The sequence below is a fragment of the Myxococcus qinghaiensis genome (genome assembly GCF_024198215.1).
In the GTDB taxonomy this organism is placed as follows: Bacteria; Myxococcota; Myxococcia; order Myxococcales; family Myxococcaceae; genus Myxococcus; species Myxococcus qinghaiensis.
The window spans coordinates 573,965-631,635 of sequence record NZ_JAKCFA010000002.1 but is presented as its reverse complement, the minus strand read 5'-3'; the positions used below and the strand labels follow the sequence as shown (position 1 = coordinate 631,635).

Annotated in this window: 39 protein-coding genes (2 of these 39 running past the window's edge); 18 read left to right on the top strand and 21 right to left on the bottom strand. The window is 69.5% G+C overall.

The features are described from left to right. Together LZ199_RS05045 and LZ199_RS05040 are read left to right on the top strand one after the other, a co-directional pair. Window positions 1-2,941: the 3' portion of an error-prone DNA polymerase gene (locus LZ199_RS05045; RefSeq protein ID WP_253992490.1), read on the top strand. 83 nt of this gene lie to the left of the window's left edge; the window shows 2,941 of its 3,024 coding nt (coding positions 84-3,024); its start codon lies beyond the left edge, outside the window; it ends in the stop codon at window positions 2,939-2,941. Window positions 2,942-3,072: 131 nt separating this feature from the next. Continuing rightward, entirely contained in the window at window positions 3,073-4,227 is a 1,155-nt protein-coding gene (locus LZ199_RS05040; protein ID WP_253992489.1) for a right-handed parallel beta-helix repeat-containing protein, read from the top strand. A 158-nt stretch (window positions 4,228-4,385) separates the two neighbouring features. Here the strand turns inward: LZ199_RS05040 and LZ199_RS05035 are convergent, their stop codons facing one another. Continuing rightward, window positions 4,386-4,535, bottom strand: coding sequence for a hypothetical protein (locus LZ199_RS05035; RefSeq protein ID WP_253992488.1), 150 nt, complete (start codon window positions 4,533-4,535; stop codon window positions 4,386-4,388). 452 nt (window positions 4,536-4,987) lie between these two features. Between LZ199_RS05035 and LZ199_RS05030 the strand changes: the two genes are divergently transcribed. Beyond that, window positions 4,988-5,836: a hypothetical protein gene (locus LZ199_RS05030; RefSeq protein ID WP_253992487.1), complete on the top strand. Its 849-nt coding sequence runs from the start codon at window positions 4,988-4,990 to the stop codon at window positions 5,834-5,836. Between the two features lie 156 nt (window positions 5,837-5,992). On the opposite strand, the gene LZ199_RS05025 is transcribed toward LZ199_RS05030, so the two are convergent. Next, on the bottom strand, window positions 5,993-6,769 hold the full coding sequence (locus LZ199_RS05025; protein ID WP_253992486.1) for a DUF6209 family protein: 777 nt from the start codon (window positions 6,767-6,769) through the stop codon (window positions 5,993-5,995). 171 nt (window positions 6,770-6,940) lie between these two features. Between LZ199_RS05025 and LZ199_RS05020 the strand changes: the two genes are divergently transcribed. Continuing rightward, window positions 6,941-8,725, top strand: a complete 1,785-nt coding sequence (locus tag LZ199_RS05020; RefSeq protein ID WP_253992485.1) for an ATPase — start codon at window positions 6,941-6,943, stop codon at window positions 8,723-8,725. A 3-nt stretch (window positions 8,726-8,728) separates the two neighbouring features. Here the strand turns inward: LZ199_RS05020 and LZ199_RS05015 are convergent, their stop codons facing one another. Continuing rightward, window positions 8,729-9,517, bottom strand: coding sequence for a WbqC family protein (locus LZ199_RS05015; protein ID WP_253992484.1), 789 nt, complete (start codon window positions 9,515-9,517; stop codon window positions 8,729-8,731). Window positions 9,518-9,654: 137 nt separating this feature from the next. On the opposite strand from LZ199_RS05015, the gene LZ199_RS05010 reads away from it, so the two are divergent. Both LZ199_RS05010 and LZ199_RS05005 read left to right on the top strand, forming a co-directional pair. Continuing rightward, the gene (locus LZ199_RS05010) at window positions 9,655-11,718 is read left to right on the top strand and encodes an ATP-binding protein (protein WP_253992483.1); all 2,064 of its coding nucleotides are present in this window, start codon (window positions 9,655-9,657) and stop codon (window positions 11,716-11,718) included. 298 nt (window positions 11,719-12,016) lie between these two features. Then, window positions 12,017-12,667 carry an START domain-containing protein gene (locus LZ199_RS05005; protein ID WP_253992482.1) on the top strand — a complete coding sequence of 217 codons (651 nt, stop codon included), beginning with the start codon at window positions 12,017-12,019 and terminating at the stop codon, window positions 12,665-12,667. 172 nt (window positions 12,668-12,839) lie between these two features. On the opposite strand, the gene LZ199_RS05000 is transcribed toward LZ199_RS05005, so the two are convergent. Next, complete coding sequence (locus LZ199_RS05000) at window positions 12,840-13,631, bottom strand: phytanoyl-CoA dioxygenase family protein (protein ID WP_253992481.1); 792 nt, start codon at window positions 13,629-13,631, stop codon at window positions 12,840-12,842. A gap of 107 nt (window positions 13,632-13,738) precedes the next feature. Here LZ199_RS05000 and LZ199_RS04995 point away from each other — a divergent pair, with 107 nt between their 5' ends. The 3 genes from LZ199_RS04995 to LZ199_RS04985 all read left to right on the top strand — a co-directional run bounded on the left by LZ199_RS04995 (window position 13,739) and on the right by LZ199_RS04985 (window position 16,867). Continuing rightward, window positions 13,739-14,713 (top strand): alpha/beta fold hydrolase, encoded by a 975-nt coding sequence (locus LZ199_RS04995; protein ID WP_253992480.1) that lies wholly within the window; start codon window positions 13,739-13,741, stop codon window positions 14,711-14,713. 73 nt (window positions 14,714-14,786) lie between these two features. After that, complete coding sequence (locus tag LZ199_RS04990) at window positions 14,787-15,473, top strand: response regulator transcription factor (RefSeq protein WP_253992479.1); 687 nt, start codon at window positions 14,787-14,789, stop codon at window positions 15,471-15,473. Further along, on the top strand, window positions 15,473-16,867 hold the full coding sequence (locus tag LZ199_RS04985; RefSeq protein ID WP_256568795.1) for a sensor histidine kinase: 1,395 nt from the start codon (window positions 15,473-15,475) through the stop codon (window positions 16,865-16,867). Before LZ199_RS04990 ends, LZ199_RS04985 begins: the two co-directional genes overlap by 1 nt. A 4-nt stretch (window positions 16,868-16,871) precedes the next feature. Here the strand turns inward: LZ199_RS04985 and LZ199_RS04980 are convergent, their stop codons facing one another. The 5 genes from LZ199_RS04980 to LZ199_RS04960 all read right to left on the bottom strand — a co-directional run bounded on the left by LZ199_RS04980 (window position 16,872) and on the right by LZ199_RS04960 (window position 27,684). After that, on the bottom strand, window positions 16,872-17,537 hold the full coding sequence (locus tag LZ199_RS04980; protein ID WP_253992477.1) for a hypothetical protein: 666 nt from the start codon (window positions 17,535-17,537) through the stop codon (window positions 16,872-16,874). Between the two features lie 24 nt (window positions 17,538-17,561). Beyond that, window positions 17,562-19,208, bottom strand: coding sequence for a cytochrome c/ABC transporter substrate-binding protein (locus LZ199_RS04975; protein ID WP_253992476.1), 1,647 nt, complete (start codon window positions 19,206-19,208; stop codon window positions 17,562-17,564). A 4-nt stretch (window positions 19,209-19,212) separates the two neighbouring features. Beyond that, window positions 19,213-20,346: an SCO family protein gene (locus LZ199_RS04970; protein WP_253992475.1), complete on the bottom strand. Its 1,134-nt coding sequence runs from the start codon at window positions 20,344-20,346 to the stop codon at window positions 19,213-19,215. Next, window positions 20,343-22,331, bottom strand: coding sequence for a YncE family protein (locus tag LZ199_RS04965; RefSeq protein WP_253992474.1), 1,989 nt, complete (start codon window positions 22,329-22,331; stop codon window positions 20,343-20,345). Before LZ199_RS04965 ends, LZ199_RS04970 begins: the two co-directional genes overlap by 4 nt. A gap of 79 nt (window positions 22,332-22,410) precedes the next feature. Continuing rightward, on the bottom strand, window positions 22,411-27,684 hold the full coding sequence (locus LZ199_RS04960; protein WP_253992473.1) for a multicopper oxidase domain-containing protein: 5,274 nt from the start codon (window positions 27,682-27,684) through the stop codon (window positions 22,411-22,413). Between the two features lie 475 nt (window positions 27,685-28,159). Here LZ199_RS04960 and LZ199_RS04955 point away from each other — a divergent pair, with 475 nt between their 5' ends. From LZ199_RS04955 to LZ199_RS04945, 3 genes are all read left to right on the top strand, one after another. Beyond that, on the top strand, window positions 28,160-32,392 hold the full coding sequence (locus LZ199_RS04955) for a lamin tail domain-containing protein (protein ID WP_253992472.1): 4,233 nt from the start codon (window positions 28,160-28,162) through the stop codon (window positions 32,390-32,392). A gap of 83 nt (window positions 32,393-32,475) precedes the next feature. Next, a complete protein-coding gene (locus LZ199_RS04950) occupies window positions 32,476-33,258 on the top strand; it encodes an exodeoxyribonuclease III (protein WP_253992471.1) in 783 nt (260 codons plus the stop codon). A gap of 18 nt (window positions 33,259-33,276) precedes the next feature. Continuing rightward, window positions 33,277-34,050, top strand: coding sequence for a lysophospholipid acyltransferase family protein (locus LZ199_RS04945; protein WP_253992470.1), 774 nt, complete (start codon window positions 33,277-33,279; stop codon window positions 34,048-34,050). Window positions 34,051-34,080: 30 nt separating this feature from the next. Here LZ199_RS04945 and LZ199_RS04940 read toward each other — a convergent pair whose 3' ends face one another. Continuing rightward, complete coding sequence (locus tag LZ199_RS04940) at window positions 34,081-34,644, bottom strand: hypothetical protein (protein ID WP_253992469.1); 564 nt, start codon at window positions 34,642-34,644, stop codon at window positions 34,081-34,083. A gap of 94 nt (window positions 34,645-34,738) precedes the next feature. Between LZ199_RS04940 and LZ199_RS04935 the strand changes: the two genes are divergently transcribed. Next, a complete protein-coding gene (locus LZ199_RS04935; RefSeq protein WP_253992468.1) occupies window positions 34,739-35,845 on the top strand; it encodes a hypothetical protein in 1,107 nt (368 codons plus the stop codon). A 15-nt stretch (window positions 35,846-35,860) separates the two neighbouring features. Here LZ199_RS04935 and LZ199_RS04930 read toward each other — a convergent pair whose 3' ends face one another. After that, entirely contained in the window at window positions 35,861-36,325 is a 465-nt protein-coding gene (locus LZ199_RS04930; RefSeq protein WP_253992467.1) for a universal stress protein, read from the bottom strand. 191 nt (window positions 36,326-36,516) lie between these two features. On the opposite strand from LZ199_RS04930, the gene LZ199_RS04925 reads away from it, so the two are divergent. Continuing rightward, a complete protein-coding gene (locus LZ199_RS04925) occupies window positions 36,517-37,380 on the top strand; it encodes an SDR family NAD(P)-dependent oxidoreductase (RefSeq protein WP_253992466.1) in 864 nt (287 codons plus the stop codon). Between the two features lie 114 nt (window positions 37,381-37,494). Here LZ199_RS04925 and LZ199_RS04920 read toward each other — a convergent pair whose 3' ends face one another. The 7 genes from LZ199_RS04920 to truD form a co-directional block, all read right to left on the bottom strand. Next, the gene (locus LZ199_RS04920; RefSeq protein ID WP_253992465.1) at window positions 37,495-38,289 is read right to left on the bottom strand and encodes a trypsin-like serine peptidase; all 795 of its coding nucleotides are present in this window, start codon (window positions 38,287-38,289) and stop codon (window positions 37,495-37,497) included. A gap of 360 nt (window positions 38,290-38,649) precedes the next feature. Further along, a complete protein-coding gene (locus tag LZ199_RS04915; protein WP_253992464.1) occupies window positions 38,650-40,137 on the bottom strand; it encodes an FAD-dependent oxidoreductase in 1,488 nt (495 codons plus the stop codon). Beyond that, a complete protein-coding gene (locus LZ199_RS04910) occupies window positions 40,134-41,480 on the bottom strand; it encodes a 2Fe-2S iron-sulfur cluster-binding protein (RefSeq protein WP_253992463.1) in 1,347 nt (448 codons plus the stop codon). The genes LZ199_RS04915 and LZ199_RS04910 overlap by 4 nt, the downstream gene beginning before the upstream one ends. Before the next feature lie 204 nt (window positions 41,481-41,684). After that, window positions 41,685-43,190 carry a bactofilin family protein gene (locus tag LZ199_RS04905; RefSeq protein ID WP_253992462.1) on the bottom strand — a complete coding sequence of 502 codons (1,506 nt, stop codon included), beginning with the start codon at window positions 43,188-43,190 and terminating at the stop codon, window positions 41,685-41,687. A 7-nt stretch (window positions 43,191-43,197) separates the two neighbouring features. Continuing rightward, window positions 43,198-43,701, bottom strand: coding sequence for a hypothetical protein (locus tag LZ199_RS04900; protein ID WP_253992461.1), 504 nt, complete (start codon window positions 43,699-43,701; stop codon window positions 43,198-43,200). Further along, window positions 43,698-44,267 (bottom strand): RNA polymerase sigma factor, encoded by a 570-nt coding sequence (locus LZ199_RS04895; protein WP_253992518.1) that lies wholly within the window; start codon window positions 44,265-44,267, stop codon window positions 43,698-43,700. The genes LZ199_RS04900 and LZ199_RS04895 overlap by 4 nt, the downstream gene beginning before the upstream one ends. Window positions 44,268-44,389: 122 nt before the next feature. Further along, the gene (truD, locus tag LZ199_RS46455; protein ID WP_253992460.1) at window positions 44,390-46,255 is read right to left on the bottom strand and encodes a tRNA pseudouridine(13) synthase TruD; all 1,866 of its coding nucleotides are present in this window, start codon (window positions 46,253-46,255) and stop codon (window positions 44,390-44,392) included. Window positions 46,256-46,464: 209 nt separating this feature from the next. Between truD and LZ199_RS04885 the strand changes: the two genes are divergently transcribed. From LZ199_RS04885 to LZ199_RS04875, 3 genes are all read left to right on the top strand, one after another. Beyond that, entirely contained in the window at window positions 46,465-48,126 is a 1,662-nt protein-coding gene (locus tag LZ199_RS04885; protein ID WP_253992459.1) for an adenylate/guanylate cyclase domain-containing protein, read from the top strand. Then, complete coding sequence (locus LZ199_RS04880; RefSeq protein WP_253992458.1) at window positions 48,123-50,543, top strand: serine/threonine-protein kinase; 2,421 nt, start codon at window positions 48,123-48,125, stop codon at window positions 50,541-50,543. Before LZ199_RS04885 ends, LZ199_RS04880 begins: the two co-directional genes overlap by 4 nt. A gap of 228 nt (window positions 50,544-50,771) precedes the next feature. Beyond that, complete coding sequence (locus tag LZ199_RS04875) at window positions 50,772-51,722, top strand: hypothetical protein (RefSeq protein ID WP_253992457.1); 951 nt, start codon at window positions 50,772-50,774, stop codon at window positions 51,720-51,722. 5 nt (window positions 51,723-51,727) lie between these two features. On the opposite strand, the gene LZ199_RS04870 is transcribed toward LZ199_RS04875, so the two are convergent. The 3 genes from LZ199_RS04870 to LZ199_RS04860 all read right to left on the bottom strand — a co-directional run bounded on the left by LZ199_RS04870 (window position 51,728) and on the right by LZ199_RS04860 (window position 56,647). Beyond that, complete coding sequence (locus tag LZ199_RS04870; protein WP_253992456.1) at window positions 51,728-54,061, bottom strand: hypothetical protein; 2,334 nt, start codon at window positions 54,059-54,061, stop codon at window positions 51,728-51,730. 138 nt (window positions 54,062-54,199) lie between these two features. Then, entirely contained in the window at window positions 54,200-55,798 is a 1,599-nt protein-coding gene (locus LZ199_RS04865) for a sigma-54-dependent Fis family transcriptional regulator (RefSeq protein WP_253992455.1), read from the bottom strand. Window positions 55,799-55,813: 15 nt separating this feature from the next. Next, window positions 55,814-56,647, bottom strand: coding sequence for an MBL fold metallo-hydrolase (locus tag LZ199_RS04860; protein WP_163867141.1), 834 nt, complete (start codon window positions 56,645-56,647; stop codon window positions 55,814-55,816). A gap of 301 nt (window positions 56,648-56,948) precedes the next feature. Here LZ199_RS04860 and LZ199_RS04855 point away from each other — a divergent pair, with 301 nt between their 5' ends. Next, window positions 56,949-57,671: the 5' portion of a ParA family protein gene (locus LZ199_RS04855; protein WP_323389218.1), read on the top strand. 42 nt of this gene lie beyond the right edge of the window; 723 of the gene's 765 nt are visible here — the first part of the coding sequence; the start codon lies at window positions 56,949-56,951; its stop codon lies off the right edge, out of view.

Here is a 57,671-nt window from a genome sequence, read left to right as displayed (position 1 = left end):
CTCGCGGCTGGGGCTGAGCGCGCTGGCGCTGACGGACGCGGATGGGTTGTACGGGGCGGTGAAGGCCCACCTCGCGGCGAAGGAGCACGGCCTGCGGCTCATCCTCGGGGCGGAGCTGACGCTGGAGGACGGGCCTCCGGTGGTGGTGTACGCGGCGGACTCGGGGGGCTATTCGAACCTGTGCTCGCTGGTGTCACGCAGCCGGATGACGCACCCCAAGGGGGAGGCGGGGCTGCCGTGGCGGGCGCTGGCGGAGCGCTCGGGCGGGTTGCTCGCGCTGTTGCCGGAGCCGGCGCCCGTGGAGCGGGTGGCGTCGTTGGCGGAGGCGTTCCCGGGGCGCTTCCATGTCGGGCTGTGCCGGACGCTGTCGGCGGGGGACTCGGCGCGGGAGGCGCGCGCGGAGGTGCTGGCGCGGGAGCTGGGGGTGCCGCTGGTGGTGCACAACGACGTGCACACGCACCACCGACGCCGTCAGCCGCTCCAGGACGTGCTGAGCGCGGTGCGGCACGGGACGACGGTGGACCAGGCGGGGACGCGGCTGTGGCCCAACGGGGAGCGGACGCTGAAGGGGCCCGGGGAGATGGCGCGGCTGTTCGCGGACCGTCCGGAGGCGCTGGAGCGGACGGTGGAGCTGGCGTCGCGCTGTCGGGCGTCGCTGGATGACCTGCGCTACCGCTTCCCGGAGGAGGACCTGCCCCCCGGGCGGACGGCGGACGAGCACCTGAGGGCGCTGACGTACGAGGGGCTCGCGGTGCGCTACCCGGCGGGGGTGCCGCCGGAGGTGGTGAAGCAGATCGAGCACGAGCTGCGACTCATCGCCGCGCTCGACTTCGCGGGATACTTCCTGTCGCTGTGGGACATCGTCGGCTTCGCGCGGCGGCGGGGGATTCTGTGTCAGGGGCGAGGGAGCGCGGCGAACTCGGCGGTCTGCTACGCGCTGCAGATCACCGCCATCGACCCGGTGCGGATGGGGTTGTTGTTCGAGCGCTTCCTGAGCATGGCGCGCAAGGAGCCGCCGGACATCGACGTGGACTTCGAGCACGAGCGGCGCGAGGAGGTGCTCCAGTACGTGTACGAGAAGCACGGGCGCCACCGGGCGGGGATGGTGTGCGAGGTCATCTGCTATCGCGGGCGGCTGGCGCTGCGGGAGGCGGGCAAGGCGCTGGGGTTGTCGTTGGACCAGGTGGACCGGCTGTCGAAGGTCTCCGCGGCGCACGGGTTCCAGGTGACGCCGGAAGTGCTGCTGGAGGCGGGGCTGTCCGCGTTCGACCGGCGGGTGCAGCGCACGTTGTCCGTGGCGGCGGAGCTGGAGGGCGTTCCCAGACATCTGTCCATCCACGTGGGCGGGTTCGTGATGACGCGGGAGCCGCTGACGGAACTGGTGCCGGTGGAGAACGCGGCCATGGCGGGGCGGACGGTCATCCAGTGGGAGAAGGATGACATCAACTCGATTGGCCTCTTGAAGGTGGACCTGCTGGCGCTGGGGATGTTGACGGCGCTGTCCAAGTGCTTCGCGCTGATTCGCGAGCACCACGGGCGGGAGCTGTCGCTGGCGACGATTCCGGCGGAGGACCCGAAGGTCTACGACATGTTGTGCGAGGCGGACACCATCGGCGTGTTTCAAATCGAGAGCCGGGCGCAGATGAACATGTTGCCCCGGCTGAAGCCGAGGACGTTCTACGACCTGGTGGTGGAGATTGCCCTCATCCGCCCGGGGCCGATTGTCGGGAACATGGTGCACCCCTTCCTGCGCAGGAGGAACGGCGAGGAGACGGTGGTGTACCCGAGCGAGGCGGTGCGGGAGATATTGGGCAAGACGCTGGGGGTGCCGCTCTTCCAGGAGCAGGCGATGAAGCTGGCGATGGTGGCGGCGGGCTTCACCGCAGAGGAGGCGGATGGGCTGCGGCGGGTGCTGAGCCACAAGCGCGCGGAGTCGATGCTGTTGCAGTACCGGGGACGCTTCGTGGAGGGGTGTCTGTCGCGAGGGTATGCGCGGGCGCAGGCGGAGGAGTGGTTCGACAACTTCCGGGGCTTCGCGCACTACGGCTTCCCGGAGAGTCACTCGGCGAGCTTCGCGTTGATTGCGTATGCGTCGAGCTGGCTGAAGTGCCACTACCCGGGGGCCTTCACGACTGCGCTGCTGAACTCGCAGCCCATGGGCTTCTACGCGCCGCACACGCTGGTGGCGGACGCGCAGCGGCACGGCGTGGAGGTGCGGCCGGTGGACGTGAAGTGCTCGCGGTGGGACTGCACGCTGGAGGATGGGGGGAAGGCGCTGCGATTGGGGCTGCGGATGGTGAATGGGCTGGGCGAGTCCGCGGGACGGCGGGTGGAGGCGGGGCGAGGGGAGGGCTACCCGGACGTGGGGAGCCTGGCGCGGCGGGCGCGGATTCCCCGGCATGAGCTGACGCGGCTGGCGCTGGCGGGGGCGCTGGGCTCGCTCTGTGGCTCACGTCGCAAGGCGCTGTGGGACATCCAGGCGCTGGGGCCGTTGGACTCGGACGACTTGTTCTTCGGCATGTCGATGGACGGCACGGAGGTGGAGCTGCCGTCGATGGATGTGTTCGCCCGCGTCTGCGCGGACTACGACACGGTGGGGCTGTCGCTGGAGAAGCACCCGCTGGAGCTGCTGCGGCCCACGCTGAAGAAGCTGGGGGCGGTGACGGCGGAGGGGCTGAAGCAGGTGTCTTCTGGAAAGACGGTGTCGGTGGGCGGGATGATGATCTGCCGGCAGCGGCCTCCGACGGCGCGAGGGATGTGCTTCATCTCGCTGGAGGACGAGACTGGGATTGCGAACCTGGTGGTGCCTCCGGATGTGTATGAGCGGTGCCGCAAGGAGATCCACGGCGCCCTGTTCATCGTGGGGCAGGGCGTGCTGGAGCGCTCGGGGAAGGTGACGAACGTGAAGACGAAGTTCGTCCAATCCCTGTCGCGGCCCTGAACAGGGCTGTGTCGGGGAGAGGACTCCGAACCCCGGGCCTCACTGCACAGAGGTCCCATGCGACTCCATCCTCCCTCACGCCATTCACTGGCGCTTGTGTGCCCATGGCAGGAAGTGGGCAGGAGGTAGGCATGTTCAGGCAGATGCTCGGAATGGTCACCGTGTTGGGGACACTGTGGCTTCCCTCTCTCTCCAGGGCGGAGGCTCCGCGGGAGTCGACGAGGACGCTCTACGTGGCCAACAACGCGCTGGACAGCGCGACGTGTGGCGCGAAGGCGAACCCGTGTCGCTCCATCAGTCGGGCCATCGCCAACGCCCGGGACGGAGATCGCATCCTCGTCCAGCCCGGCCGCTACGGCGACTTGAACGCGGACGGGGACTTCAGCGACCCCGGTGACGAAGCGGCCGAGGTGCAGACGGGGTGCCGCTGCATGATCCTGATCAACAAGCGGCTCCGGGTCGAGTCGACGGGGGGCGCGCAGGTCACGGTGATTGATGCCGCTGGGGCCGTGCTGGATGTCGTCAACATCACCGTGAGCAACGTCGTCTTCGGAGGCGCTGGGAAGGGGTTTACCCTCACGGGTGCGGGGAAGGTCACGGATGATGATGGGATTGGGCTGGCGGTCCTGGGTGGGCGCAACGTTCGGGTGATTGGAAACATTGCCCAGGGCAACCGGGACGCGGGGTTCACCCTCTTGGGGGACCGCCACACGGTCCGGGACAACGTCGCCACGGGCAATGGGATGGGGTTCTCCATCGGCGGCGGCACGGAGGGGAACACCGTCAAGGACAACCTCGCCACGAACAACGGCAATGAGGAGGTTTACGGCCACGGCTTCATCTCGGGTGGAGGGGGCGACACGTACGAGGGGAACAAGTCCATCGGCAACAGGGCCATGGGGTTCCTCATCGTCAGCCAGGATGCCTCCCACTTCGAGTTCGAGGACAACGAGGCCATCGGGAACAGAGGTGCCGGAATGTGGGTGCAGTTGGGCTCGCGGCTCAAGGTGTGCCGCAACAGCTTCTTCGGAAACCTGGGGGAGAGCGTGGGCGGCGCCTTTCCCGCGGCGCCCAACTGCGGCCTCGTGAACGCCACGGGCAACACCGTCAACGCGGCACGCAACTACTGGGGCGCGTCGACCGGCCCGGGCCCGGATCCCGCGGATGACGCGGGCCCTGGGTCCATCTGTGATTTGAGCGGCACCACCGTGGTCCTCCCCTTCGACTCCACGCCCAACTCGTTGCTCGACGCTTCGGAGGGAAATCAGGCTCCCGGGGACGAGTGAATCCAGGCTTCCTCGAGCAACGCGAGAGGAAATGGGCATCCCAGGTATGTCTTCCCTGGGATGGAACACGGAAGCGGGTGCAAGGCAGTGATTGTCTTTCACGCCGTGTCCGTGGCGATGACAGGGATTGGGCCGCCATCGCCACGGACCGCACGGGCTCAGCAGGGCGTGCACTCCACGATGACGAACGGCGTGACGTCCTCGGTCTCGGAACACGACGACTCGCCGCACGCGCACCGCAGCGTCAGCACGGGGTTCGTGTAGGTCTCGTCGTCGTAGTAGTGAAAGGTGCAAGCCTCGCGCTCCAAGGCTTCCGCCCGTGGCGCGTAAAGTCACGTTGCCGAAGAACAACAGCCCCGGGATTCCCAGCGACAGCGCACCGACCAGTAACTTCTTCCTGTTCCCTCCCAGCGAGCGGGCTCCAGGAACAGGTCGGCCGACCGCTCCCGTGAGCCACGCCGATGATCCACCGGCCAGGCAGGCTTCGACGAGCCTTCAACGAGCCTTCGACAGCGCTCACACTCTCACTGGAAGTATGAGACATCGTGGGATTTCTGCTTCACATCCGCGCGGATCTCTGCGATGGGTCGGGTCCGGGTGACCTGGGGCGGCTTGAACCCAGATCCCTCGAAATTCGTGAATATTTCAGCTGGGTTGCGATATTTTTGGGGTGCTGGATATAGTTGCCGGGGATTTGGATATGAAAATCAGCACACCTGGTGCGTCGGCGACCCACTCCATGGAACGAGCATCCCGAACGGTGACCCAGGTTGCGCGGCCGGTCCTTCGCTCCGTGCTTCACGAGGCGCTGGAGAGTGAGACCGGGGGTGAGGTGGTGGTGAAGTCGACCACCGTCTCTGGCCGCATCTTCGTCGTGGAGCGGAAGGTGGCCTGGGCGGTCCTGAATGGCCCCGGGGTCCAGAACTTCTCGTCGGTGTTGATCCAGCAGCAGCTGGTCAGCCGGGAAGACGTCGAGCAGGTCATGACGGAGTGCCGCAAGAACGGAGGCAACTTCTGCGAGGTGCTGGTGGCGTGGGGCCTGGTTCCGCGCGACACGCTCCGAGACCTGCTCCGTGGCCACATGGCGAGCCACCTGGAAGTCCTGCTGTCGCTCCCGGACGCCCAGGCCCTCTTCGTTCCCCAGCCGCGCACCTACTCCAGCCAGCTGACGTTCAGCCTGGAAGAGCTGCTCGCACCCGCCCAGCAACACTCCACCCACCCCCCAGCCGAAAGAGAAGTCATGCCGAACGTGAAGCAATCCCTGGATGAGACACTGAAGATTGAAGGTGCCTTCGCGGCCTGTCTGGTGGATGCGAAGAGCGGAATGTGTCTGGGCAGCCAGGGAGGCACCGCGACCTTCAACATCGAGACGGCCGCCGCGGCCAACACCGAGGTCGTCCGGGCCAAGCTCAAGGCGATGACCGTGCTGGGCATCAAGGACCGCATCGAGGACATCCTCATCACCCTGGGCGAGCAGTACCACATCATCCGCCCGCTGGCGTCGCGCGAGGGCCTGTTCTTCTACGTGGCCTTGAGCCGCTCCACCTCGAATCTGGCCATGGCGCGCTTCCGCCTGGCGGAGATCGACAAGGCCTTGCAGCTGACCTGAGTCGCGCGCTTCGGCGCCCGCCGTGTCAGGCGGGCGCCGGACTTCTCCCAGCGCGAGTGCTCAACCGCGCTGGAGCAATTCAAGACATGCTCGAGTCCCGCCATGTCCGAGCGTGCAAGTGATTGTCATTCGCGTGGCGGGCCTTCCGCTCCCTGACTACGGCGATACGGTGAAACGGTAGTTCTGGCCGTAGCTGGAGTCCCAGCGGCGGCAATAACCCCGGTCCCAGTTCTCGAACCACAGCGCCACGGAGCGGGCCCCCACGGGCGCCGTCAGCGTGACGGGCACGCCGTAACGCGAGTAGCCCGTGACTTGCGTGACACTCAACTCACCCGTGACGCCGTTGTCGAAGCGGTAGCGGACCCCGACGTCCCACGTGGGCGCGCCGTTGTAGAGCAGGCGGCACTCGGGCAGCCGGTCGATGTCGTAGTCCACGACGAACGGCTGTCCCGCCTTCACGCCGCCCACCGCGTACTCCACCCAGCCCTCCTGGAAGACCAGCGTCGGGACGTGGGCCGTACCGGCCGGGCGCACGTTGAAGCGGAAGTTCGTTCCGTAGTTGGAGTCGTACTGCTCGCAGCCCGCGCTGGCGACGCGGAACCACAACTCCAGCGTGCCCTCGGCGGGCAGCGCGAGCACCGGAGCCGCGCCCGCGGTGGGCTGGCCCGCGACGTCGAAGCTGGCCTCGGCCCCGCCGTTGAGACGGTAGTGGCCGGTGAGGCTCCAGCCCGGGCCGCCGTCGGGCAGGGTGACGCGGCACTGCGGCAGCCGGCTGGCTTCATAGGCCACCTGCACCTGTGCACCCGCGAGCAGCGTCTGCGACTGGGCCAGCGACCAGTTGGCGCCGAAGGTGATGACGGGCGGAGTCTGCGCCCCCGCGACGCTACCGAGCAGCAGCAGGGGAAAAGCGAGGAAGGACATGAGTCGGTTCAAGGGGGTGGCTCCAGGGAGAGAGTCAGGCCCGTGGGGCCGACGGCGCGGCGCCGGGCCACCTCCGGCGAGGAGGCGGGCGCATCATGGCGCGGACCTCCGACGCCCGGCTGCCTCGTTGATACCCGGCATTTCGAGTAGGCTCTGCCGCGAACACCTTGGAGCGAGCACCGAATGACCCTGTTCAGGAGGCCGTCCCCGGCCGGCGAGCCGAGTGACGATTCGAGCCGCAACGCCACTCCCACCGAGACGCCTGCCGTCTCCGACTCTCCCAGCCCCGTCCTCAGCACGCCCCCTCGGCCCCGCACCGGCATGACGGGCTCCGCCCCCGCGCTTCCTCCCGAGCGCCGGCCCATGCCCCAGCGCCCCGCCCCTCCGTCGGATGAGCCGGAGTTCCCCACCGAACGCCGCCCCGTTCCCCCCTCCGGGATGCGCTCGCCCCAGCAGTCAGGCCCCCTGCCTTCCGTCATCGTCTCCAACCAGGAGCGCCGTCCGCCGTCCTCGGCCGCCCCCGGCGCCGAGCGTCGCCCCCAGGCCGCCAGCCCCGCCGCGCCCCCCAGTGGACAGGAGCGGCGGACCATTCCGCCCCCGGCGTCCTACTCGGGCCCCGAGCGGCGCACACCCGGCACCAGCTCCCGGCGCGCGCTGGAGCCGAACGCGGGTTCGCAGGACCGCTTCTGGCCCACCCAGCCTCGCACCCTGGAGGAGACTGGCCTCACGGCGACCTTCGTGGAGGAGCTCATCCTCAAGGCGCTCTTCTTCGCCGGTGAGATGCGCGGCATGGACCTGGCCAGCCGCATTCAACTCCCCTCGTCCGTCATCGACGACATCATCGAGGGCCTGCGCCGCCAGAAGTACGTGGACATCCGAGGCGGTGGTTCGTCCGGCGTCGGCAAGTCCACGATGATCTACCAGCTCACGACCTTCGTGACGGACGTGCTGCGGCAGATCACCGACCGCAACCGCTACAACGGCCCCGCGCCCGTCTCCTTCCAGGAGTACGTCGCGGCGGTGAAGAAGCAGACGGTGCGCGGCAATCGCATCACCCGCGCGCGGATGCAGGACAAGTTCGGCGACCTGGTCATCCGCGACTACATCTACGACGGCATCGGCCCGGCGATGAACTCCGGCCGCGCCATCTTCTTCTACGGCCCGCCCGGCAATGGCAAGACAGCCATCTGCCAGGGCATGGTGAACTGCTTCGAGGGGGACATCTTCATCCCCCACGCCATCCTCATCGACGACTTCGTCGTGAAGGTCTTCGACGCCAACCTCCACAAGCCCGTGGAGGACGACGGGAGCGCCTCGTATGACCGGCGCTGGGTGCGCTGCCGTCGGCCGCTCGTCGTCGTGGGCGGTGAGCTGACGCTGGACATGCTCGACCTCGTCTACTCGCCGGAGGTGAAGTACTACGAGGCCCCGTTCCAGATGAAGGCCAGCAACGGGATGCTCCTCATCGACGACTTCGGCCGCCAGAAGGTCTCGCCGAAGGATTTGCTCAACCGGTGGATCGTCCCGCTGGAGAGCGACATCGACATGCTCACCCTGCACACCGGCAAGAAGCTGCAGGTGCCCTTCGACGTGTTCGCCGCTTTCTCCACCAACCTGGACCCCAGCGCCCTCGTGGACGACGCCTTCCTGCGCCGCGTCCGCTACAAGCTGGAGGTGCAGCGGCCCGACGAGGAGCAGTTCCACCAGATCTTCGAAATCATGTGCCGCAAGCGGGGCGTGGCCTACAACGCCAACGCCATCGACTACCTCATCGACTCGCACTACCGGCCGACGAACCGTCCCTTCGCCGCCTGCCAGCCGCGAGACCTCCTGGACCAGGTCATCGACATGTCCCACTACCTGGGACAGGAGCCGAAGCTGGACCCCGCCTTGCTGGACGCCGCCGTGCGCAGCTACTTCGTGCGCTTCGACAAGTCCTCGGAGACCACCGCGGCCTCCGCGTCCTAGCCGTCAGTCTCCGGTCCGCGCCGGTGCGAAGGGGCCCCACGGCGAGGGCTCCAACCACCGGCGCACCTCCTCCACCGGCACGTTGGACAACACGTCCACAATCGACAGGCCCTGCACGAATCTCCCCTCGCGTCCCTGCGCGTAGTCCGGGTGCCGGAAGCGCTGCCACAGCACGCGCACGTCCGCGTCCCGGAACAGGCTCACCTGGAGGTACAGCGAGGAGCCCAGCCCGGAGTAGTACGTGTGGCCCTGGAGCTGCCGGCAGTACTCCACCAGGCGCGCGGACTTCTCGTCGCCCTGGCGCTCCAGCGTGGACGCCAGGAGGATGTCTGGCTTCAACCCCAGCGGCGCGTGGAACAGCGCGGTGCTCCCCAGAAGCACCCGCAGGAGCGAGCCCGGGCCGGCCTCACGTGCCACCCTGTCGTAGAAGGGCTCCAGCAACGGCAGCACCTGGGTGGCGAAATGGGGCCGCCGCCCATACAGCGTCACCAATCTGCTCAGGTGCTTGCGTGCCCAGGGCTGCCGGGTGTCCACCGCCAGCTCGCCGATGAGCGTGTCGCGGTGTGGGTCCTCCAGCGGAATGGACAGCCATTGGAAGCCAGGCTCGGTGGGCGGGGGTGTGGGCACATTCTCCGGCAAGGCCACACGCGTCCTGCGTTGCCAGCCCCGCCGCAGCCATTGCACGTTGTCCAGCACGAGCAGCGTGCCCGCACGCGCCACCTGCTCGTAGAAGTCCACCCAGGGCAGGTAGTGGGGCTGCTCGGCGACGATGACTCCTGGACTGCCCGGCACTCACGGCCTCTCTTCTTTTGAGATGTCCTGGGTTGCCTCGGCCCCTCACTCGGGACCGGCGCAAAGGATTCAGGCTGCTGCTAGACTGTAACATTCCAAAGACGGCCAGGGACCTTCGCCGAGGCGGGAAGGAACGGATGAAGTACCTGTGCATCAGCGCTGACCTTCAACACCCGGTGGCGGAGGAGCTTCGTCGCCAGGGGCAGGAGGTGCTCGTCCGGGCCGAAGCCTCCGAGGCCGGCGTGGAGCTGGTGCATGGCCGGGTGGACGTGCTCATCGTCGAGGCGGAGGGGCTCGCGGAGGATGCGCGCTGGCTGGACGCGCTGCGAGCGCGCGCGAGGCCCGAGGAGCCGCTGGTGTTGGGGTTGTCCCGCTCCGCGACGGACGAGGGCCTGGCGCCCCTGCTGGCGGCGGGCGTGGACGAGTTCCTCGTCGCGCCCTTCTCCCCGGTGGAGCTTCGCGCGCGCAGGCACCTGTTGGAGCGGCGCTCGGCGAAGCGAAGGCAGCACCAGACGTCGGAGGCCGCCGCGCGCGGGGAGATGGAGCGGCTGGCCTCCATCATCCAGACGCAGGGGGACGTCACGCTGGCGGGGTTGGACCTGGCCGGGGTGATGAGCCTGCTGTGCGAGCGCGCCCGCGTCCTCTGTGGCGCGGACGGCGCGGCGGTGGCGCTGGTGGAGGACGGGTACGTGCAGTACCAGGCGGCCACCGGATGTCTGTTGCCACACAGGGGCTTTCGTCTCCCGGTGGAGGGGAGCCTCACCGGCACCAGCCTGCTGCGCGGCGAGGTGATGCGCACCGACGACACCGAGGACGACGTGCGCGTCAACGTGCGCGCCACGCGGCAGGTGGGGGTGCGCTCCATGGTGTGCGTGCCGCTGTGGCGCGAGGCCCGGCCGGTGGGCGCGCTCAACCTCTGCTCGCGTCAGCCGAACGCCTTCGATGACCGGGACGTGCGCACGCTGGAGCTGATGGCGGGCCTGCTGGGCGCGGCCATGGGCAACGCGGCCGAGGCCGAGGCGCGGCAGGCCTTGATGGAGGAGCGCGCCGCGGCGCTCGCCGCGCTGCAGGAGTCGCAGGCGCTGTTCGCCGCCTTCATGAACCACAGCCCCGTGGTGGCGTACATGAAGGACGAGCAGGGCCGCCGCATCTGGGTGAACGAGCCGTACCGCCGCTTCTTCGGCCTGTCGGAGAGCGTGAGCCTGGACCGGCTGGACGACATGAACCTGATGCCTCCGGAGTCGGCGGACCGCGTGCGGCGGGAGGACCGGGCGGTGCTCGAGTCGGGGTTGGCTCGCGCGTCGGAGGGCATGATTCCGGCACCGGACGGGGCCGAGCGGCACTGGCTCACGTATCGCTTCATCGTGAAGGAGCACTCGGGGCGGCGGCTGTTGGGCGGGGTGTCGCTGGACGTGACGGACCGCAAGGCGATGCAGGCGCAGCTCGTGGTATCGGACCGGCTGGCGGCGGTGGGCACGCTGGCGGCGGGCGTGGCGCATGAAATCAACAACCCGCTCGCCTTCGTGCTCTCCAACCTGTCCTTCCTGTCCGTGGAGCTGCAGTCCGTGGCGCGCGAGCTGCCGCCGGGGCGCACGTCGGAGATGGAGGAGGTGCTGCGAGAGGCGGTGGATGGCGCGCACCGGGTGCGTCAAATCGTCCGGGACTTGCGGACCTTCTCGCGCGGGGACGACGAGGTCGCCACCGCCGTCAACCTCCAGGCGGTGCTGGAGTCCGCCATCACCATGGCGCGCGGTGAGCTGAAGATGCGCGCGCAGATCATCCGCGACTACCGTGACGTGCCTCCGGTGGAGGGCAACGAAGGCCGCTTCGGACAGGTGTTCCTCAACCTGCTCATCAACGCCGCGCACGCCATCCCCGAGGGGCGGCCGGAGCAGAACGAGGTGCGCGTCACCCTGCGTCCGCAGGGAGAGCGGGTCATCATCGAGGTGCAGGACACCGGCGTGGGCATGGCGCCGGACGTGCGCGCGCGCATCTTCGACCCGTTCTTCACCACCAAGCCCGTGGGGGTGGGCACGGGCCTGGGGCTGTCCATCTGCCACGGCATCGTCACCGGCTTCGGCGGGGACATCTCCGTGGAGAGCGAGGTCGGCCGGGGCAGCACCTTCCGCGTGTGCCTGCCCGTGAGCCAGCGCGCCCGGGAGCTGGTGCCGCCGATGACCCGACTGCACCTGGTGGGATGAGCGGCGAAGCAGCGACTTCGGAACCTCGGCCGGTGTGGTTCGGGCGCGTCAAGGCGTCTGGGGTTTGGATTCAGCCGCGTGGCGACGCGGAGCTCGTGCGCCATGACAGGCGTTGTAGAGGCGGGGTCATCTATCAGCGCATCGCGGCTGCTTGCATGGTGGCCCCGTGCCGTCATGGCTGGCGGCCTGGTGGCTGCCCTGGTCCCTGGCTCGGTGTGTCCTCGCGAATTCGCCGGGGCGCTCGTGTGTCGGAAGCGGAGCGAAGACGCACCGGGCTCGGGTCGCCCAGGAAGAACGCATGAAGATGCTGTGGAGTGGGGCGGCACTTGCCGCCTGTGCGCTGGGGCTCGCCACGGGGACCTCCCAGGCGGCGGAGGTTTGGAGCACGGTGGCTGAGAAGCCATACGTGGTGAAGGTCCGGCCTCGGCCAGGGACGCAGGCCAAGGACGTCTGGGCGGAGGGCGAGCTGGCCGCCAGCGCCGCGGACGTCCAAGCCGTGCTGCGAGACGTGGACGCCTATCGGCACTGGATGCCGTACGTGAAGGAGTCCCGCCTGTTGAAGGAGTTGCCGGACGAGGGGCAGCTCACCTACACGAGATTGGACCTGCCGGTGGTGTCCGCGCGGGACTACGTCAGCAACGTGGTGCTGGAGTCCAAGCTGGCGGAGGACGGCTCGGGCGTGTTCGCGCAGCGGTGGCAGGCGGAGCCGGACGCGATTCCCCAGCGTCGCGGCACGGTGCGCCTCCGCCTCAATGAAGGAAGCTGGCACGTGGAGCCTCGTGGCGAGGAGAAGTCCCATGCCGTGTATCGCTTCACCGTGGACCCAGCCGGCTCCATCCCAGGCTTCCTGGCTCGCATGGGCCAGAAGGACGCAGTGACGGACACGTTCCGCGCGGTGGAGAAGCGGGCGCGACAGCATGCCGAGTCGCGGGAGCGGGAAGCTCAATGACGACCATGGACCGCACCACAGCCGCTGTCAGGGCGCCAGGTCCGTTCCGGGGCGTGCGAGGTCGGTGACCGCCTTGATTCCTTCGAGTTGTCCCGGAGGCCCCGTGAGCGAGGCCAGACCGCGACAACCGGGCCGCCGCTTCAAACCGCTCCCGCACCCATGAGCTGAGCCGTCACAGAGACGGGGGGCGGAACAGCGGCGGGAAGACGCGCGGCGCCTTCTTCTTGCGGACGCAGCGGGTGTCCGCGCTCATGTAGCAGGCGGAGAAGGCGCGGCGGCGCACACCGGGACGGCCGCGTCCGGAGCGGTGCCACAGGTGGTTGTGCACGAGGATGACCTCGCCGGCGAGCGCTGGGAGGGGCAGGGCGCGGCGCTCCGCATCCTGGGCGGCCACCGCGTCCGGAGGAATGACGCCGCCCAGCTCCGTCACCAGTCCGGCCTTGTGGGTGCCGGGCACCACCTCCAGACAGCCGCCGTCCTCGGGGGCATCGTCAAGGGCCGTCCACAACTGGAGCTCCGGCTCGCGGGTGAGGCCCCACAGCCGGCCGCCATCCTGGTGCCAGGGCAGGTTGCTTCCGCCGGCCTGGCCCTTGTGGAAGAGGATGGCGCGGTAGAGGACGATGTCGCCAGGGATGCGTGCGCGGACGACGCGCTCGAACAGCGGATTCTCCATCCACGCGAGGAAGCGCGGGTCCTTCTCCAGCTTCTCCAGCTTGCGGTAGTCCAGCGACGGGCCCTGCCACCCCAGGCCCAGCGGGGCGTCCTCGTAGCGTCCGGTGGTCGCATCCGGCTGGAAGAACATGCCGGGGTACACCACCCGGCCGAGCATGAGGTCGTCCGCCCGCTCGCGCAGGCTCTCCAGCCCGGACTCATCCAGGACCCGCCCCAGCCGGGCATAGCCGTGCTCGGCGTAGTGCGCGAGCGCCCTGTCGATGTCGACGTCCTTCGCATCCTCACGAAGCATGGCGTCCTCATACCTTGGACGGGCGTGTCACGGGACGGTGTTCCGCACCGCGGATGCCGGGAAGGACCGCTTGCGCCCCCGCCGTCCCCGCATCATGGTGAAGGGGCATGCCCTATCGTCGCGCCACGCGTTATGTCGTCGCACCGGATGGGACCCGGGTGGCCTGGCACACCCACGTCGGTGACCTGCTCGAGCAGGCCGCGGACGACGCGCTGAAGACTCGCGCCACGGTGTTGCTGAGCAATGGCATTGGCACCTCGGAGAACTTCTGGCGCCACATCGTCACCAGCCTGGAGCAGGACCACCGGGTGGTGCACTGGAACTACCGGGGGCACGGCGGCAGCGAGGAGTCGCGCGGCGGCGACTACGACGTCTCCGTGCACGTGGGGGATTTGGAGCGCGTCACCGAGGAGGTGATGGCGCGCGGCGATGGTCGGCCCCCACACCAGGTGGCCTTCTCCATGGGCGTGCGCGTCCTCTTGGAGCTGTACCGGCGACGGCCGGACCTGGTGCCCGCGATGACGCTCATCGCCGGCACGCCGGGGGCTCCGGGCTCCGGCGACATGGGCCTGGCCGCGCGCGCCGCGCTGTCCACCGCGCGCGAGGTCTTCCGGATGGCGACCCCCGCGGTGCCGCTCGTCACCCCGGTGGTGCGCGCGGTGCTGGGCAGTCGCCTCGCCTATCCCATGGCCCGCGCGGTGGGAGCGCTGCGAGCGCGCGCGCCTCGGGACGACATCGACGAGTTCCTGCGAGCGCTGCGGACCATGAGCCCCAAGGCCTACTGGTTCACGCTGCGCGGGCTGGCGGAAGGGCACGCGTGGGATGTGCTGCCTTCCGTCAAGGTGCCCACGCTCATCATCGCCGCGCGCGACGACACCCTGGTGCCCCTGCGGGAGATGATCCGCATGCGCGACAGCCTGCCGCATGCCCACTGGATGCAGGTGGATGACGCGGGCCACGCCGGGTTGCTGGAGGCGGGGACGGAGATCTCCGACGCCGTGCGGACCTTCCTCATCGACCACGGGATGCGGTCTGACTCATCCCCGGTGTCCAGCGCGTCAGGGCCCTCCGCTCCGACCTGAGCCGCTTGTGTCGGGAATGCCGCTGGAAACGCCCCTGCGGAGCGTGGAAAGCTGCGCGCGCAGGGGGCTTCACATGCGGTTGTTGCTCGTCGAAGACGAAGTGAAGATGGTGGCCCTGCTCCAGCGGGGATTGGCGGAGGAGGGGCACTCCGTCGAGGTCTGCACCCGAGGTGGTGAGGCGTTGGAAGTAGGGGCCCGGGAGGGCTTCGACGTCATCATCCTGGACTGGGCGCTGCCGGAAGTGGACGGCGTCACGCTGCTCAAGCACTGGCGGAGCGCGGGAGTGCGCACGCCGGTGTTGATGCTCACCGCGCGTGGCACCACCCCGGAGAAGGTGACGGGCCTGCGCTCGGGCGCGGACGACTACCTGGTGAAGCCCTTCGACTTCGAGGAGCTGCTGGCGCGACTGGAGGCGTTGGCGCGGCGGGGCGAGCCGGACACTGGCGCCGTGCGCTTGGGCTGCGTGGTGATGGACCCGCGCCGCCGGGTGCTCTGCAAGGGAGGCCGCGAGGAGCCGCTGACGCCGCGTGAGTTCGCGCTCTTCTCCGCGCTGGCGAAGCACCCGGGCGAGGCGCAGGTGAGAGCCCGGCTGATGGCCCAGGCCTGGGGCCCGGACTTCGAGGGACATGGCAACGTGCTGGATGTGTATGTGGGCTACTTGCGCGCGAAGCTGGAGCGCCTGCAGGTCTCCGACGTCGCCATCCGCTCCGTGCGTGGCGTGGGCTACAAGCTGACGGTGGCCACGGACGAATCGTCGTGATGATTGCACGGCGCCTCTGGGTCCTGGGCGCGCTCCTCCCCGTGCTGGCGATGCTCACCGCGCTGGGGCTCGCGGGACAGCTCTTCCGCTATGACCTGGAGCGCTCGTTGGACCGCGCGTTGTTGGCCCAGGCCGCCGTCGAGAGTGTGAGCCTGTTCGACGGGCCCGGGCAGAAGGTCCACCTGCACATGGCGGTGTCGCCGCTCCTGGAGCAGGTGCGGCCCTTCGCGCCCCATGGCTATCTGTATGGGCCGGATGGGTCGCTGGTGGTGAGCTATCCGCAAGGGCCCGCGGGGGTGGATGCGGGGGAGGAGCGCCTCGTGCCGGGAGAGCCTGGAGGCGAGCCTCGGCTCCTGACGCAGGTGGATTCGAATGGCGAGCGGTGGCGCGAGGTGCGTGTGAATGTCCGCTCTCCTCATGGGGAGCGCTATGCGTTGCGCCTGTCCGCGTCGCTGGGGCAGGTGGATGGCTCCGTGGGGACGTACTACCGGATGGCGCTCTCGCTGGCGGCGGTGCTGGGGCTGGCGTTGCTGGCGGTGCAGACCGCGCTGGCGCGAAAGCTGGCGCGAAGGCTCGCGGCCATCACCCGCCACCTGGGCCAGCTGCGAGAGGGAGATTTCTCCCGCGCGCCCGTGGAGGACCGGGAGCGCGACGAGATTGGCCAGCTTCGAGCGGTGCTGGCGGAGGCGACGGAGCGGCTGCGTGGCGCGCGGGAGACGCAGGAGCGACTCATCGCTGGCGCGGCGCATGAGCTGCGCACGCCGTTGACCCTGATGCGCACCAGCATGGACCTGGCGCTGCGCCGGGAGCGAACGCCGGAGGAACTGCGCGCCAGCATGCTCGACTCGCGGCGGGAGGTGGACCGGCTGGCGGTGCTCGCGGGAAACCTCCTGGACCTCGCGGTGGCGGGCCGAGGAGGGTGGGACCGGAAGCGCGGAGATTTGTCTCAGCTCATCTCACAAGCGGTGGAGGGGGCGCGCGCGGAGGCGGAGCGCAGGGGCCAGATGATTCGAATGGATGCGCCGGGTCCCGCTGAGGCGAGCTTCGACGCCGGCGGTTTGCGGCAGGCCGTCGACAACCTGCTGTCCAACGCCCTGAAGTTCTCTCCGGAGGGGGGAGAGATTCACGTGCGGCTGCTGCGAGAGGGCGGGCGCTATCAGGTGCGCGTGGCGGACATGGGGCCGGGCATTCCTCCGGCCGAGCGCGAAGTCGTGTTCGAGCCCTTCCACCGCGTGCTCGGTGACGTGCACACGTCAGGCACGGGCCTGGGACTGGCCATTGTCCGGGAGGTGGCGGAGCAGCATGGTGGCCGTGCCTATGTCGCGTCGGAGCCGAGGGCCGCCGGAGCGGAGGTGGTCATCGAGATTCCGGTGGCGCTGCGAGCCGCGTCGTGAGGCGTCAGGCGGGCAGTTGACGTTCGCGAAGCGCGGCGAGCAGCCTGGGCTTGCCCTCGTTCAGCACCGCGTCTCCGTGCGAGGGAATCACGTGCTGGAAGTCGAGCGCGGCGAGCTTCGCGATGGAGTCCTCGAACGCGGGCCAATCCTTGACGTAGCGGAGGAACAGTTTGCTCACGGCGAAGCGGCGGTAGGTGCCGAACGTCCTGAAGAACAGCCAGGCGGCGAGGCCCTTGGGCTCCGGGATGTTGAAGACCATGTCGGTCAGGTAGAGCGCTTTCGAGGCGGTGTGCAGGAACGCGCTCTCACGCAGCTTCGGCAGCCCCTGGAGGGGATGCAGTGAGAGCTCACGCTCGAAGGGCCAGGGGTCTCCATCGAGCTGGCCGTGCCACGTCAGCTCGGGAAGCTTCTTCCTCACACCCACGGGTCCCCAGAGTCGCGCCGTCGGATGGGCCTTCGCGGCGGCCTTCATGCCCGCGGTGTGCATCAGGCTCGGGGCGACGATGTCGGTGACGGGGCCGGCTTCCTGGAGCTGCTCGGCGGTGAGCACCGAGGCGGGTGATAGCAGCACGCGCGCCTTCTCCAGTTCGAAGACCACGGTCCGAACGGGCAACTGCATCAGCGGCGAGCGCAGGGTGGTCTCGATGAAGCGGGTCTGGGGCAGGGCCATGCGTCCGACGCTCGCACACAACCGCTAGGGTGTCAGGGGTATCCAGTCAGACACTGGGACGAGCTGATTCGTGGTGGGGTCCAACGCCGCGAGCTGTCCACCTTGCACGCCCACGCGGCGATTGACGCCGAAGGTGACGGGGGGAGAGACGCCCGTGTCGAAGTCGCGCAGGGTCTCCAGTTGTTGCGTCAGGCTGGCTCGGGTGACCTCCGCGCCAGCGCGGGTGAGGGCTTCCACGAGGACTCGCGCGGCGGCGTAGGCGCCGAACTGAAACGAGGTGTGTCCTGGCGCCAGGCCATGTCGCTTCATGAACGCGGCGAAGTCCTTGAACTCAGGGGCTCGTTCTCCGAGGCCGGCGGGGTAGAGGAAGTGGATGCGCCCCGTGGAGGCGCCGACCACTTCGGGGATGGCGAGGCTCGCCGGTGCGAGGACTCGCACCGTGGGGGCGTGGGCCTCCAGGGCACGCAGCAAGGTGTCGAGGCCCTCGGGTGTTCCCGCGTACAGCACGGCGGGTGGTGGCGCGGAGGCCCAGTGCTCCACGGGGAGCGGGCCGTCCGGGAGGAGCAGCTCCATGGGGGCGCGAAGCTCCCGGCGCGTCGTCTCCGCGCGCACGGCTTGTGCCCAGGCCTGGCCTTCATCGCCGCCCGTGTGGACGATGACCAGTGGCTTGCGTCGCAGCTCTGACTCGCGAGTGGCGGCGAGGGACTGCACCGCGAGTCGAGCGAGCGCGGGCTCATCCGGGTAGAGGAAGAACACGGGGCTGTCCTCGTCGGAGGTGCCTCCGTTCAAGGCGAGGGGGAGCACGAGGGGCGCGCCTTCCTCGGTGAGTCTCGCGTCGGAGGGTAACGGTCCCCGACGCATGCTGGCCACCAGCGCGAGCACTCCTCGGTCCAGCAATCGCGTGGTGGCATCCGAGCCTGGAGGCGTGGCTTTCTGCGGAGCATGGAGCGCGGCATCGTCTTCGACGAGCAACTCCAGCTTCCTGCGGAAGATGCCGCCACTGGCATTCACGTCCGCGAACACCGCGCGCACCACGGCCGCGGCTTCCTGTCCCAGCGGGCCCCGTCTTCCCGTGAGGGGCAACGCCGCGCCCACTGAGAGGGTCGTGGGGGAGACGCCCGGGTCCGGATGTTCGCCAAGCTGCCCCAGGTATGCGAGCAGCTCCTCCCGCTCCGCATCGTCCAGCGCGTACCGGGGCATCGTCACGCCCAGCTCTCGACCGCTGGCGGAGATGCCCTGGGTGATGGCGCGCAACAACGTGGTCCGCGAGTATGCGGGACGCGCGCGGTCCTCCAGCGCCCCCACCGCCCGAGCGCGCGAGTGTCCCAGCGCCCCCGGCGTGATGTCAGGCACCTCCACGCCACCCTCGCGACTCCCACGACCCGAAGGACCATGACAGCGAGCACAGGCGGCCACCTCGCCGCTCAGCTCCACTCGCTCGGGTGCGAGGAAGCCCATGAGGGGATTGCCCCGAACACTCTGGCCCCGTTGGAAGAGGCTTCGCCCACGCTTCGCCATCAGCGGATCCACCGGAGCAGGCGTCGACTCCGCCTGCTTGCAGCCGAGCCACAGCGACGCCAGGACCATCAAGACCCACGGAGCGCCACGGGACTCGACGCTCGCACCTCGCGAGACGTCGACGGCGCGGGCTTCGTCATGCTGCCTCGGCATGTCGCTACCTCGGGTCGTTCAGGTGCTCGACGGCGTAGACGATGTTCTCCACCTGCGCCATCGCTGGAGACTTCACCCACATCCCCGTGGCCGAATCGCCGATGAGCAGCGTGGTGTTGTGCGCATCCGGGTCATCGACGTAGCCCCCCAGCTTCTTGAGCACGAGGGTGATGTTCTCGCGCGCGCCCGTGAGGAAGTACCAGCCGGGCCGCACGCCCATCTTCTTGGTGAAGGTGCCCAGGCTCTTGGGCGTGTCGTTGGCCGGGTCCACCGAGAGGGTGATCATCGTGATGTCCTTGCCCACGCGACCGCCGAGCTTCTCCTGCACCTGCGCCAGATGTTTCGTGATGGGCGAACACGCGCCCTTGCACGCGGTGAACGCGAAATTGATGAGCACCTTCCGTCCGCGCACCAGGTCCTCGTAGAACCGATGCGTCTTGCCGTGCTGGTCCACCAGCTCCGTGTTGGTGAAGTACTTCTCGGCGGAGGCATCCTGCGCGCTCGCGTCCGTCTGCGCCGTCGCCCCCAGCTCCGAAGGTCCCGCCGAAGCCGCCTGGGCCTCGCGAATCGCCGCGAGGAGGACGCTGGGACTCCCCAGCCCGTCCACGCGCGTCCACGTGCCCGCCACCGCGTTGCCCACGAGCACGGTGGGGCGATGCGCCTCCTTGTCCGGCACGTAACCTCCGAGCGCCACCAGCGCCTGCTTCACCTTCGCCGGCTCCCCCGTGAGGAAGGACCAGCCCGGGCCGGGCTTGAAGGGCTCGGCGAACTTCGCCATGCGCTCGGGCGTGTCGTTGGCCACGTCCAGGGTGATTGAGATGAAGCGCACGTTGCTCCTGGGCCCCAGCTCCTTCTGCACGCGCGCCACGGTCGCCGTCATCGGCGAACAGATGGTCTTGCAGCGCGTGAAGATGAAGTTGATGGCCACCGTCTGGCCCCGGACCAGGTCCGTCCACAGCTTCACCGCGCGGCCCGTCTGGTCCACCAGCTCCACATCAGGGACCTCCACGTCCAATGACGTCGCTGCCTTGGGCTTGGGCGCGGGCACGGCGACCTCCTGCGCCGACACCGGCAGCCCTCCCATGAGCCCCAGCACGAGGACGACGAGGTTCGAGCGCGACGACAGACAGGGCTTCATCGGTGGACCTCGGAGGCGGAAGCGGTCGCCGGGGCCGGAGCCTCATCGACGCCGAAGGTGAAGTGCGGCAGGCGGCCCAGGTCGATGCCGCGACTCTCGACGCCCACCACGAACTTGTACTGGCCCGCTGACGGCGGGGTGAAGTCCACCTCGAACTCGCCCTCGGCGATGCGCCGAGGCTCGGTGCGCAACTGCCAGGTGCCAGGCGTCTTGAACAGGAGGACGCGAATCTCCTCGGGACTCACGGGAGGACTCCCGTGGCCCTGCGTGGGCTCCAGCTTGAAGCGCAGTGGCGTCGTGGTGCCGGCGGTGAGGATGCGCGTGGCGTCGAACCCGGCCGTCAGCTTCAACGGGAGCTTCTTCGCGAACGCCGCGTCCTCCGGAACGCCGCCCACCTTCCACTCCATGCAAACGATGGCGCGCGGGTTGTCGAGCAGGAACGCCACGTCGTACGTGCCGTTCTCCCGAACCGTGGTGGTGGCGGAGTAGGTGCCCGCCTCCACTTCGCGCAGCGAGCGGTCCAGCACCAGCACCGCCCGAGGCTCACGGCCGTAGTTCAAGTGCGTGCCGCGCGGAGCCATCATGCCCTCCTGGTAGAGGAAGAGCGCGCGGTCCGCGGTGCCAGCGACGATGACGCCGTTGCCCTCGGGCAGCGCGGCGATGGGGTCCGAGCGGCCCAACCCCCGCGACTCCTCCGGCGCGCGCTGGCCCATGGTGACGTTCACCACCGATGGCGTGCCTGCGCCCTCCAGCGTCCTCAACTCCACCAGCGACACGCGTCCCGTAGAGGTGTTGCGCACATAGGCAAAGGCGTCGGTGAAGACGACCGAGTCCGGCGCAGAGAACCCAGTCAACGTGTGGGCCACCTGGCTCCGGGCCGCGTCGATGATGTCCACCGTGCCCGCCTCGGAATGCAGCAGGAAGGCCCAGCGCCCGGTCCGGTCGAACCGCAGCGCGCCCAGCCCCGGCTTGACGGCAATGCGACGGGACACCTCGCGGCTCGCCGGGTCCACCACCAGCACCTCATTCGAGCGGGGCTGGGCCACGAAGACGGCGCGAGCCACCGGACTCCAGGCGACATCGCCCGCGCCCGGACCCACCTGCACCGTGCCCAGCACCTTGCGAGAGGCCACGTCCACGGCGGTGAGCACGTCGGCCTCCGTGCTGGTGAGCCAGGCGGTGCGCCCCTCGTCGGAGAAGGTCACCTCGTGGCGGCCCGCGCCCACTTCGAGCGTCCCTTCTTCGGCATGGGCGGCGGTGTCGATGACGCTCACCGTGCCATCGCCATCGTTGCTCACCCACGCGGTGCGCCCATCCGGCGCCACGACGACGCGGCCGGGGCTCTTGCCCACGCGCACCGTGCGTGTCGTGAGGAAGCGCTGAAGGTCCACCACGGACACGGAGTTGCCGGAGGGCACCGTCACGTAGAGCGCGGAGCGGTCCGTCAGCAGAGCCCAGTCCGCCACCTCGCCACCCACGGAGACCAGGCTGTGCAGCTTGGTGCGGTCGAAGGAGATCTGCGGGTTGATGACCGACAGCGTCTGGTCATGGTTCAGCGTGATGAACCAGTAGGCATTCAGGTCCACCTCCGCGCGCGCGGATAGCAGGCCACCCAGGTACGTCTTCACGCGCTCCTTGCAGGCCGCGTCATCCATGGGCGCCGCGTCGGGCTCGCGCAGGGACATCCATCCCAGTACGCGCCGGTCCTGGAGGGGCGCACCGGACTTCGCGTCCGACAGGACGAAGCGCGCGGTGCCCTGGAGCGGCGCGCCCTTGGTCGCCTCTCGGGGACGCGCGCTCAGCGCCAGGTCGAAGCGCACGGAGACACCCTCGCGCTCGGCCAAGACGGGGGGCGGGGCGGGGAGCAGTGGTGGCGCGGGCTCGGGGAGGACCGGCTCTTCGCGCGAAAGGAGCTTCCAGCCAACGCTGGCGAGGGCTCCCAGGGACAACACGCCCAGGGTGAGGACGGCAAGGCTCTTGCGCATGGTGGGCACATCCAAGGACTGGAGAAGAGGGGACGACGCGGCCATGTCCCGGCCGCGTCGCCCTGGCGCTACGTCACCGCTACTGCACCCGGTACACGCCCCACAGACCGCCGCCGCTCCACAGGAAGCTGGCGTGGTCGCGGTACATGTAGTCGCCCTTGACGCTGGAGGCGCCACCGGCTCCGTACTCGGGAATCATCGTGTACGACTGCATCACCGACGCGCCGCCCTGCGTGGAGATGATGGGCGAGGTGGCGTTGGGCCCCATGACGCGCGACTGGCTGCCCGCGAGCCACGGGTTGCGGCGCCACTCCGCGCCATGCATGGAGATGGCGTGCTGACGCGAGTGGCCGGAGGGATGGCCGAACCGCCAGCGCAGCGGGTCGCCCACCTTCGCCTGGAACACCGGCGTGGCCGGGTCCCCGTGCGGATTGGAGTTGAGGATGTCTCGCAGGTCGAAGTCGTTGATGGCCTCCGGACTCGTCTGCGGAGGCACTCCCAGCCGGGCCCACAAGGGCTCGGTGCGGTAGTTGAAGCCCTTCTGGCCCGTGTCCTGCGAGTCGTCGATGCCCGACGTGTTGCGCAGCGCCGTGCCACTCTCCAGTCCATCCGTGTCCCAGAAGGTGGAGTCGTCGCTGTGCAGGCCCAGGTCGTCCTGGAACAGCGCGACGAACTCGCGGAACGTCTCCGGACTGCCGTCGGCCCGCGTGTACGAGACGTAGGCCTGGGCCTCGGTGCCGGGGTCCGCCGTCCACGAGGCGTCGGTGGGCTCGATGATGAGCGCGCCGATGGCGCCGTGCATGCCGTGGTTCACCACGTCCGCCATGTTGCGCAGGTTGACGATGCCGAACTCCATGGGCGTCCTGCGGCCCCAGGGGAACGATGTGCCGAACGGCGAGCTCTTGAACTCACCGGCGAACCACCGATACGTGCGCGTGCCGCCGGGCGGAACCGTCTGCACCGCGTTGAGGCCCACGTTGGCGCCGTCGTCCACGTTGACGTCGTAGTTGACGAGCTGCGGATGCAGCGACACGTGGTTCGACATCCGCACCTGGTTGACGTTGAAGCGCGAGGTGATGGCCGAGTGGTGCGCCCAGATGTGCGACTTCGGCAGCGTGCTGGAGGGCAGCCGGTTGGTCAGGATGACCTGGATGCACTCACCCGCGCGGGCCCTGAGGATGAGCGGCTCCGGCTTGCGCGTGCCGGCCTTCAGCGCTGGCAGGTGCGCGTCCTGCGCGAAGATGATGGCGTCCGGGTCGTAGATTTTGTACCGGTCGTTGTAGACGAGCCGCTTGCCCGCGATGTGGTTCTTCGCGTCGATGGCGGAGACCCGGTACAGCCGCACCTTCGCGCTCTTCGGACACGAGTCCGTCTTGATGGGTTTGATGCCGAACCACTGGGCCGCCTCGTATTGGAGGACCAGGTCCTTGTCGACGCGGATCATCCCCTCGCGGTCGGCCATGACGTGCTCGACGGTGCGCTGCTTCACCGGCTTGCCCGTCTCGTCCACCTCGTAGGAGTCCTGGATGGAGTCGCCCTCCTTCTCCGGGTCCATCTCCTCCAATCCCGCCTCCTCGGGCAGGTCCAACAGGTTGAACGGAGGGTAGGGCTGCGCCTCTCCGTTCGCCGCACCCACGGCAACCGTCTGGAGCTTCGGGTTCTCGTCCGCGGCCAGCAGGGCCACGTCCGCCAGGGTGCGGGTGTTGCGCAGCCGGTTCTTGGTCGTCCGGAGGATGCCCCACATGCCGTTCCACAGGTCACCCGTGGAAGCGCTCATGTACATGTAGTCCGCCGTCTCGTACGGGCCGATGATCTGCGGCAGGCCGCCGGTCAGGTTGAACTCGAACTTCTCCGAGATGCCGATGGCCTGCGCGTTGTAGTAGCCGCTGTCCGGCTCATACAGCTCCTTGAGCCACTTGTTGCCGTGCAGGGTGAAGGAGTGCTGCTCCTCCTGCGAGCCCTGGATGAGCCGGATGCGGACGTTGTCGCCCGGGTTGCCGTACATCACCGGCGTGTACGGGTCGCCGTGGATGTCCGAGCGGAAGACGTTGGCCATGTCTCCGCGCGCCCCGCTGCGCTGCACGCGGTCGCTACAGCTGATGCGACTGGAGATGCGGTGGGGGATGGGCTCGTTGTGGTAGTTGATGGTCATCCCGCCCGGGTCCGCGGCGCTGATGGCCTCCGGCATGGGCGTGGTCTCGAAGCCGACCGCCCACGGCAGCTTGTCCTCCTTGTAGTTGGGCGGGTTCACCGGCTTGCCGCACTCGTCGTAGAGGGGCACGTAGTCCGCGAAGGCGATGGCGAACTCGCGGAAGCTGTTGGCCGGGTTCGCGGTGATGATGTCCGCGTTCCAGCTCGTCGGGCCACCGTCCGCCACGCGCGAGCCGTAGTAGATGCCCGTGCGAGGGTCCCTCCACTTGGAGCCCTTCGGCTCGACAATCAGCGCGCCGTAGAAGCCGTGCTGCTGATGTGACGACGGGCCGAAGTGGTCGTGCGTGAACACGGTCTCCAGCGGGTGCTCCTTGTTCGAATCCGTGAGCAGCGGATCCGCCCACCAGCGCTGCACGCTGGTCTGCGCGGTGCCCGGCGCACGAGGGATGCGCGGGTGGGAGGCGGGCGCGGTGAGGTACGTGCGCGCGCCCGTCTCGCCCACGTTGCCGTCCGCCACGAAGGCGCCGCCCGCCGCGTTGGCCAGGTGGATGCGGTGCGCGACAGTCTCCGCGGACAGCGTGCCGTCCTCGTAGTTCCAGCCGTTGCCTGCGCCGTCCGCCGCCGTCACGTCGAACTTCACCAGGTGGATGTGCTGACCGATGACGTCCGTCGGCGTGTAGATCTGGAAGTCATCCGGTGCCAGGTGCGCGGGGATGAGGTTGGTGGCGTAGAAGTTGATGCACTCGCCCGACTCGGCGCGGAAGAAGAAGGGCTCCGGAGCCCGCTTGCCGTCCTGGGTGGCCGCGACGTCCTCGTTGAGCACCATCAGTCGCGCCTGCGGGTCGTGCCAGCCGGCGCGGTTCACCCGCTGCATGGCGATCTGGAGATAGGTCGCGCGGTAGTTGCGCTTCGTCGTGCGCGCCGGACATGGGTCCGCGAAGGGCGCACCGGCCACGGGCGGGCGGCCGTTGACGAGGAACTTCCCGGTGCCGCCCAGCGCCGTGTAGGCGGGGTAGTACTTCACCGTCTCCGCGAAGACGGGGTCGTTGTGGAGCGGAATGATGGACGGCGCGGTGACGCCGGCGGAGCTGGGGAAGCCGCCCGAGTGGAAGGACATGGCGGCCTGCTCCGTCGGAGTGCCGGCCTGGGGCAGCAGCTTGATGTTGAGCGCCGTCGGGTCCACGTCGAAGCGCCCCGAGTTGCCATAGGCCACCGGGCCCACCGCGTTGGTGACGATGTGGCGCGGCAGGCCGCCGTCGAACTCCAAATCCAGCGGGGCCTGGGGCGTGCGCCGTCCGGGCATGCCCGGGATGTAGAAGGGGTAGCCGGGGAACGCGGGCCGTGGCTTCAGGCCCGAGGGCGTGCTCACGGTGGTGGCGACATACGTGGGCATGGGCGGCAGGGCCCGGCTGGGGATGGGGATGACGGCCGGGTTGGGGGTGCCGTTCTTGATTTCAGCGTCGGGCAGCACGCGGTCCTTGGTGCCGGCCTCGAACACGTCATGCACGCGCCACAGCGCCCACATGCCCTGGGCGAAGTGGGGATACAGGTGGCAGTGGTGGATGGAGTCGCCCACGGTGAGGTTGCGGTTGCCGGAGCCTCCGAAGTTGATGTCGTAGGTGAAGGCCGAGCCGGGGCCGATGGTCTGCGAGTCCAGGTAGTTGGAGTCCTGGGCGGCGGGGGAGTACTTCCACTGGTGCGCGTGGAGGTGGAAGACGTGCGTCTCAGCGGGGCCCGCGTGGATGTTGCGGATTCGCACCGGGTCGCCCAGGTAGCTGTGGTGCACGTTCGACGGGTCGTCCGGATAGAGCGCCGCCACGGCCTTGCCGGAGGAGTCCTTCTCCACGTTCATCGCCGGGTCGCCATTGGCCCAGGACTCGAGGAAGAACTCCTCGTACTCGCAGGTGACGCAGTCCTTGGTGGGGCCAATCTTCGCGCGGTTGGCCATCAGCTCCGCGCCCAGGCCCGCCACGCCGTAGTTCACCCCGAAGCCGTCGCGGACGCTGTGGAACGTCGGGTTCCACTCCAGCTCGTCGAAGGCCTGAACCGCCTTGATTTCATCGTGGTAGATGGCGGTGAGCTCGCGGAAGTGGCCCTGGTCGATGGACGTCTTGGTCCCCACCGACGTGCTCGTGTACCCGGTGATGATGGCCTCCAGGTCGCCGTGGCGGATCTTCCGGCTGGAATCCAGGATGGCCAGGTGGGGACGGCCGGTGCCATCCACCGCGTTGTACTGGATGAGCGGCGTGCCATCCGGGTTGGTGCCGGTGGTGACAGCCTTGAGCACGCCCTCGCTCACCTTGGAGCGGTACCAGGTGCTGCCCGCGGGCTCGACGTTGACGGCGCCGAAGAGGCCTTGCGCGGTGGAGCCGCCGTCACCCTCGCCGCCGAACGAGGCCCCCATGCTGTGGAAGAAGAAGACGCCCTCGTGGTCGGCGTACCACTGGTAGTCGAACGTGCCGCCGGAGGGCACGAGGCTGCTGGGGTTGTAGCCGACGTTGGCGCCGTCGGAGAGGATGTTGCGGTACTGGAGGCCCTGGATGTGGATGGATGCGTGACGGGTGGCGGGGGAGTTGTCGCGGTGGTCGTTCTCCGCCTCCAGCTCCTCCCCGAGCCAGAACCACCGGCCGCCCACCGCCTCGCGCTTGATGAGGGACTGGACCGGGTCATACGTGGGCGTCCACCCCCAGAGGGGCAAGAGCTTGCGCAGGATGCTGAGGGTGGTGGAGCCGCCCGCCTTGCTGGGACCGGGCTGGGACTGCTCCGGGCTGGGAATCGCCGAGCGGGTAGGGGCCAGCCAGTTGAAGAACTTCACGTGGAGGCAGTCCCCCACGTTGGCGCGCAGGGTGAGCGGGCGGGGGCGCTTGCTCGTCTTGAGTCGCGCGTTGCCGGGCCCCGCGGGCCTGCGCGAGTCGATGGCCTCCACGTCCTCCTTGAGGGCGTAGATCATCCCCGTGGGGTTGAAGGAGCCCAGCCGGTTGTAGGTGTAGACCTGATCCAACGCGACCACGTCCGCGAGGATGGTTCGCGAGCATGTGGGCTCGGCGACCGCCTGGGGAGAGGAGCCCACCGCCTTCTCCTGCGTGGGCGCCATGGGCTGATGGCCCGACGCCTCGGCCGAGGTCGCGGTCGAGGTGGAGCCCTCGGGTTGACAGGAGAGTCCGAAGAGCAGCGCGGCGCCCAGGACGGACCGCCCGAACATGGGCGCGACCCGGCCTCCGGAGAGGGATTTCCCTCCCGGTTGTTGTCGTTTCTGGATTGAAGACACATGTCCCCCAATGTCGCCTCCGTCGGAGGCGATTCCCTGATTAAGCCGTCAGCTTTGCTTTGCGTGTTTCTGAGAGCCTTCTAATGAAACACAGACATACGGTCAGTGGCTCCGGTGTCTCACTATGGGCGTCGCGGAGCGGAAGTAAACACTCCGCGTAAGCGTCCGGACTCGCGACACTTCCCGCACAGTCCGTGCGGTTCTCTGAGAGTTTTCAAAGGAACCTGGACGTGCGGGTCATCTCCGCGCGCATCGGAAACACCTGAAACTCCTGGATTTTTGCTGGGGTAGAAAGTACCCCGGGTCTTGCAAATTGCTACGCTGTTGTTGAAATTTTGCCGATTGAAAGATGGACGACGGTTGTAGGATTCAGGACCCCGCAGGTCTGCCACTCCGGAGCGTCCCCTTCATGTCCTGGTCCTTTCGCCAACTGCTGGCGCCGCTCGCGGCGCTGCTCCTGGTCGTCTCCGCTTGCGGTGATGACGACCCAGTCCCCAACAATCCCGTCTGTGGAAACGGCGCCGTCGAGAGCGGCGAGCGCTGTGACGACGGCAACAGGACCAACGGGGATGGATGTGAAAACACCTGTCAGCCGACGCCTGACGCGGGCGTACCGGATGCGGGCCCCGTAGAGCCGGACGCCGGCCCTGTCGAGACGGACGCGGGCACGGACGCCGGTCCTGTCGAGACCGACGCGGGCACGGACGCGGGTCCTGTCGAGACCGACGCGGGCACGGACGCGGGTCCTGTCGAGACCGACGCGGGCACGGACGCGGGTCCTGTCGAGACCGACGCGGGCACGGACGCGGGTCCTGTCGAGACGGACGCGGGCACCACCACGGACGCCGGCCCTGTCGAGACCGATGGCGGTCCCGTCGTGACGGACGCTGGCACGGACGCCGGCCCTGTCGAGACGGACGCGGGCACGGACGCCGGTCCTGTCGAGACGGACGCGGGCATGGACGCCGGTTCTGGCGAGCCGGACGCGGGCTCTGGAAGCGATGCCGGCACGGACGCTGGCACGGGAGACACGGTGGTGATGTGCCCCGCGGCGAACCTGCCGCCTCCTCCGACGGGCTCCTGCACGGTGGAGTCGGGCGGCGCGGCGCGCCTGTTCACCGGCATCATCCTGTCGCCGGACAAGGTCTACCAGGGCGGGCAGATGCTCGTGGACTCCGCGGGCATCATCCAGTGCGTGAGCTGTGATTGCTCCCAGACGCCGGGCGTGTCCACGGCCACGCGCGTGACGTGTCCCCAGGCGGTGGTGTCGCCGGGTCTCATCAACGCGCATGACCACATCACGTTCCAGGCGGCGCCCTACGTGCCGACCGGCGCGCAGGTGGAAGAGCGCTACGAGCACCGCCACGACTGGCGCGAGGGCAACAACGGCCACACGCGCATCTCCGCCGGCGGGACGACGAACGCGGATGGCATCCGCTGGGGCGAGCTGCGCCAGGTCATGGCGGGCACCACGTCCGTCGCCGGCTCGGGTGGCGCCAAGGGTCTGCTGCGCAACCTGGACGCGCCGAACGTCTCCGAGACGGGCAGCAACCAGGAAGGCCTGGGCGCGGGCTCGGGCGCGAACTACCAGACGTTCCCCCTGAGCGACAGTGACGGTCGCGAGGTGGCGAGCGGCTGCGGCTACGCGGGCATCGACACGCCGTCGGCCATCCCGGCCGCCTCGGCCTACCTGCCGCACATCGCGGAAGGCATCGAGGGCACCGCCCGCAACGAGTTCCTCTGCCTCTCCGGTCAGCAGGCCGGTGGCCAGGACATCCTCAGCCCGCGCACGGCCATCGTGCATGGCATTGGACTGCGCGCCGCCGACATCTCCATGATTTCCGGCAAGGGCAGCAGCCTGGTCTGGTCGCCGCGCTCCAACATCGGCCTGTATGGCGATACCGCCGCCGTGCCGCTCTACAAGTCCCTGGGCGTGAACATCGCGCTGGGCACCGACTGGCTGCGCTCCGGCTCCATGAACGTCCTGCGCGAGCTGCAGTGCGCGGACACGCTGGACAGCAACTACTTCAACAACACGCTGACCGACGCGGAGACGTGGGCGATGGTGACGGGCAACGCGGCCCACGCGTTCCAGGCCACGAGCACGGGCGCGCTGGCGCCGGGCAAGGTGGCGGACGTGGCCATCTTCCGGCTCAACGGCCACATGGCCTCGCCGTACCGCGCCGTCATCATGGCGGAGCCGGCGGACGTGGTGCTGACGATGCGCGGCGGCACGCCGCTCTACGGTGAGTCGGCCGTCGTCTCCGCCCTGGGCGGCGCGAGCTGCGACACGCTGGAGGTCTGCGGCGCGCAGCGCTCGGTGTGCCTCCAGTCGGAGATCAGCATGTCGCTGTCCACGCTGACCTCGCGCAACAATGGCGCGTACCCGCTGTTCTCCTGCACCGCGCCGGCGAACGAGCCGGTGTGCGAGCCCCGCCGCGCCTCCACGGACTCGCGCTTCCCGGCCTCCGTGACGGGCTCCACCGCCTACTCGGGTGACCCCACCGGCACCGACGTGGACGGCGACGGAATCGCCGACGCGCAGGACAACTGCCCGTCTGTCTTCAACCCGGTGCGCCCGATGGACCAGGGCATCCAGCGGGATGAGGACGGCGACGGCGTCGGTGATGCGTGCGACGTGTGCCCGCTCAACGCGAACACCACGCTGTGCGCCCGGCCCAACCCGAACGACTCGGATGCGGACGGCGTCATCAACGCCGTGGACAACTGCCCCAGCGTCCCCAACGCCGACCAGGCGGATGCGGACGGCGACGGCCGTGGCGATGTCTGTGACGTCTGCCCCGCGCCCAACCCGGGCGACACCGCGTGCCCGCTGTCCATCTACGCGGTGAAGACGCCGGCTCCGGGCGGAGGCTCCGCGTGGGTGGGCCAGCGCGTGGGCCTGTCCAACGTCACCGTCACCGGCGTGGGCAGCACGGGCTACTTCGTCCAGGTCAACCCGTTGGACCAGGGCTACCAGGGCGCGGACTACTCCGGCGTCTTTGTCTTCACCCGCACGGCGCCCCCGAGCAACGTGGTGGCGGGCGTGCGAGTGAATGTCGACGGCACGGTGGCCAACTACTTCGGCCAGCTGCAGATCGCCACGCCGACGGCGAGCATCGTCAGCCAGGGCAGCACGCTGCCGGCGCCTCAGGTCGTCACGCCCGCGGAGATCGCCACGGGCGGCCTGCGCGCCGGTCCGCTGGAAGGCGTGCTGGTGCGGGTGTCGCAGGTGGACGTGACGAGCATCGCGCCTCCCCCGGGCGGCGGCGAAACCGCGCCCACCGGTGAGTTCGAGGTGAACGGCTCGCTGCGCATCAACGACTACCTGTACTCGTTCCCGCTGCCGGCGCTGGGGGACCGGTTCTTCTCCATCACCGGCGTGCTGGAGCTGCGCAATGACCACTCGAAGATCGAGCCGCGCTCCGCCGCGGACCTGGTGCCCGCCGGGACGGGCGAGGCGACGCTGTCCTCGCTGGCCCCCACGGGCGTGTTCGTTCGCTCGGGCTTCAACGGGCCGACGTTCCCGGAGCCGCTGACGGTGACGCTCAGTGGCCCGGCGCTCCAGGACACGGTGGTGACGGTGACGTCGTCCAGCGCCGCCGTCTCCGTGGAGGGGGGGCAGGTGGTGATTCCCGCGGGCGAGCGCTCCGCGGTCGTCATCCTGAGCGCCGACGCGACGCAGGACCCGGGTGTGCAGAAGGCCACGCTGACGGCCAGCCTGGGCGGCGTGACGCGTGACGCCCTGGTGAAGGTGCTGGATGCGGACCAGCCGGCGGCGCTGGAGCAGCTCTCGCCCGAAATCGCCGTGGTGACGGGGGGCTCCTCGTTCGCCTTCACGGTGACGCTGGATGTGCCTCCGGCGGTGGACACGCTGGTGAATCTGGCGGTGCAGCCGGCCAGCCTGGGCTCCGTGCCGGCCCAGGTGATGGTGCGGGCCGACACGCTGTCCGCCAAGTTCGAGCTGCTCGCGGCCAACGTCAGCGGCGAGGGCCTCGTCGTGGCCACGCTGGGCGCGCAGACGGCGTCGGCGCAGCTTCGGGTGACGGAGCCGCCCACGGGCGCGGACCACATCGTCATCAGCGAGGCGGCTCCGGCGGGCGCGGGCAACGCGAACGACGAGTTCGTGGAGCTCTTCAACCCCACCAACGCCGCGGTGGACCTGTCCGGCTGGAAGGTCCAGTACAAGAGCGCGACGGGCAGCACGTACCTGTCCGCCTCGCTGCCGGCGGGCGCCACCATCCAGCCTCGCGGCTTCTACCTCGTGGTGCACCCGCAGTACTCGGGCGCCGTGAGCGGAGACGCGAGCTGGGGCACGGCCTTCTCCATGTCGGCCAGCGCCACGGGCGGCGGCAACCTGCGCATCGGCCCGCCGTCGCTGAGCGTCAACCCGGGTGACCCGGCCACGGTGGATGCGCTCGCCTACGGCACCGGCAATGCCCCCGAGGGCACGGCCTTCCCGACCGTCCCGGCGGCGGCGGGGAGCTTCGAGCGCAAGGCGTCCATCTCCTCCACGGCGGCGACCATGGAGGGCGGCTCGGATGCGACGGCTGGCAACGGGTATGACTCGCAGGACAACGCGTCCGACTTCATCCTCAGGACGACGCGGCAGCCCCAGAACTCCTCCAGCGCCACGGAGTAGTTGACGGGCAACCCCCGGCCCCTACCGGTCAGTGAACCGGTAGGGGCTGGAAAACCCGGCCCGGCCGGGCCATAAGCGTGTCCGTGCGAGTCGTCTCATGGAACGTGAATGGACTGCGTTCGGCCCACGGCAAGGGCTTCCTGCCGTGGTTGTCGGGCGCGAGGGCGCAGGTGGTGGCGCTGCAGGAGGTGCGCGCGCGCGCCGACCAGCTCCCCAATGAAGTCCGCGCTCCGCCCCGGTGGAAGACGCACTTCTCGTCCGCGGAGCGCCCCGGCTACAGCGGCGTGGGCCTGTTCTCCCGAGACGAGCCGGACGCGGTGGAGACCCGCCTGGGCGTCCCGGAGATGGACGTGGAGGGCCGGCTCCAGCTCGCCCGCTTCGGCAAGCTCACCGTGGCCAACGTGTACTTCCCCAACGGCAACGGGAAGGACCGGGACTTGAGCCGCATCCCCTTCAAGCTGGCCTTCTACCGGCGCCTCTTCGCGGAGCTGGAGAAGCCGCTGCGCGACGGCGGGCGCGTGCTGGTGGTGGGCGACTTCAACACGGCGCATCAAGACATCGACCTGGCGCGTCCCCGGGAGAACCGCGAGACGAGCGGCTTCCGTCCGGAGGAGCGCGAGGAGCTGGACCGCTGGCTCCGCGCGGGCTGGGTCGACAGCTTCCGGCACTTCAACAAGGGCGGCGGCCACTACTCGTGGTGGAGCCAGCGCTTCGGGGTGCGGGAGAAGAACATCGGCTGGCGCATCGACTACGTCCTGGCGTCGCCGGGAGCCATGGCCTACGTCAAGCGCGCCGCCATCCACCCCGAAGTGTCGGGTTCGGACCACTGCCCGGTGAGCGTGGACCTGGACTCCGCCGTCCGCTGACGACTTCCCGAGGCTCTCATGAACGCACTGCTCTCCATCTGGACGTGGGTCGAGATTGGAATCGTCGCGCTGGTCGGTTTCTTCGTTCAGCTCGTCATCGCCATCTTCACGCTGCCCTTCGACAAGACGCGCTACGCCACGGGCCGGTGCTTCCGGCTGGTGGGTGTCACCGCCGCGAAGCTGACGCCGTACTGGCGCTTCCGCGTGCACGGCGCGGTGCCCGACACCGTGGCCCCCAACACGGTGGTGGTGAGCAACCACGAGTCCAACGCGGACCCGTTCCTCATCTCCCACCTGCCCTGGGAGATGAAGTGGTTGGGCAAGGCCAACCTCTTCAAGATTCCCGTCGTCGGGTGGATGATGAGCATCGCTGGCGACATCCCCGTGCACCGTGGAGACCGCGAGTCCGCCACGGGCGCCATGGCGCGCTGCAAGGAGTGGATGGAGAAGGGGATGCCGGTGATGATCTTCCCGGAGGGCACGCGCTCGAAGACGGACGAGCTGCTGCCCTTCAAGGACGGCGCGTTCCGGCTGGCCATCGAGCGTCAGGCGGACGTGCTGCCGCTGGCGGTGAGCGGGACGCGCAAGGCGTTGCCGAAGCACTCGTGGCGCTTCTCCACCTCGCGCGGCCTGGTGACGGTGGGCACGCCCATCTCCACCAAGGGCATGACGATGGATGACCTGGAGAAGCTCAAGACGCTGGCGCGCGAGCAGATCCTCTCGCTGCGCGCCTCGCTCCAGCCGTTGACCCGGGACGCGGACTCCGCCCCGGGGACCGCCAGCGCCGCGTAGGGCTTCACGCGGACTTGGGAGGGACGTCGCTCAGACGTCCTTGTGGCTGCTGTTGCCGCCGTGGTCGTCGTCCTTGTCGTCGTCCTCGTCGATGATGTGGCAGCCCGTCTCCTCATCGAGCGCGTCCTCGATGAAGCCGCGCAGCAGGTCCTTGCCGCCAATCTCGAAGGACAGGCTGATCCTGTCGCCGTCGATGAGGCCGTCCTTGTCCACGGTGAGCTTGCCGCCCAGGGCCACCGCGCTGCCGTCCACGCGCGCGCCGTTGTGGACGCGGACCTCTCCGCCCATGGAGACGGCGTCGCCCGTGACGCGGGCGCCGGACTCGACGATGACCCGGCCCCGGATGGCGACGGCGTCGTCGACCTTGGCGCCCTTGCGGATGATGACGTTGCCATCCACGGCGACTGCGTCCGTCACCTTGTCCCCGGCCTCGATGATGAGGTCCGTGCCCTGCACGGCGCGGCTGCCGTCCTTGCCGTTGGAGGCGCAGACGACCTTGATGCCGTTGGCCTTCTTGGCGGAGTCATCCCCCGCGAAGGCAGGGAAGGCGAGGGTGGCGGCGAGGGCCAGGGTGGGCAGCAGAGGTGAGCGCATGGCGGGCTCCTGAGGCATCCGAGTTGAGAGGCCTACGGACGGGAGCTCGCACCGATTGCATGGGGTGCTCTCTCCCTGCGGTGCGGGCCAGGGCGTGCGCCTTGCAGTACGGTGCCCACCTGGCCCTGTCCCGAGGTCCGCCCTGGCCGCACCTTCGACGCAGCACGACGACTCCCAAGACCTCTCCATCTGGATCTACGCCTTCGGGTACTTCGCGGCCTATGCCCCGTACAGCGCGCTGACGAAGGCGCTGTCGAGCGGCTCCCTGCCGGGCATGGAGGAGGGCATCGTCGGCTTCACGCTGCTGCCGGTGAGCGCGGCGACGTCGATGGTGGGCATGTTCGTCTTCCTCACGCTCAAGCGCTGGTGGCGCTTCGCGGGGCATCGGCAGGTGCTGGGCCTGCGGGTGCCCTCACCGGGGCCGTGGACCTTCCTGTCCGGGATGTGCTCGGCGGCCATCATCGGCACCACGACGCTGGCGTACACGCTGGAGGGCACCTCCATCGTCTTCATGATGTTGCTGATGCGCGGCGGCGTGCTGGTGCTGGCGCCCGTGGTGGACGTCCTCAGCCGCAGGCGGGTGCGCTGGCCCTCGTGGGTGGCGCTGGGGCTGAGCCTGTCGGCGGTGGTGGTGGCGTCGGGCACGGATGCGCGGGCCACGATGACGCTGGTGGCCATGGTGGACGTGGGCGTGTACCTGCTCAGCTACTTCATCCGGCTGCGCGCCATGAGTCGGCTGGCCAAGTCCGAGGACAAGTCGCTGTCCACCCGCTACTTCGTGGAGGAGCAGATGGTGGCCACGCCCTTCCTGGTGCTGGTGCTCGCCGGGGTGGCGCTTTGGGGCGGCTCCGTCGCGGCGCAGGACATCCGCGAGGGCTTCACCGGCCTGTTCACCCGGGGGCGGCTCCTGGAGGAGATGCTGGTGGGCCTGTTGTCCCAGGGCACCGGCATCTTCGGCGGGCTCATCCTGCTGGACGCGCGGGAGAACGCCTTCTCCGTGCCGGTCAACCGCGCCTCCAGCGTGCTCGCCGGTGTGGTGGCCACGCTGGGGTTGTCGCTGTGGCTGGGGCTGCCCGGGGTGGGGACGCGCGAGCTGCTCGGGGCCGTGCTCGTCATGGGCGCCATGTCGGTGCTCGCCGTGCCCACGGTGCTCGCGGCCCGGCGGCGGGAGGCCGCCACGCGGGCGGCGCTCGGACGCTAGGGGCGGTGCCCGCGGCTACTTCTTGTCCGTCGAGACGTGCAGCGTCAGCACCGGGCAGTGCGCGCGGGCGACGATCTTCTGCGCCACGCTGCCCAGCAGGACGCGGGAAAACCCCCGACGCCCGTGGGTGCCCATGATGATGAGGTCGTGCCCCTCCTTCTCCGCGAGCTCGAGGATGGTGGAGGCCGCCTCGCCCACCAGCACCCGGTGCTTGATGGGGACCTGGGCCGTCTCCATCTGCCGAAGCAGGGTCGCCAGCTCCTTGCTCGCCGTTTCCAGGGCGACCTTCTCCAGGGAGATGGGGTTCCAGCCGGGCGCGGCCACCAGCAGGTCTGGCGCGACGTACTGGGGCGGCTCCCAGGCGTGCACCACCTCCACGGTGGCGTTGAAGGGGCGCGCCAGGTTCAGGGCGTAGTCGATGACCGCGCGAGAGCCCTCGCTCAGGTCGATGGGAACGAGAATGCGGGACGGTGCGGCCATGGGTGGCTCCTTGGTCTTGGAAAGGCCCCTGTCATGGGAATGGGGGCTGTGGACGCACAGTGGAAGTTGCGTGCCACCGCCCGCCCGCCTGGCTGGGATGGACCGGGCGCAGGGCTTGCGGGGAGGCGAGCGCGGTCCGCAAATCGTGCGCACCATGGCCACCTGACCTAAGACGGAGGTGCCTCTTTCCCATGCGTCCTCCCATTGACCAGGGCACGGTCCTCATCACCGGTGCTTCAGAAGGGCTCGGCCGCGAGCTGGCCCGGCTGCTGTCCCGGCGCGTTCGCACGCTGGTCCTCGTGGACCGCGACGTGGCGCGCCTGAAGCCGCTGCGCGAGGAGCTGCTGTCCCTCTATCCCACCCTGGGCGTGCTGCTCGAGCAGTGCGACGTCTGCGAGTCGCGCCAGGTGGACGCGCTCGTCGCCTCGCTGGAGTCGAAGTTCGTCCGGGTGGACGTGCTGGTGAACACCGCCGCGCTGGGGCGCAGAGGGCTCTACGCGGAGGCGCGCTGGGGCGGGCTGGAGGAGTTGCTGCGCGCGAACGTCTGGGTGCCCGCGCTGCTGACCCACCGGCTGCTCGCTCCCATGCTGGAGCGGGGGAGGGGCGGGGTGATGAACATCGGCTCGGGCGCCGCGCAGCTCTTCCTCCCGGGCTCGACGATGTTCGCCGCCACGCAGCGCTTCCTGGACGGCTTCACGGAGTCGTTGCGACTGGAGGTGGAGGGGCGCGGCGTGGTCATCACCCGCGTGGCCCCCGGGCCGCTGGGCGATGCGGGGGCGGAGGACGCGGCGGAGGTGCCCTTCTTCCAGATATCGCTGGAGCGCTGCGCGCGGGCCGCGCTCGCGGCGTTCGAGCGGGGCGAGGCCCTGGTGTACCCGGGCTGGGGCCACCGGTGGGTGATGCGGCTGTTGCCCTTGCTGCCGCGCGCGGTGAAGCGGAGCCTGGGGCGGCTGGCGCTGCGAGGGGTGCGGCGCGAGGCCCTGGCCGCGCCCGAGGCCCTGCCGGTGGGGCTCGCGTCACGGGTGCTGCTGGCGCGCGAGCCCACTCCGGCGTGACGTGACGGGCGACTCAGCCCGTCGGAGCAGCTTCCGTCAGGGGTGGCCACCGCCGAGGCCGAGAACTCGGGCCTCGGCGGTGCTACCCCCCTGAACGGATTCCGTTCGGAGGGCCTAGAGGCCGATCTCCGCCAGGCGCGCCTTCACGCGGGTGGCCTTCACGCCGGTGTTGGCCGTGCCGCGGCCGGACGAGTTGCCGCCCAGGCCGATGTGGTGCAGGCCGACCACCTGGTGCGTGGAGGACGAAATCACCGGCGAGCCCGAGGAGCCGCCCAGCGTGTCCGCGTCGTAGGACAGGTCCGTGGTGGAGTAGTTGGCGTTCTTCACCACGCCCGGCGAGGACTTCTTCGTCGGGGTGCAGCCGGACGACGTGTAGTAGTCGCAGTTCTGGTGCACGACGTAGAGGCTCGCGTTGGCGGCGGCGTTGGTGGTGGACACCGTCAGCCAGCCGTAGACGTTGCCGGGGAGCTGGCCGTTCGTCGCCGAGCAGCGCACCGCCGTCATGTCATCGCCGGACCACGTCTTGATGAACGTGGCGCAGTTGTACCAGACGCGATCCGCGGAGGCGACGCCGTCCTCGTAGTTGAAGGACACGCGCGCGCCCACGGCCTCGGACGCGCTGCCGATGCAGTGGTTGTTGGTGATGATGACGTCGGCCGACACGAGCCACGCCGTGCAGCGGCTGCCCACCGCGGGGATGGACAGGTAGCCCACCGCCCTGGAGCGCGTGCGCTGCGTGCCCGTCAGCGTGGTGGCCCCCACCCAGTTCACAGAGCCGACGATGACGTTGGACTCCTGCGACTGGAGCGGCTCGGTGCCGTCCGCGTCAGGAACGTCCGGAGCCTGCTCGGTACCGCAAGCCGACAGGGCACCCACCAGGAACAACGCACGCATGCTCTTCGCGATCATCGGGGGACTCCTCCACCACGCGCGGGATTGCGCGCCGCGTGGGCCCAGGCACACCCCGTGCCAGCGTCACGCCCAGGACACTCCCACTCGGAGGGCCCGCGCGCGCACGAGGCCAGGTGGTGCGCGCGTGCTCCGCTCCCCGGCGGACGCGTGTAAAGGCCCTTCGCGCTGCCCGGGACAAAGCCTCATGATGTTCGTGATTTACGGTTTTTCCTGAGAGTGTCGTTTTCGTGGTCACTCTCGGAGCGAGGTGTCCCGAGCCAGGACACGGCTGGAAAAATCCACGGGCCGCGTCTCGCTCCGGCGAAGGAGGAGGACGCGGCCCGTGGGTGCCGGAGTGGGAGCGCTCGCGAGGGCGCCTCAGCCGATGATCATGTCCTCGCGCTCCAGGGCCCCTTCGGAGAAGCGGCGCAGGTTGAAGCGGGTGAACAGCTCATCGGACTCGCCGGTGACCATCCACTTCGCCATCCGCTCGGCGACGGCGGGGGCCATCATGAAGCCGTGGCCGACGAAGCCCGACATCTGGAGGAGGTTGTCCAGGCCGGGGGTGCGGCCGAGGATGGGGTTGTTGTCCGGCGTCACGTCGTAGCAGCCGGCCCACTGGCGCAGCACCTTCACGTGGCCCACGTGGGGCATCTGCTCCATGAGCGCGCGGGCGAAGCGGGACACGAAGCGCAGGGTGCTGCCCATGTTGAGGCCGGGGGGCTCCTTCGGGTCGCCCATGCCGCCCACGATTTCGCCGCGCATGGACTGGCTGAAGTAGAGGCCCGAGTCGAGCACCGACACCAGCGGCCCCAGGAAGGGCTTGAGGGGCTCGGTGCTGAGGATTTCGTGGCGGTGCGGCTCGTTGGGGAGCTGCACGTCGACGAGCTTCGCGACTTCCGGGCTCCACGCGCCGGACGCGAGGACGACGGTGTCACAGGCGATGTCGCCCCGGTCCGTCTTCACCTTGCGAATCTGGCCGCCGCTGACCTCGAAGCCGGTGACGTCCGTGTACGTCTCCACGCGGATGCCCTTCTTCTTGCAGCCCTGCGCGTAGCCCCACAGGAAGGGCCAGGGGAAGATGACGCCGTCCTCGGGATTGAAGGAGGCCGCCACGCAGCCCTTCATCGTCAGGCCGGGGACGATGTCGCGCGCGGCGTCCGGCGTGACGAGCCGCGTGGGCACGCCGTAGCGGTTGTGCAGCGTGACGTTGCGCTCCAGTCGCTTCGCCACCGCGTCCGTCCGGGCCAGGAACAGGTAGCCGCCCTGGCGCAGCCAGACGTTGATGCCCAGGTCCCGGGCGAAGGTCTTCATCAAATCGATGGAGCGCTTGGCCAGCTCCACCAGCGCCGGAGTGCCCCACTGCATGCGCACGCCACCGCCGTTGCGGCCGGACGCGCCCGCGCACAGGTAGCCGCGCTCCAGCACGACGACGTCCGTCTCACCCTCGCGCGCCAGGTTGTACGCGAGCGCGAGCCCCATGACGCCGCCGCCGATGATGACCACCTTGGCCTTGGCGGGCAGGGGGCCTTCGGGCCGCAGCGCGCTGGCGAAGGTGTCCACGTCCTGGGGCAGGCCGCCCACGGGAGGCTGGGACTCGTCCACCGGGGCGGTGGCGAGCAGGCGCAGCTCGGTGGGGAACAGGGGAGGGCGCGGCGTGAAGGGCACCACCGCGGCGGGCTTGAGGGCCTTCTCCTGCTCCAGCAGCGCGGCCACCGCGGACAGGCAGCTCTTGCCCTGGCAGATGCCGGTGCCGAAGCCGGTGTAGCGCTTCACCGACTCCACATCGCAATACCCGCGCGAGACGGCGTGCCGCACATCGTCCGCGGTGACGTCCTCGCACGAGCAGATCATCGACTTGCTCATGACAGCCCTCCCACCAGCGCCTGTGCCGCCCGTCGTCCCGCGACCGCCGCGTCCTTCGCGCTGCCTCCTCCGGTGAGGTCGCCCGCGGCGAAGATGTCAGCGGCCTCGGTGCGTCCGTCCGCGTCCGCCTCCACCTTGAACAGGCCGTGCCCCGCGTCGAAGGTCACCTTCGCGCCGCCCTGGCGCGCCAGCTCGAAGCTGGGGCTCACCGGCACGGACACCAGCACCGCGTCACAGGACACCTTGCGTCGGCTGCCGTCGCGAGGCGTGAAGCTGAACGCGCTCACGTGGCGCATGCCGTGGGCCTTGGGCTCCGTGCCCGCCACCGCCAGTGGGTGGGCGCCGGGGGGCGGCGGGCCCTTCAGGTCCACCACCGCCGCGAGCGTCACGCCGCGCTCCTCCAAAAGCTTCGCCAGGCCGTACAGCTCCTCGCCCCAGCCCACCAGCGCGGCGACTTCTGGAGCCACGTCGTACCGGCGCAGCAGCAGGCTGGCCGCGCGCCCCGCGTAGACGCCGGGCAGGTCATTGTTCTCGAAGGGCACCATCGGCGGGTGGCCCCCGGGCGTCAGCAGGAAGCGCTCCGCGTAGACCTTCAGGAGCCGGACACCGGTGGGCTCCCAGACGCCCACCACGAGGAAGCGCCCCGCCTCGTCGTCATACAGGCCCAGCGCGGTGGCGCGGGTGACGAGGCTGTCCTTCGCGAGCGTCGCCACGTCGGTGATGGCGGGCGCGCCCTGCTCCGGCGCTCCGTGCGCGAGCCGTCCACCCACGTGGTCCTCTCGCTCGAAGAGGAGGAAGGGGACGCCGCGCTCGGTCAGCTCCCGCGCGGCGGCGAGCCCCGAGGCGCCCGCGCCCACCACGGCCACGCGGGTGCGCAGGGTGCGGGACTCGGGCGACGCGGGGGCGGCCTCCTTGGGAAGGATGCCCAGGCCCGCGAGCTGGCGGGCGACCTTGGCCATCACCTGCTCGGCGATGGGGACGCCGGCGAACATCTCGTGGTGGTCCAGGCCCTTGGGGAAGAACCAGTCGATGGTCTCGAACACGTCCACCTTGGCGGAGGGGAACGCGTTCTGCCGCTCCAGCTTCATGCCCTCTCGCGCGGGGGTGCGGCACGTGTAGACGTTGGGCAGGCCGTCCACGCGCATCAGGCAGTGCGAGCAGGCGGCGGCGAAGCAGTAGGGCCCGCGAGGGCGGTGGTACTTCACGGAGCGGGCAAGCATGGGCTCGCCCGCGGCGACCAGGGAGCACGCCACCGGCTCGCCTTCGATGGCGGGGATGCTCTCGCCCTCGAGGTCCACGGTGATGGCCCTGCCGCGCAACGAGGCGTCTGGGAGGCGTCGCATGGGTGCCGCGCAAAATGGCGTACCCGGACCGAGGGGTCAAAGACTGTCGAGGCATGACGCACCCCAGCCATGAGGCCCATCCGACAGTCGAGGTGATGGCGCGCTGGAACTTCTCTAAGACCGCCACGAAAACGACACCGGGGACCGTCACGGGCCGTGCTGGCTCGTGGCGATCCCCGGTGGGGTCCTTCTGGGAGCGGTGCGTTAAACCGGCTGCTCGGTGTGGGGATGGATGGGCTCCGGCATCCCGCTGCCGCGCTGCCGGTACCCGAAGCGGGTGCGGATGACCGCGCCCAGGGCGACCAGGACGACGAGGGTGGAGACGATGGCGCCCAACACCGGGATTGCGCCCACCACCAGCAACACCAGCAGGCCCATCGCCAGCACCACCGCCTGCGTCTTGCGTCCACGCATCACCGGCAGCCGAGTGCCCAGCTCGCTCGCCACCGCCGCGAAGCCGAGCGCCGCCGCGAGCGGGGCCGCCATCCACAGCACCAGCGCGGCGGGGATTCCGATGATGGTGATGGCCAGCACCACCGTGAGGGGAATCATCGCCACCACCCCGAAGAGGCCGGTGAGGCCGCTCTGCACCGGACGGGCGCGAATCTCGTCACCCAGCTGCTTCATGCGCGCCGGGAAGAACATCTGCCCCAGGAAGCCCAGGCCGAACAGCACCGCGAAGGTGAGGATGAAGGTGGCAAGGCCTCCCTCGTTGTTGTTGTTGTCGTCCTCGTCGGAGTCGCGCTCGCGCTCCTGCCTCGGGTTGCGCGCCTCCTTGAGGCCCTCCTTCAGCTCGCCGGCGACGATGCGGCCGATGTTCGCGCCGCCGAAGGTGTTGATGCTGCCCTCCACGTCCGAGCCGTCCTCGCGCTCCACGTTTCCGCCGAAGGAGGACACGTCGCCCTCCACCTTGGCGCCGGGCTTGAGCACGACGTTGCCGCCGAAGGCGTGCGCGTCTCCCTCCACGTGGCCCTCGATGACCAGGTTGCCGCCGAAGGCGACCGCGTCGTTCTCCACGTGGCCCTTCACGACCAGGTTGCCGCCGTACACCACCGCGCTCTGGACGTTCTGGCCTTCCTTCACCTCGAGCGACTGGCCGCGCGCCACGACATTGCGACCACCGGAGCGGCGAGAGCGCTTCAGCCCGTCCCGCGTGCGGTGGATCTGCTCGCGGATCTGATCCCGGACCTCCTCCATTCCCTCCGCGTCGGCGCCGATGTTGTCCTCGGTGTTGCCCGCCTCCATGGCCTCGTCGTGGGATGGAGGCGTCGGAGGCGTGGCCGCCACGGCGGGCGCGGGAGGAGCGGCGGGGACAGCCGGGGCCGGAGGGGCGGGCGGCGCCGCGGGAAGCCCGAGTCCCTGCGCGGTGGCCTCCTTCTCGTGCGGCGTCATGGGCCGCAGGGTGATGATGGAGCCGTCCTGCTCCATGCGCAGCGAGTAGGCGCGAGACACGGTGCGCAGCGCCTGGTCGGCGGTGACGCCGCGCAGGTGGACTTCAGCGGGGACATCCAGGTCGCCGGTGACGACGAGGTTGAGGCCGCCCTTGTCGGCGATGGTCTTCAGCGCGTCGCGCAGGCTGCCACGGAAGCTGACGTCGATGCTCTTCGCGGCGGGCGCGGACTCGGCGCTGGGGGCCGGGGTGGACTCGGCGAGCGCGAGGGGGGCGCCCATGAGCAACGCGGGGAGCAACAATCGAGGGGAGATCTTCATGGGTCGCTCAGGCTTCCGAGGGGGTGGGGGCGCTGCCTGCGAGCCGCTTGAGGCCTGCCAGGGACGTGAGGAGGAGGAAGGCGAGGATGGCCGCCACGGCCAGACCCTCGGTGGACCACAGCGCGCGGGCGCCGCTCAGCACGCCCTCGGCGAACAACCGACCTTCGACGAGGAACGATGCGACACCCGTTCCCAACCGACCGAGCGCCTGGTCGTTCATCACCAGGAAGCCCAGCCCACCGAGCAGCGAGGTGAGGAGGATGGTGAGCCCGGACCACACCTCGCGTCGCTGCGGTACGGGCTCGGCTGCCACGCGTGCCATGACGCTGGCCACCAGGGTGGGCGGCGGAAGGGGGTCCGCCAGCCGGTACAGGTCCTGCTCCATCAGCCGGTGTTCTTCGAGGACGGCGGAGCACGCTTCACACTCGGCGGCGTGGTCCAGCGCGGGGCCTTCTCCTTCTTCCAGCTCCGCGAAGAGGACCTCGAGGTCGGGACAAAGGTGCGCGCTCATCGGGTGGCCTCCTCGGTGGTCATCTTCTTGCGCAGCTTCTCTCGGGCCCTGAAGAGCCGGGCCATGATGGTGCCAGGGGCACACCCGAGGATCTGCGCGATCTCCTTCGTCGTGCGCTTCTGGACGTAGTAGAGCGCCAGGACTTCACGGTCGTCGACGGAGAGCGTGGCCATGGCCTCCTCGAGCGACTGGCGCTCCTCGCGGGCGATGGCGCCTTCCTCCTGCGACGCCTCGCCGCTGGGGAGGATCTCCTTCATGGGCTCCAGCTCCTCGGTGCGCACCTTGGTGCGGCGCCGGAGCAGGTCCAGGCAGAGGTTGCGGGTGATGGCCAGCACCCACAAGTCGAAGGGCCGCGCGTCGTCGTACCGGTGGAGATTCTGGTACGCGCGCAGCAGCGCCTCCTGGGACACCTCGGCGGCCTCCGCCTCGCTCTGCAGGAGCCGGAGGGCCAGGCCGTAGACCTGGCGCTGGACGCTGCGCACCAGGGACTCGAAGGCGGACGGATCCCCCCGGCGGGCCGCCTGAACATCGGCCTTCCAGGGGAGCGGGACAGCGTCGTCAGCCATCAGCATCCCGATGGCATGGGCGAGCGTCCCGGGGGCGTCGTCGAGGGCAAGAGCGTTCACGTCCTGGTCTACGACGTGCCCGCTCCCCTATTGCGTCCAGACGTTTCATCCCCGTTGCAGACTTACTTCTTCCGTGATTTCGGGCGCTTGGCCGCCGTCTCGGCGCGAGCGACCTCCTTGTTGGCCTTGCGCTGGCGCGCCTTCTCGCGGAATCCGAGCGGGGCAGGGGGCGCTTCCTTGGGGGCCTTGGGAGCGTTTGCCTGGTCGGCGAGCGACCGGCCCCGGGACGGGGACTCGGAGACGTCATCCTCGCTCGAAGTGGACCGGCTCCGGGCGGGTGCCGCCGCCCATTCGGAGGGGGAGCGACGGGTAGAAGGCCCCTCGTCGCGGGACGCCCCACGACGGGCGGGAGCTTCGCCCCGAGAAGAGGAGGTGCGGCGGGTCGACGAAGGCGCTTCCTCGCGAGCGGCCCCGGCTCCACGCCGGGCGGGAGCCTCGCTCCGGGACGAGGAGGTACGGCGGGTCGACGAAGGCTCTTCCTCGCGAGCGGCCCCGGCTCCACGCCGGGCGGGGGCCTCGCTCCGGGACGAGGACGCACGGCGGCTGGAGGGGAACTCGGTCCTGGGGGAGCGGGCTCGCTCCTCATCGCGAGTCTGGGGGCGTCGTGAAGGCGTGGCGCCGAGTCGGTCCGAGCCGCGCTCCGCGTCGCGGACGGGAGGACCGCGGCGGCTGGACGGCGCGCCTTCGGCCTGACCCTCCTCGATGATGCGCGCGGTGCGCTCGCGCTGGGCGCGAATGTCGTCGGCGGTCTCTTCGGTGTACGCGAAGTGGAACAGGCGCTTGACGACGAGGGTGGCGTACGCGCCCGGCGGCAGCGTGAAGGCCACGTTGACCTTGATGTCCCCGCGGTTGATCTCATCCGGCTGGGTGCGGCCGATGACGAGCTTGTGCGGGAAGGAGAGGATGGGGCGCTCCTCGTGCTTGAAGTAGAGCATCCGCCCGGCCTCGGGGATGCGCAGGTCCTCCAGCGTCAGCTTCTCCCGGCCCAGCACCCAGCGGACGGCCTCTTCGACCTTGGGGTCGGTGAAGGTGGTGTCGGGGGCGAGCAGGGGGAAGGTGGCCTCGCGCAGCTTGCGCAGCGTGTCCGCGTCCGCGTCGCGGTGGAACAGGAGCGTGCCGGCCTGGTAGCGCATGGGGAACAGCGACTCGCGCGGCAGGAGCAACTGGAGGTAGCGCCGCACGCCCTCGTTCCAGAGGAAGCTCTGGAAGGTGAAGAGCTGCATCGCCCGGTAGTCCGAGTCGATCTGCAGGAAGGCCTTCATGAAGTCCTTGGGGTGGTCCCTCAAGGATCGCAGCACGCGGTGGTACTTCCGGGTGCCCTCGAAGGGGACGCGCGCGTCCCACTGGCCCCAGTTGTCGCGCCAGAAGGCCTTCACCTTGGCGTCCTCGGTGAAGTCCAGTTCCGAGGGCTTGGCCAGGAAGTTGTGCAGCGCGGCCTCGAAGTCGCCCCGGATGAGGTCCTTGGCGATGAAGCCCTGGCCGTGCTTGAGCGAGCCGAACCGCTGGCTGTCGAAGTAGTTGACCACGCCCAGGCGGTTGACCTCGGCGGCGGCCGAGTTGAGGGGGCCCACGGACTCCGGGCCCAGCGCTCGCACCGTGACGGAGAAGCGGTTGGAGGTGATGTTGGCCGAGGACAGGGCCTTGTTCGTCCGGCCCAGGAACTTCAGGCGCAGGTCGGGCTCCTGCATGTCCACGTCGGCGCCGTCCACGGCGATGATCTGCTCGGTGCGCCCCTGCTTGTCCTTCAGGCCGCAATAGCTGATGGCGCCCGGCTTCAGGCCGAACGCGTCCCGCAGGCGGGTGACGGCGTCGAACGTGGACAGCTTCTGCTTGTCCATCAGGTAGACGCGGAAACGCCCTCCATCGACTTCATCGAAGCGGTATGATTCCTTGACGCTGAAGTCTTCGGGCTTCTGTTTGATTCTCACGGGCCCCCCTTACCAGTGTAGGACCCGAGAGAGAAGCGGGGCGGAGGGGTGGTTGTGGGGGGTGGACCCCTCGGGTGACGCGCCGTCCCAGGAGCTGGACGCTGACCAGCCGTGCAGCCCTCCGGAGGCCCTTCGGGATGGACAGCTGCACCAGACGTTCCCCGGGAGGGAGAGGCAATGGTAGTGTCCGCGCCGGTGAGGATTCGCGCGTGAGCCAGGTTCCCGCCCCATTCGCTCCTAAATCCGGGCAGCTTCGCGGCCCCCGGCTGACCGGGCGGTTCGCGGACGGCACTCTGGGGGAGTTTCCCCTGGGGACGCTGACGTCACTCGGCCGCCATCCGTCCAACACGCTGCGCCTGGTCGACCGGGAGGTCTCCAAGGAGCACGCGACGATTGAGCGGCTGGGCAAGGAGTTCGTCCTGAAGGACCTCGGGTCCTCGAACGGGACGTTCGTCAACGGCAAGCGGGTGAAGGAGTTGAGGCTGAAGGACGGGGACGAGATTGCCCTCGGCTCCTCCCGGCTCATCTTCCACAGCGGTGAGCCGCCGGTGAACCACACCGCGCCCACCGCGCCCGGCGTGACGGTGGTGGCCCAGTCGGTGTCCATGCCCGCCTTCCTGGCGCAGATGGACCAGGTGCCGCAGAACTTCCGTCCGGTGGAGCTGATGACGGACGTGGAGGCGCTGCGCCGCGACTACGAGAAGCTGCGCATCGCCCATGAGTTCCACCGGCAGGTGGGCCTGCAGGGCAGCCAGACGGCCCTCTTCGAGCAGATCCTCAAGGTGGCCTTCCAGCTGCTCGCCGCGGACCACGGCGTCATCCTGAAGGTCGCCGGGGACGGGGAGTTCATCCCGGCGGCGGTGCACCACCGCACCGGCAAGCCCGTCAACGTCATGCTCTCCGACACCGTGCTGAAGCGGGTGGTGGAGACGGGCAAGGCGGTGCTGACGGCGGACGCCATCATCGACGAGCGCTTCTCCGCGGCGGAGAGCATCGTCGCGCAGGGCATCCGCTCCGCCATGGCGGTGCCGCTGATGGTGAAGACGAAGATCCAGGCGGTGCTCTTCCTGGACAGCCGGCAGCAGATCAACGCCTTCTCGGAGAAGGACCTGAACATCCTCTCCGGCATCGCCTCTCAGGCGAGCATCGCGCTGGAGAACTCGGCCCTGGGCGAGCAGATCCGCGCGGAGGCCGTGACGCGCGCGGAGCTGAGCCGCTTCCTGTCCAAGGCGGTGGCGGACGCGGTGATCTCCGGCGAGACGGAGGACTTGAGACAGAGCCGGCTGGCGGAGGTCAGCTGCCTGTTCGCGGACATCCGTGGCTTCACCACCATCTCCGAGAACGAGTCGCCGCAGGAAGTGGTGTCGATGTTGAACAGCTTCTTCTCGGCGATGGCGGACGTGGTGTTCCGCTACGAGGGGAACCTGGACAAGTTCATCGGCGACTGTGTCATGGCGGTGTGGGGGCCGCCGCTCTCGCACCCGGACGATGCGGCGCGGGCGCTGCGGGCGGCGCTGGAGATGCAGGACGCGGTGGAGGAGATCAACCGTCAGCGCGTCGCGATGGGCAAGAAGCCCATCGAGGTGGGCATCGGCATCAACACGGGCCAGGCGGTTGTCGGCTACATGGGCAGCGCGGAGCGGCATGAGTTCACGGCCATCGGGGACACGGTGAACACGGCATCTCGGCTGTGCGGCATGGCGAAGAGCGGCGAGGTGCTCGCGTCGGAGTCGACGGTCCGCAGGTCCGGGCCGGGCTTCGACGTGGAGGAGCTGCCGGCGCTGCAGGTGAAGGGCAAGGAGAAGGCCGTTCCCACGTATCGCGTCCACGGCGTGGAACACACGACCGCTGCTTCCCCGCGCCGCGCATGACGACAACCCAGGAGTGCCCCAACTGCGGGATTCAGCACGACACCCGGGTGTACGTCACCGGGCAGAAGGTGACGTGCCGTTGTGGCATCCGCTTCGAGGTGCGGCGTCAGGACGCGAGCGGCGCTCGCGCGGCGTCCCACGTCACATTCGCCACGCACCGCGCTCAGGGCGCTCCCGAAAACACCCGCGACACCGTGGTGCCGGGGCTGGGCGCCGACGAGCGCGCCCCCCGGAGCGCGACGAGCTATGCGAACGGCGGGGCGCTCCGGGATGCCTCGCTGCTGGAGGAGCGCGAGCCCCCGCGTGACGAGCCCGGTTCGGTCCACGGGCGCGTGACGTTGGTGGGCGGCTCGACGGACTCCCGGGGCGCGCTGACGAGCGGCATCGAGGTGCTGGGCGTGAATTTCGGCGCGGCGCAGCCGTCGAGCACGGGCGCTTCCCCCAATGACTTGGCGCTGCCCGGGGTGCCGCTTCCGAGCGTGGACGTGGCCCCCTCCTTCAATCATGCCGGCATCGGGCCGAGCGGTGTGGCCCTGCCGTCCTCGACCCCCGATCTGGAGGTCCCCGTGGGTGCAACGGTGGTTCGGTCATCGACGCCGACGGGACGTGGCAACGCGGACTCCGACTTGAACGTCCACGAGGTGGACACCTTCGTGGCGGCGTCGCGGGTGTCGCTGCCGGGGTTCGAGCTGCTGGAGCTGCTCGGTCGCGGCGGCATGGGCGAGGTGTGGCTCGCGCGGCAGACGTCGCTGGGGCGCACGGTGGCGGTGAAGCTGTTGCCGCCAAAGCTGGCGAAGGACCCGGAGTTCGTGGCCCGGTTCGAGAAGGAGGCCACCGCGCTGGCCGCCCTCAACCACCCGAACATCGTGCAGATCATCGACCGGGGTGTCGCGGGCGAGCACTACTACTTCGTCATGGAGTTCGTGGAGGGGCGCTCGCTGCGAGAGGCCATCTCCGCCGGCGCGCTGTTGCCGCAGCAGAGCCTGAAGCTGATGCTCCAGGTGGCGCGCGCCGTCGAGTGCGCGCACGACAAGGACATCATCCACCGCGACCTCAAGCCAGAGAACATCCTGCTGGATGGGCGGGGCAACGTGAAGGTGGCGGACTTCGGCCTGGCGGGCATCCGTCAGTCGGAGTCCCGGTTGCAACTCACCGCGACGGCGGTGGCCATGGGCACGCTGAACTACATGGCCCCGGAGCAGCGGCGCGACGCGAAGAACGTGGACGGCCGCGCCGACCTGTTCTCGCTGGGCGTGGTGCTCTACGAACTGCTCACCGGAGAAGTGCCCCTGGGCCGCTTCAAGCTGCCGTCCCAGCGAGTGCCGGGGTTGGACCCGCGCGTGGACCTGGTGGTGGAGCGCCTGCTGGAGACGGACCCGGAGTCCCGCTACGAGAAGGCGGGGGAGCTGTGCGCGGCCCTGGAGACGATGATCTCCTCCTCGTCCGCGCCGGGCCTGATGACGGGCATCCAGCCGGCACGTCAGCTGGTGACGGCGCGGGCCCCGACGACGAGCCAGATTACCCGCCGCCTGCGTCTGGGCTGGCGCCGGGTGCGCAGCGGGCTGTCCATCGTCGGTGGGCTCGCGGTGCTCGGCTTCGCGGCGCGCTGGGCGGTGGACCCGGTGCTCCAGCGTGGCGATGAGCGCGACGGGCCCAGGCAGGGCACGAAGACGCGCACGCCCACCCGGCCGTTTCCGCCGAACACGTACGGTGAGACCTTCACCACGGCGAACGTGGTGATGCCCCCAAAGCCCGGCGGGGAGGCCCGGTTCGGAGTCTCGTTCGAGGGCGAAGGCACCGAGGAGCTCAACCTCCACAGCGGACGGTGGGTGATTGAGGACGGTGAGCTCAGGGCGTGGCAGGGCGGCCAGGATGCGTCGGGGCGGAGGCTGGTGCCGCGCGCGTACGTGGCGCACCGCTACTTCGCGGCCAACGACTTCGATGCGCAGGTGATGATGGATGTCAGGCCGCTGGGGGATGAATACCCGGAGGAACTGGATGCCCAGCACTACGGCGAGCTGTCCTTCCGCATCAAGGACCTCCAGGTGTCGGCCTTCGCCATTCCAGGAGTGGGGATGCGCCTGGCGTGGCGCTACTTCACCGAGGATGGCCACGAGGTGGTGGGCAACAGCGCGCAGGACACGGATGGGCTCGTCGAGGACGAGATGCCGCTGCCCGCGACCGGGCCCTACCTGGTGCGGCTGAAGCTGAGCCCGAAGGCGGAGGGCGTCGTGCTCGCGGAGGGCTTCCTCGGCAAGCAGCGCTTCGCCCGGAAGCTGCTGCCGGGCCTGAAGGACCGCGTCGGCAAGGTGGCGGTGGGATGCCGCAACCTGGCCTGCACCTTCGATGACCTGGCGGTCCGGGGACAGTTGAAGGAGCGGCCCCCTCGGCAGGCGGTCGCGGGCCAGGAGCAGTAGTCCTCCTCCAGGCCCGGCCGGTCGGGCCCCTCGCGGCAGTCTCCTGTTTCCGACACTTCCCGGGCATCGCCCGAGGTGGCCCACGTCGGGCCATTGTCCTCCCGCCGGGCGATGTCCTTGAGGGGACACGCCTTCGCCCCGGGCGACCTTGCGCGGGCTTCACGGGCGTCCCACTTTCTTCCGGTGTTCGGGGCCCTGGGGGCTCCCTTCGAGCTGCCGGGGGACGGGATGGAATTCTGGCGCGTCGTATTGGCGCCCATCTATGCGGCGTTCCTGGCGGCGCTCGTGGTGGCGGCGTTCACCTTCGGACGGCGGGGCTCGCGGGCCAACGTCCCAAGACTTCCTCTGCTCTGGTTCGGGCTGTTGGCCATGGGGGCGTTCGCGCTCGTGCTGGGCCTCAGGGACGGTGCTGGGCCCGCGGTGCTATCGGCCGAGGCGATTGGCAAGTCACTGGCGCTCGCGTTGCTGGTGGTCGCGGCGCTGCTCGCGGTGCGGGGCACGCGGGTGCGCTCGGGCGTGGACCTGCTGCGGGGCACGGTGCCCAAGTCCTTGGACGAGGCCGTGGCGGCGCTGCGCTCTGGTGAGTCGCCGGGCTGGGGCGTGTACCAGGGCACGCTCGATGCCGAGGAGGTGCTCACGTCCCCGGGCGGCGTTCCCTGCACCTTCTTCGAGGCCGAGCTTCGCGAGGTGGCGGCGGACGGCCGGAAGGGCGCGCTCTTGTCGCGAGAGCGGGCCTACTCGCCCACGCTGATGTTGCGAGGCGCGCGCGTCAGGGCTCGCGTGAAGTTCTCCCCCGCGTCGTTGATGGCGCCGGTACGGCCTCGTCGCTGTCGGACGGCGTCGTTGATGTCGCAGCCCTCCTGGCTCAGGGAGGTGCCCGTGGGGCCGGAGGGGAGCGAGCTGACGGGCGCGAGCGAGCTGACCGAAGAACCCCAGACGCTCTCCTGGGAGCGCGTGGGCAGCGCGGGCGACACATGCTTCGTGGTGGGGGAGCTGCGGCGCGGCGCGAGCGAGGGCATCTACGAATTGCGCGGCCGGCACGGCGGCGCGGCCATGGTGGTGCTGGGCGCGGATGCGGACATCACGCGAGGCACGCTGGCGCGCCTGGCGTGGAAGCACTTCGCGGCGGCCGGAGCGATGTCCATGGCCGCCGCGTTGATGTTGTCGCGCTCGATGTGAGCTCGCTACGGCGTGGGCGTGGACGGGCCCCACGCCGTGGAGAACACGAGCTGCTCCTGGCTGTCCGCGAGCCGCACGGTGAAGGTCCGCTCGATTCCGCCCAGGCCCCGCGCCGTGCCCTTCGCCAGCTCCGCCAGCACCGCGCCGGCCGTGCGCAGGTGGAAGCCCGTGTTCCAGAGGCCCTCCAAGTCACCGTGCACGGTCTTCAGCTCCTCGCCGCTGCGACGCTCTTCGATGGAGCGGCGCAGGCGCACCAGCCCGTCCACGAAGCGGCGGCACTTGGCCAGCGTGTTGCGGTTCTTGTCCGTGACTTCGGCGAAGCTGAAGTTGCCGCCGGGCGGCTGCCACGTCTTCTCTCGCAGCAGCAGGCCCGAGGCGAGCTGCTTCACCGTGGAGTCCTTCTCGATGAACCACGCGGCGATCTGCGCGGCGCGGGTGGGGGACAGGTCTCCGGAGAGGAAGCTGCCCTTGTTCATCACCTCGGTGAGGTACGACTCCCAGATGGGCGCGTAGACGAGCTTGCGGAACTCCGGCGTCACGCGCGCCGTCTGCTCGCTCCACGGCATGGCGCGGGCGAGCGCCCGTGAGAAGAGCTTCAAGTCGAACGTCTGGAGCCGGGGCACCAGCTCGCGCAGCATCTCGTCGGACACCTTCAGCTCGACTTGCGTCTGGACGTCCGTCTTGCCCAGGTGCGCGTCGAGCTTCGCCGTGACGCTCGCCGCATCATTGGCATCCAGCACGCCCCAGACGACGGCGTCATCCACCGCGGCCTGAAGCTCCTGCTTCGTCAGCTTCTTCTTCTGCCCCCACAGCAGCATGTGCAAGCCGTAGCGGAAGTCCGACGCGGCCGGGGCCGGAGCGAAGGACTCCATGTCCGCTCGGAAGTCCACCGCCCAGCGGTTGCGGTGGCCCATCAGCGCGTCCTCGTAGGCGCGCTGTCCGAGGAACGCCTGCCTCCGCGCGCCCTGCGTGTTCTCCTGCGACACCCAGGTCTGCTTGAGCGAGCCGCGCGCCTTGAACACCTCGTAGGTGCCCAGGCTCAGCGAGAAGCCGACGGTCTGCTGGAGCGTGAAGGACGCGGTGTTGAGGTAGTTCTTCAGGGTGAACCGGCCCGCGTTCTCCGGCGCGCGCAGCCACGACATCAGGTCCACCAGGTTGCCGAGCACCAGCTGGCCGTGGAAGTTCAGCGCGGTGGCCTCGTCCAGCTCGACCTCCAGCAGCGTGGAGGACTCGGAGATGCGCAGGTATTCGTACTGGAAGGCGGCGGCGATGCGCGACTTCACCACCTTCTCCAGCGCGCCCTCCACCTTCTGCTTCAGCTCCTCCCACTCCTGGCGCAGGTGGTCCAGGTTGACGAGCTCCGGGTCCAACCCCAGCCGCTCCAGCACCGTGCGCAGCACCGCGAGCTGGTCCGGGGTCAGCACCTTCTGGATGGCCTTGTCGATGAGCTCCTCGACCTTCGCCTCGGCCTGTCCGGCGAGCGCGGTGAGCACCTCCTTGAGCCGCGACTGCACGGCCTCGGCGTCGGCGAAGGCGACCTGGATGCCCAGGCCCGCGCCCTGCGAGGCCTCGTGGGACTTCGCCTTGCGCACCGTGAGCTGGAGCCGGCCGGGGCTCGGGCGGGAGAAGCTGAGCTGGTAGTCGTCGGTGAGCGAGACGCGCGCGCGCACCAGCGCGACGATGGACGTCTTCAGCTCGATGAGCTCGCTGCTGCGGACGAAGGACAGGTCTCCCAGGTTGGTGGTGAAGAGGTCCGCCCAGCCCAGGTCCAGCCCCGTCTCCAGCATGCCGCGCACCCGCCACGACAGCGCGTCCCCCGTCCCCAGCTTCGTCAGGTCCGTCGAGTTCACCAGCAGGCGCGGCGACGCGAGGTCCTCCTTGGCGGCCTCGCGCATGTTGCGCGCCAGCGGATGCGCGCGGTAGTCGCTCAGCGTGGCGGACAGCTCCGTCTTCCCGTTGGCGGAGACGAAGGAGTAGCGGCCGGAGGCCCCCGCCTTGACGAGGCCCGTGGCCTGATAGCGCATCCACCCCTTGTCGCCGCCCAGGATGAGCTGGGGCCGAGGCGAGTCCGAGGGCGGGGCATTCGCGGCGGACGCCTCACCGACGATGCCGTTCTCGTCCACGTCGCCGGGGGAGTTGAAGTTGCGGACCGTGGCCTCGGCGCTGGCTTCGAAGGAGAGCGCGAAGTCGCCCAGGTTCAGCTTGGGCGGGAGGATGCCCTCGCGCGTGAGCCCCTCCTGCGCCAGCGTGACCCGGATGTCCTGGTCCTGGAGCTTCACGTCCGGAATCTTCTCGGCCAGCTCCGCCGGCAGGTTCGCCAGCGTCTCAATCACCTTCATGTGAATCCCCCTCGGCCTGCATGGAAATGCCGACCCAGCATGCTCCAGGTTATCCCGGGAGGCACGTGTTGTCGGCTTCGAGGTGGAGTCCCTGGCTGGCTGCCTGGACGCGCGGGGGTGAGAGCGCGGCGCGGAGCATCACACCTCGTCGCCGAGGCCGTATTCCTTGAGCTTCCGGGCGAGCGTGTTGCGGCCAATCTCCAGCACCTTCGCCGCGGCGGTGCGGTTGCCCTTCACCGAGTCCAGGACGCGCAGGATGTGGAGGCGCTCCACCTCCGCCAGTGGCAGCATGTTGGCTTCGGCGGAAGAAGCCGGAGTGGCCGTCGTGCGAGCGGGGTCCGCCATGGACTGGGGCGCCGCGCCCGTGGGAGGCAGCCGGTCCAGGTCGGGCAGGGGCAGGTGCTCCTCGAGGATTTCGCCCTCGCACAGCACCACCGCGCTCTCGATGCAGTTCTCCAACTCGCGCACGTTGCCGGGCCAGCGGTAGCGCTTGAGGCGCTCCAGCGCGAGCGGACTGAGTCGGGGGGCGGGCAGCCGGTGCCGACGCGCGACGGTGGCGACGAAGTGCCGGGCCAGGCGCTCGATGTCCTCCGCGCCGCGCTCGCGCAGCGGGGGCAGGACGACCTCGACGACCTTGATGCGGTAGTAGAGGTCTTCGCGGAAGCGTCCCTCCGCCACCATGCGCGCCAGGTCCCGGTGCGTGGCCGCGACGATGCGCACGTCCACCTTGATGGCCTGGGTGCCGCCCACGCGCTCGAACTCGCGGTCCTGGATGACGCGCAGGAGCTTGCCCTGCACGGGCAGGGGCAGCTCGCCAATCTCGTCGATGAAGACGGTGCCGTTGTCCGCCGCCTCGAACTTGCCGGGCATGCGGTGGTCCGCGCCGGTGTAGGCGCCGCGCTCGTGGCCGAACAGCTCGTTCTCAATGAGCGTGGCGGGCAGCGCGGCGCAGTCCACCTTGATGAAGGGCTTGTCGCGCCGGGGTCCGTTGACGTGCACCGCGCGGGCGAACAGCTCCTTGCCGCTGCCGCTCTCTCCGCGCAGCAGCACCGTGGCGTCGGTGGGCGCGGCCTTGCGCACCAGCCGGTAGATGGCCTGCAGCTGCGGAGACTCGCCGATGATGCGGTTGAAGAAGTAGCCGACGGGTGCCTGGGGCTGGTCCTTCGCGCGCTGGAGCTCCTGGTACAGGCTGGTGCTCTGCAGGGCGGTGCTCACCTGCGAGGCAATCGCGTCGAGCCGCTCGGTGTCCTCCGGGGTGAAGCGATCTCCGCCTCGGCGGTTGAGCACCTGGAGCACGCCGTACAGCGCGCCGTCCGCGTCGCGCAGGGGTACCGCGAGCAGGCTGGTGGTGCGGTAGCCCGTCATCCGGTCGATGTCCGCGAAGAAGCGCTGCTCTCCGCGCGGGTCCGGGACGTTGATGGGGTGGCCCTCCTGGGCCACGGTGCCCGCCACGCCCTGGCCCAGCTTCACGCGAATCTGCGACACCTCCGGCAGGTGCGCGGCGCGGCTGAACAGCTCCCGGCGCGCCGGGTCCAACAGCCACAGGGTTCCCCGGTCCGCCTGCATGGTGGCGGCGATGCGGTCCATCAACGTCTGGAGGAACGCATCCAGGTCCACCTCCCTCCCGACGAGCGCACCAAAGGGGAGGAGGACCTGGGTGATGTCCGCGGCAGGGGGCATGGTGGGCAGGGGCGGGAGGATGAAGGCCGACGCGTCACCATAGCATTCGAGTGCCATCGTCCGGCCCACCTCTCAGGCCGCTCGGCCCAACACCAGTCGCTGGCCCTCGCGCGCCGGCTCGCACACGGGGAAGAGGGTGCGCGCCTGCTCGGCCATGTCCTCCAGCGTCTCGTCCGTGTGCGCCGGGTCATGGTGGAACAGGCACAGCCGCCGCGCGCCCACTGTCTTCGCCACGTCCGCCGCGTCCATCATCGTCGAGTGGCCCCAGCCCTTCTTCGGGATTCCCTTGCGGCCGTCGTACTCCTCGGGCGTGTACTGCGCGTCCAGGCACAGCACGTCCGCGCCCTCGAACCAGCGCGCGACTTCCGGCGTCAGGTCCTTGCGGCACAGCTCCACGTCCGTGGCGTAGATGAACGAGTGCCCATCCGCCTCCACCCGGTACGCCAGGCACCCCTGCGGGTGAGGCACGTCGATGGGCGTCACCTTGAAGGGCCCCACCTCCACCGTCTTGCCGTGAATCGCGGACAGGAAGTCCATCCGCGAGCGCATGATGCTCAGCGGCACCGGGAAGTGCGGGGGCTGCATCTGCGCCGCCAGCTCCGACTGGAGCGCCTGCGCGCCATTCGCGCCGGGCCCATACATCGTCAGCTCCGTGGTGGGCAGGTACGCGGGCGTGAAGAAGGGGAAGCCCTGCACGTGGTCCCAGTGCAGGTGCGAGAAGAACATCGCGACCTTGTGCGGCGGGCCCTCGCGCATCATCACCTCACCCAGCGCCCGGATGCCCGTGCCCGCGTCGAGGATCAACCGGTGTCCCTGGCTCGTCACTTCCACGCACGCGGTGTTGCCGCCGATGCGTGAACCAGAGACCGCGATGCTCCCTCGAACGCCGTAGAACCGGATATCCATGACGACCTCCTCAAATTGATGGAGGGCCTCCGTGAGGACGCCCTGATGCCCCGTGCTTGAGCACGTGGGATGCCATGTCCAAGTGGCTGGAATTATTGGCGGGAGGTCTGACATTGCGGGGCACTGCACCATTCTGGAGCGCCCCCGGATGGTGCGGCCGTACCATTCCGGAGCGTCCGGAATTATCGGGAGTTCTGATTAACGAACGGGGTGGAGCGAGGCCGTCCAAGGGGGATGGCGGGGTCCTCCGAGGGCTCCGGGGCCGGTCGCCCGCGTGGGAGATCCGGTATAGGACGAGGCCATGGCGTTGATTGCGTTCTGCACCATCAAGGGTGGCGTGGGGAAGACGACGCTCTGCGCGCACGTGGCCTCCGCGATGGCGGACATGGGAAAGCGCGTGCTGCTGTTGGATCTGGATCCGCAGGCCCACGCGTCGCTCGTGCTGGGGCTGGAGAGTCGCGAGGGGCCGTGTGTCGCGGAGGCCCTGGGCGCGCGGCCCAAGTACCGGTTGGACCAGGTGGTGGTGGCGTCACCGAAGCGGCCCACGCTCTTCATCGCTCCGGCCGCGCCTCGCATGGCGGCGATGGAGCGCGAGCTGTTCCAGTGGGGTCACCGGCTCCAGGCGATTCCGCGGGCCTTGAAGACGCTGAGCTGGACGCCGGACGTCATCATCGCGGACACGCCGCCGAGCCTCGGCGCGTACACGGAGGCGGTGCTGGGCTTCTCCGACCTCGTCGTGGCGCCGGTGCCCACGGGGGCGTTCGCGCTCCAGGGTTTGGGGGAGATTGAAACCGCGTGGCGCGACGTGCGCGAGCAGCAGGGCGGGGAGCTGGTGGCGGTGGTGAACCTGTGGGACCGGCGCACCACGGCGACCAACGAGGCGATGGAAGAGGCGCTGAAGGACTCGACGGTGCCGGTGCTGCGCGCGCGGATTCCGCGCTCGGAGTCCATCAATCAAGCGGGGTTGGGCTACGAGGTGGTGTTCGACACGAGCCCCGCGGCGCCGGGTGTCGAGGAGCTGCGG

What these genes read in the sequence shown, in the direction of transcription:
- LZ199_RS05010 (WP_253992483.1), top strand. Translation starts at nt 9,655, where the DNA reads ATGAAGTACCTGTGCATCAGCGCTGACCTTCAACACCCGGTGGCGGAG.
- LZ199_RS04920 (WP_253992465.1), bottom strand. Translation starts at nt 38,289, where the DNA reads ATGATCGCGAAGAGCATGCGTGCGTTGTTCCTGGTGGGTGCCCTGTCG.
- LZ199_RS05040 (WP_253992489.1), top strand. Translation starts at nt 3,073, where the DNA reads ATGTTCAGGCAGATGCTCGGAATGGTCACCGTGTTGGGGACACTGTGG.
- LZ199_RS04860 (WP_163867141.1), bottom strand. Translation starts at nt 56,647, where the DNA reads ATGGATATCCGGTTCTACGGCGTTCGAGGGAGCATCGCGGTCTCTGGT.
- LZ199_RS04955 (WP_253992472.1), top strand. Translation starts at nt 28,160, where the DNA reads ATGTCCTGGTCCTTTCGCCAACTGCTGGCGCCGCTCGCGGCGCTGCTC.
- LZ199_RS04870 (WP_253992456.1), bottom strand. Translation starts at nt 54,061, where the DNA reads ATGAAGGTGATTGAGACGCTGGCGAACCTGCCGGCGGAGCTGGCCGAG.
- LZ199_RS04925 (WP_253992466.1), top strand. Translation starts at nt 36,517, where the DNA reads ATGCGTCCTCCCATTGACCAGGGCACGGTCCTCATCACCGGTGCTTCA.
- LZ199_RS04960 (WP_253992473.1), bottom strand. Translation starts at nt 27,684, where the DNA reads ATGTTCGGGCGGTCCGTCCTGGGCGCCGCGCTGCTCTTCGGACTCTCC.
- LZ199_RS04875 (WP_253992457.1), top strand. Translation starts at nt 50,772, where the DNA reads ATGGAATTCTGGCGCGTCGTATTGGCGCCCATCTATGCGGCGTTCCTG.
- LZ199_RS05020 (WP_253992485.1), top strand. Translation starts at nt 6,941, where the DNA reads ATGACCCTGTTCAGGAGGCCGTCCCCGGCCGGCGAGCCGAGTGACGAT.
- LZ199_RS04940 (WP_253992469.1), bottom strand. Translation starts at nt 34,644, where the DNA reads ATGCGCTCACCTCTGCTGCCCACCCTGGCCCTCGCCGCCACCCTCGCC.
- LZ199_RS04905 (WP_253992462.1), bottom strand. Translation starts at nt 43,190, where the DNA reads ATGAAGATCTCCCCTCGATTGTTGCTCCCCGCGTTGCTCATGGGCGCC.
- LZ199_RS04995 (WP_253992480.1), top strand. Translation starts at nt 13,739, where the DNA reads ATGCCCTATCGTCGCGCCACGCGTTATGTCGTCGCACCGGATGGGACC.
- LZ199_RS04915 (WP_253992464.1), bottom strand. Translation starts at nt 40,137, where the DNA reads ATGAGCAAGTCGATGATCTGCTCGTGCGAGGACGTCACCGCGGACGAT.
- LZ199_RS04900 (WP_253992461.1), bottom strand. Translation starts at nt 43,701, where the DNA reads ATGAGCGCGCACCTTTGTCCCGACCTCGAGGTCCTCTTCGCGGAGCTG.
- LZ199_RS04985 (WP_256568795.1), top strand. Translation starts at nt 15,473, where the DNA reads ATGATTGCACGGCGCCTCTGGGTCCTGGGCGCGCTCCTCCCCGTGCTG.
- LZ199_RS04910 (WP_253992463.1), bottom strand. Translation starts at nt 41,480, where the DNA reads ATGCGACGCCTCCCAGACGCCTCGTTGCGCGGCAGGGCCATCACCGTG.
- LZ199_RS04945 (WP_253992470.1), top strand. Translation starts at nt 33,277, where the DNA reads ATGAACGCACTGCTCTCCATCTGGACGTGGGTCGAGATTGGAATCGTC.
- LZ199_RS04980 (WP_253992477.1), bottom strand. Translation starts at nt 17,537, where the DNA reads ATGGCCCTGCCCCAGACCCGCTTCATCGAGACCACCCTGCGCTCGCCG.
- LZ199_RS04865 (WP_253992455.1), bottom strand. Translation starts at nt 55,798, where the DNA reads ATGGCACTCGAATGCTATGGTGACGCGTCGGCCTTCATCCTCCCGCCC.
- LZ199_RS05005 (WP_253992482.1), top strand. Translation starts at nt 12,017, where the DNA reads ATGAAGATGCTGTGGAGTGGGGCGGCACTTGCCGCCTGTGCGCTGGGG.
- LZ199_RS04930 (WP_253992467.1), bottom strand. Translation starts at nt 36,325, where the DNA reads ATGGCCGCACCGTCCCGCATTCTCGTTCCCATCGACCTGAGCGAGGGC.
- LZ199_RS04880 (WP_253992458.1), top strand. Translation starts at nt 48,123, where the DNA reads ATGACGACAACCCAGGAGTGCCCCAACTGCGGGATTCAGCACGACACC.
- LZ199_RS05000 (WP_253992481.1), bottom strand. Translation starts at nt 13,631, where the DNA reads ATGCTTCGTGAGGATGCGAAGGACGTCGACATCGACAGGGCGCTCGCG.
- LZ199_RS04895 (WP_253992518.1), bottom strand. Translation starts at nt 44,267, where the DNA reads ATGGCTGACGACGCTGTCCCGCTCCCCTGGAAGGCCGATGTTCAGGCG.
- LZ199_RS04970 (WP_253992475.1), bottom strand. Translation starts at nt 20,346, where the DNA reads ATGAAGCCCTGTCTGTCGTCGCGCTCGAACCTCGTCGTCCTCGTGCTG.
- LZ199_RS04975 (WP_253992476.1), bottom strand. Translation starts at nt 19,208, where the DNA reads ATGCCGAGGCAGCATGACGAAGCCCGCGCCGTCGACGTCTCGCGAGGT.
- LZ199_RS04965 (WP_253992474.1), bottom strand. Translation starts at nt 22,331, where the DNA reads ATGCGCAAGAGCCTTGCCGTCCTCACCCTGGGCGTGTTGTCCCTGGGA.
- LZ199_RS04990 (WP_253992479.1), top strand. Translation starts at nt 14,787, where the DNA reads ATGCGGTTGTTGCTCGTCGAAGACGAAGTGAAGATGGTGGCCCTGCTC.